Source organism: Stenotrophomonas sp. YJH_SMC_27 (assembly GCF_059369815.1).
In genome coordinates this window covers 1-57347 of the sequence record NZ_JCAFTA010000017.1, presented here as the reverse complement: position 1 = coordinate 57347, position 57347 = coordinate 1, and the positions used below count along the sequence as shown (strand labels likewise).

Below are 57347 nucleotides of genomic sequence, written 5' to 3'. Positions count from 1 at the left end.
GCGCTCACGCCCCCTCAACCGGACCCACCCCGCCTTCGACAGATTTCCGCGATCTGTCGGGAATACTCTTGGGATCTGACCCCGGAATTTCTTTCGATATCTGACAGATGTGTCGACCAAGGTCGACACCTACCAACAGCCGCGCGAAATTTGTCTGAGGCGGGGCGGTGTGGGTTGGCAGGACCGTTGGCGCCATGGATGGCGCCATCGAGCCCCCATGGATGGGTTCACGGCGTGTCCTGCCAGCCCACACCGCCCCGCCATCCCAAGGATACTCGCTGTTGCTGTTGCTGTTGCCTTGGCTTGAAGCCTCTGCGGGTGCAGGGCGCAGCCCTGCCGACCAACCTACCTTCGCGGCAGGTAAGTCACCAGGGAAAGATCGTGCCGGCTCTCCGGCACCAGCGCCACGTACTGCAGGTCCAGCAACCCGCGCGTGGGATGGTTCAACTTCTTCGCACCTTCATCGAACCGCCGCACGTCGTGCTCCGGCCACCACTGACGGAATTCCTCGCTGTGCGCGGCAATGTCCTCCACCAGCGCCAGGAACGGCGCCTTGTCCGGCGCCTGCGCCATCGCCGCACGGAAACCTGCCAGCAGGCCGCGGGTCATTTCTTCCCAGTTGAGGATCAGCGTGCGGTACGGCGGGTACAGAAACATCAGCCGCAGCGTATTGCGCTCGTGCGGCGCCAACTGGCTGTAGTCCACGAACAGATCGGCGATGGCCGGGTTCCAGGCCAGGATGTCGAAGCGGGTATTGCGCACATACGCAGGGATCGGCTGCATCGCCTCCACCAGCTGGCGCAGGCCATCGGTCACGCTTTCGTCCGGTGATTCCAGTGGCACGCCATAGCCGGACAACGCGAACGCATAGGCGCGCTCGTCGTCGCTCATGCGCAGCACCTGTGCCAGCCGCTCCAGCACCTCGGGCGAGGCGCGCACTTCACGGCCCTGCTCGATCCAGGTGTACCAGCTGACACTGACCCCGATCGCCAGCGCGACTTCCTCGCGTTTCAGGCCCGGGGTACGCCGGCGCCCGGCCGGCAGGCCGAGCGTGGCGGGGTCGACACGGGCGCGGCAGGCCTTGAGGAAGCCGCCGAGTTCCTTGCGTTCACTTTCGCTGCGCATCATCGGCCCGTCCTGCCCTTTGTAGCGTCGAGCCATGCTCGACGCATCTGCTACTGCGCCAACAGCAGCCGAGCATGGGCTCGGCTCTACCGGAAGCGCGATCAGCCACCCTCGGCGTTGCGCGCGAGGGTGACGATCTCAGCGCACGCGCGTCGATCAGGCATCGACGCGCTTGGAGCCCACGGCCAGGCCGGCCTTCAGGCTGGCCTCGACGAACTCGTCCAGGTCGCCGTCGAGCACCTTCTGCGTATCCGAGCGCTCGATGCCGGTACGCAGGTCCTTGATACGGCTCTGGTCGAGCACGTAGTTGCGGATCTGGCTGCCCCAGCCGATGTCGGACTTGGTGGCTTCCACCGCGTCCTTCTCGGCGTTGCGCTTCTGGATCTCCAGCTCGTACAGCTTGGCGGCCAGCATCTTCATCGCGTTGTCGCGGTTCTGGTGCTGGCTGCGGCCGGTCTGGCAGGCCACGACGATGTTGGTCGGGATGTGGGTGATGCGCACCGCCGACTCGGTCTTGTTGACGTGCTGGCCACCGGCACCGGACGAACGGTACACGTCGGTACGCAGGTCGGCCGGGTTGATGGTGATGTCGATGTTGTCGTCGATTTCCGGCGACACGAACACCGAGGTGAAGCTGGTGTGGCGGCGGTTGTCCGAGTCGAACGGCGACTTGCGCACCAGACGGTGCACGCCGGTCTCGGTCTTCAGCCAGCCATAGGCATAGTCGCCTTCCACGCGCAGCGTGGCCGACTTGATGCCGGCGACGTCGCCACCGGACACTTCCATCAGTTCGGTCTTCCAGCCGCGCGACTCGCACCAGCGCAGGTACATGCGCAGCAGGATCTCGGCCCAGTCCTGGGCTTCGGTGCCGCCGGCACCGGCCTGGATGTCGACGAACGCCGCCGCATTGTCCATCTCGCCGGAGAACATGCGCTGGAATTCCAGCTTCTCCACGTGGGCCTGGTGCTTGTCCAGGTCGGCGACCACGGCCAGGGCGGTGTCCTCGTCCTGCTCGGACTCGGCCAGCTCCAGCAGCTCGGTGGCATCGTTCAGGCCATCGAGCACCGAGGCGATGCCGCCCACGGTCTTTTCCAGGCTGGAACGCTCGCGGCCCAGGTTCTGGGCGTATTCGGCGTTGTTCCAGACGTCGGGGCTTTCCAGCTCCCGCGTTACTTCTTCAAGACGCTCTTTCTTGGCGTCGTAGTCAAAGATACCCCCGAAGCGACAGCACGCGATCGGTCAGATCGGTGATGCGCTGGCGGACAGGATTCAGTTCGATCATGTCGGCGGTTATGCATTCAAAAGATGACTGGTAATGATACCGCAGGCTGCGGGTACCCGGAATGAGGGCCTCACCCTGCCCCCAGCGCCTGCCGCAGCAGCGGCAGCTGGCGCCGGCTGCACGGCACTTTCGCCCCGTCGGCCATATGCAGCAGGGCCTCGCCACCGTCCAGCGGCTCGATCGAGCGCAGCTGGCCCCGATGGATCAGCCAGCTGCGGTGCGGGCGCAGGAACTCGCCCGGGTCGAGCCGCTGCTCCAGCACTGCCATGGTGATCCGCAGCGGATAGTCGTGGCCGCGTACCCGCAGGTTCACATAGTTCCCTGCGGCCTGGGCGTACTCCACGTCCGCCGTGGCGACCAGGAACTCCTTGCCCAGCTTGCGCACCAGGAAGTGCTGGGGTCGCTCGACCGGCTCCACCGGCGGGCCGACGTCCGGCTCGGCCAGCAGGCTCGCCTCGCCCTGCCTGCGCCGGCCGAACCAGCTGGCGAAGTGCTCCAGTGCCACGAACATCGCGAACGTGCGCACATCCTTCAGGTATTCGTAGGCAAAACGCTCCAGCCATCCCGCATCGTCCTGGTAGCGGTAGCCCAGCGATACATAGGCCAGGTGCCGCAGTACCATCATCCCCACCACGTGCAGTAACGACCAGCCCACGCTGGCCAGCAGGTAGAGCGGCAAACGCTGCTTCCAGGTATCGGCATGCAGCGGCCAGCGCTCGCAGCCCCACCACAGCAGCGGCAGGGTCAACAGGATCAGGGCGAGGCTGCTGAATTCCCAGATCATCGGCTCCCACAGGCCGAGATCGCTGCCCCGCCGCGAGGCGTCCATCACCTCAACCAGCGCGCTGGTCACCGCCGAGGCCGACAGGATCGCTGCCCAGACCAGCAGCCGGGTGGTGGTGCGCCAGCGCGGTGGTCGGCCGTGGGTCATTGCTGCATCCATGTCGTTGCGGTGCTCCAGCCTGCCTCAATGGCCAAAGGGTAGCGGCTCCATTGGTCACACCACCCCCGCCATTGGTCACTGCGCGGGTTCCGGCAGCCCCTTGGCAGTCGCTGCACGGACCGGGCGGCGTCACCTTGGGTCGACTCTCCGGCACACCACCACCATGACCCGACGCCACGACATCGACGCCCTGCGCGTGTTCGCCTTCGCCCTGCTGATCCTCTACCACACCGCCATGGCCTATGTGGACGACTGGGGCTTCCACCTCAAGAGCGTGCATACCGCCGAATGGCTGCAGTGGCCGATGCTGTTCGTCAACCGCTGGCGGATGTCGCTGCTGTTCCTGATTTCAGGCATCGCCATCGCGCTGATGCGGCCGGAAGGCAGGCTGCTGCGCTTTGCCGGCCTGCGCACGTGGCGGCTGCTGCTGCCCCTGCTGTTCGGCATGTTCGTGATCGTGCCGATCCAGCCCTACTGCGAGGGCGTGGCCAACGGTCATGTTGCGCCCGGCTTCGGGCATTTCCTGCTGCGCTACTGGCAGGTGCGGCCGTGGCCGGAAGGCAGTTTCGCAGGCTGGCAATACGGCATCACCTGGAACCACCTGTGGTACCTGGCCTATCTGTGGAACTACACGCTGGCCCTGGCCCTGCTGATGCCATTGCTGGGAACGGCCGTGGTGCGCCATGCGATCGCGTTCTGCGCCGCCTCGCCGATACTGCTGATCGGAATTCCTTCTGCGCTGCTGCTGGCCTGGGTGATCTGGCTGGAGCCGGTCTATCCGTCCACCAATGCCCTGCTTGGCGACTGGTACCAGCACGCGAAGTACGCGACAGTGTTCCTGGCCGGCTACCTGCTGGGTCGTGAACCGGTGTTCTGGCAGCGTGTGGTCTTCCTGCGCCGCACCACGCTGTGGCTGGCGCTGGCGGCGGTCGGCTGGTATCTGGGGTTGCGCATCCTCGGTCAGGTGCTGCCGCCTGACTCCTCGCTGCGGCAATGGCCTGAAACGTTCTGGGACCTGCAGGGCAGGGCCAGCCAGTCGGTGTATGTCTGGACCGCGCTGCTGGCCATCCTCGGCTGGGGCAAGGTCTTCCTCGACCGCCCGTTTGGCTGGCTGCCGTACTGCACCGAGGCAATCTATCCCTGGTACATGCTGCACCAGAGCCTGATCATCGTGCTGTTGTTCTGGCTCAAGCCATTGCAACTGGGTTCTTGGCTGGAGCCGTCGCTACTGCTGGGCGGCACCGTCGGCGGCTGCCTGCTGATCCACGAACTGCTGATCCGTCGCGTGCGCTGGCTGCGGCCGCTGTTCGGCCTGCGTGCGAATCCGCCAGCGTGGCCGGTTGCACACGCTGCGCGGTTGTAGAGCCGAGTCCACGCTCGGCTGCTTCTGCCCTGAGCCGAGCATGGGCTCGGCTCTACACGTCCACCGGCCGGCAATCCACTTCTGGCTGGCCACTACTGATGACACTGTCACGGACGCACCAGCGCCGGCGCGTCTTGGCTGACGTGCTGGCTGGCTGATAGACCAGCATCGATGCTGGGGACTCCCCACGGGACCTCGTACGGGCAACGGATACGCAGCATGTTCATGGCATTTGCAACTATTCGCATTGGAAGCTCAACAGCGCCCTGCCAGTGTAGGAAGTCGCCTTTTCGACGGAAGGCACTTTTTGCCGGGAACGCTGCAATGGATCAATCCGACATCAATCTGCTGGTCGCCTTTGTTAACTCGGAAGAAGCTGCGCTTGCTGAGGAATGTCAAGGCGACATTTACCCGAGCTATCACTACCAACTCGGAGCACTTGCACCGAAAGCAGGCCGCCACTTGTCTGGGGATCTGCTGCAACGTTTCTACTTCCACTGGCTGCGCGTGGGTGACTGGAAGGTCGCCGGACTCCCTGAGAGAGACTTTCCCACCCTTGTTGCAGCCTATCTGGAACTCACAAAGCTCCCGGTGGACTACTACACGCGCCAAGCCAGCCGCAGCCTCGAGCACCTGTTCTGCTTCGGCTTCAACGAGCATGGCGAGCTGCCAAGTGGCACGGTTGCAAATGCAGCCGATCTGAAACAGCGCACCCGTCTGGTGGAGCATTGCAGAAAGTACCAATCGTTCCATGCCCAGCGAGAGAAGGTCGAAAAATTCCTTCCATTCCGCTCGTCGGCCCCGATCATTCTCGAAGCCGGCCGATCCCTGCAACACGATATCAAGGAAATGGGGCCAATCCTCTATTGGGGCATGGCACTCATTGCACAACTCAATGAGGACACGCGCATCCAGATGGCACATGACCTGATGGTCAGGAAGTGGTCTGGAGACGGAGATCGAAGCCACGCGCTCTCCGTGCTTTACCTGACTGCCGAAGCCGCCCGACCACACTGCGCGGAGAACAGCGAGTACGTCGCTCTTTGTGAAAATCTGGCGCAACTGCATGACATGCGGATCATGGCGGGGGACGCTGTCCGGCTGGTGCAGCGCCAGGGTTGGCGCGTGCAGAACATCCGAGACTGGAGCGCCAGAATCACCCTCTATCAGGACGGCGAGTACAGCAGCGAGAGCGGGCATCCTCGGATCAGCCTGACCCTCAACAGTTGGCCTGACAGCCCTTGGTCAATCAACCTGACCTCGGGTGATGGCTCCTACGTCACCTACCGGGACACACCCACCAGCAACGACTTCCAGTTGCCGCCAATCATCGGCGCCACGCTTGATCACTTTCCCGAATGGGTCAAGCAGATAAATACAAGCCTGGGTATCAATTTGGTTCCAGGCGCGGATTCGGTTGCGTCTGCCCACAAGAATCGCACGCTGGCCAGACAACTAGACGCTTGGATGCGCGGAAAATAGCAGTGTAGAGCCGAGCCCACGCTCGGCTGCTTCTGCCATGAGCCGAGCGCAGGCTCGGCTCTACATTGAGGCAGTCGAGCAAGCTCGACTCCACAGGGGCGTCCGAGTGATCAACGTACCTCGAACTCGCCCACCAGCACGGTTTCGGCGCGGTCCTTCAACCGCATCGTGACCATCTGGTCCTTCTGCTTCGACGTGCCCCAGTGGGTGGTCAGGCGCAGCATCAGCGTCGTCGCCCCGGTCACCAGCTGCTGGCGGCTGCCGAAGTAGTTCGCCTCCACCTTGTACTTGCCCGGCTTGGCATTGCGTAGCGAGAACTGCTCGGGACCATAGCCGCCGGTGAAGTCCTGCGACATCTGCCCGCCCTGGTAGGTCAGGCGGTTGCCGTAGTAGGCGCGCTCGCCGTTCGGGTCGGTCACCCACAGGTCCATGTCGCTGTTGTCGGCATCCCACGACAGCACCACCCGCAGGTCCAGCGGCATCGCCTGCAGCAGGCGCGGGTCGATGCTGGTGGTATCCAGCCGGGGCGTGCTGCGGGCCACCAGATTGGTCAGTTCATCCAAGGCGATCAGGGCGATGCCATCGAAGCGGCTGTCCCACGGCCGCACCACCACCTGGTACAGCGGCGCCAGCGCCTGCTGCGGCTTGCCGGCCGCCGCCAGTGCCAGGCCGAGGTCGCGGAAGCTCTGCGGTTCTTCCTGGCCCATCGCCAGCACCTGCTCGAACACCGGCACCGCCAGCGCGGGGGCATCGGCCTGCATCAGCCGATAGCCGAGCACGCGCAGCAGGTGGCGATTGTCCAGGTCCATCTCGGCCAGGTTCGACAACACACGCAGCGCCAGGTCGCGCTGACCCTGCGCCAGCAGCAGGTCGGCCACATCAAGGAAGAAGGCGCTGCTGTCGGCGTGGGCATCGCGCTCGGCCAGGTAGCGGTCATACAGTTGCGACGGCGGCCCCTGGCGCAGGCGCCGGGCGATGGCCGAGTCTGGCTGCCAGGCCGCCAGCTGGATGCCGAGCTCGCCCTCGTTGGCGGCAGCGGGCGCAGCGACACGGCCACCCGTGACCGTGATTGAATCCAGGGCCTTGTTCGATGCAGGCGCCGAGCGACGTGCACGCGCGCTGCTGGCTTCCATGCGCTGCTCGGCGGCGGCCATCGGGGCCGGGGCGGGCGGTGCCGCAGGGGCCGGCGCGGCGAGCATCGCCACCGGCGCCGATTCCATCGCGTAGTCCGCGGAGGCGACTTCCAGTGCCCCGCCCTTCGGCTGCGGCGGCATTCCCTTCGGCCAGCTACGGTTCCACCACTGCTGGCGCTCCTTCCAGTGTGCCGCCACTTCATCCAGGCGCTGGCGATCTGCAGCGGCGCGATCGCTCACCTGCCTCGCGAAGCGGGCATCGTACTCGGCGCGCAGTTTGCCGGACGGGCGGATCGCGTAGCGCAGGTAGTCATCCAGGGTTTCCAGCACGATCAGCGAGGTATCCGGCCCCACCAGCCCAAACTGCTGGGACAGGCGCTGCATGGCCTCGCGGTTGCCGCGGCGGTCGACGGCCAGTTGCTGCAGGCGCGCCTGCGCCCACAAACCGGCCAGCAGTTCACCGTCCTTGCTCTTCTGCGTCGCTGGCAGCGCTTCCCACTCACCGTCGCCAACGCGCACCCGCATCGGCACACCGTCGGCTGCCAGTCGTGCGTGCAGCCACAGCCAGCCGTCGGCTTCACTGCGCCGATCGATCACTACGTCCTGCACGCCGCGTCCCGCATCGACCTGCACATCCAGCGGCGATGCCAGCAACGCGTGCGCCGCCGCATCGACATCCTTGCCCAGCGCGACGAAGCGACCGCCATGGGATTCGCTCCAGCCGCGCAGTCGCACGGCATCGGTGCGGGCACCGGCGCTGCTGATCGCGAACAGGCGCTGATCCGGTGCCAGCCTCGGCAATTGCTCCGGCCCATAGGTCAGCAGGCCATCACTGACCAGCAGGTATTCCTTCACACTCGGCTGCGGCTGCCACTGGGCCAGCGCGCTGGCACCGTCCGGGCGCAGGGCCTGCAGGGCTGCGCGCAGTTCATTCCAGTTGCCGGCGCGGATACGGAATCGACTCACCTGTTCGGCGCGATCGCGCAGCATGGTCAACGCCACGGTGCCGTCACCCATCGCGGCGAAGTAGCGATCCAGCAGGGCGAACTCGCGCGTGCGGTCACGCTGCCCCGCCGAGCCGGAGCCGTCCCACAGCAACCCGATCTCACTGGGCAACGTGCGCGGCGTGCTGCTGGCCGCCACCGGCAGCTGCGCCAGCAGGTAATGGCCGTCCTGCCAGGGCGCCACCTGCACCTGTGCCTGGCGGGCTGCCGGCAGCTGCCACTGCAGCTGTTGCGGCAGCTGCGCACCCCTGCCCTGCCACTGCAGCTGGCCCGCGCTGATGCGGAATGGCGCCGTACCCGCGGTGGCCGTGACGGGGGCCTGCAGTTTCAGCTCAACCGAGGCTGCACCGGCGGCAAACTGCAGCGGCAGCGTCCACTGCCAGCCTTGGCCGGCGAAGGCCAACGACTCGCGGATCACCAGCTGCACGCGCCGGCTGCCGCCGGCCGGCAGCGGATAGATGCGCAGCCGGAACTGGTTGCCGGCGGTCTGTTCCAGCAGCCCCGGGTCGACGCCACGACGGGCGATCTCCTCGAACACCTGGCGGCCGCGGTCCTTGGGCACCGGCACCGCGTCACGCATCTCGCCGTTGATATCCAGCGCGAAGCCGGAGATCTGCTGGCCATCGGCCAAGGGGAACTGCAGCTCACCCTCCAGCACGCGCCGGTTCGGGTTATGGAATTCCAGCGTGATCCGGGTCTGGGCGATGCCGGCCTGCACCTCGCCCTCGATGCGGGCGTGTCGTAATTGAACCGGCTGCTCAGCCGCCGGCGCGATCAGCAGCGGCGTGGCGGCCTGCGGCCGGGAGATCGTCGGCGACTGTGCGCCAGCGGGCCAGGCCGCAAGGGCCAACAACAACACAGTGCAGCAACGGGCGAAGACCATGACCGGACTCCAGTGGGATCGTGGACCTTTGAACGCACCAGCAACCGTAATGGGGTTGGCGCCTGTGCTCGCATCGACACACGCCCCTCCAACCAGCACCATGGAAGTCCTCGCCACACAGGGATGCACCATGCGCCCGTTGATTGCCTTGATCCTGCTGGTCCTGGCCGGCGCCGCCGCCGCTGGCAGCGTGAAAGGGGTGCGCTTCGCCCACTACGACTGGATGCTGGCCTGCGACAACACCCGTACCTGCCGCGCCGCCGGCTACCAGGACGATGTCGGCGGCAACTTGCCGGTGTCGGTGCTGCTGACTCGCAAGGGCGGACCCGGCCAGCCGGTCAGCGCCGAACTGATGCTGGGCCAGTACAACGAGGTCAAGCTGCCGACACAGCTGTCGCTGCAGATCAACGGCAAGGATCTGGGCGCGCTGTCGTTGACCGCAGACACGGCGACACTGTCTACAGCGCAGACCAAGGCACTCCTGGCCTCGCTGGCGCGCAGCAGCCGCATCGTGGCGGTCGGCAACGATGGCCAGCGCTGGACGCTGTCCGATCGTGGCGCCTCGGCGGTGCTTCTGAAGATGGACGAATTTCAGGGCCGGCTGGAGACTCCCGGCGCGCTGATGCGCAAGGGGTCGCGCGCCGAAGCCTCAGTTCCTCCCGCACTTCCGGTGCCTACGCTGGTTCTGGCGCCATTGGTGGCGGCACGAGCCACCGATGCCGCACTGGAACACTCACCCGCACTGCGCGGGGCGCTGGCCGCGGCCAACCCGGGCGGCGACTGCGTCGCACTGACACCCGAAGGCCTGCCGATGGTGGACGGCCCGCAGGAGCTGCGCGTGTCCCGGCTGGGGAGGACTTCCCTGCTGGTGTCTACGCTCTGCTGGCGTGGCGCCTACAACGAAGGCATCGGCTACTGGGTAGTGAACGATGCACCGCCCTTCAAGGCCACGCTGGTGACCGCATCGGGCGGCGATGACGATGGTCGGGTAATCAGTTCGGCGCACAAAGGCCGCGGCTTGGGCGATTGCTGGTCCACCGCGAGTTGGGGCTGGGACGGGCGCCGCTTTGTGCAGACCGATGAATCCACCTCCGGCCTGTGCCGGCTGGTCGCGGCTGGGGGTGCATGGCACATGCCGACGCTGGTGACCGAGGTGACGCCCTGAGCTTGGCCAGTTGATTGGATCCACGCATAGCGCGCCGCCCACGGCCCCGCTCGCGAAGCGGCGCTCAAACCGGCAGGCAGTGCTCCACGATCAGCTGGATGGCGCTGCCGCCACGGTAGTCATCGCAGGCCAGCCGGTAGGCCAGGTGGACGTGACGTGATGGCGCGTTGCCGTGCCAGCCGCCGAAATGGATGGCGTTGATGGTGCCGGGTACGCCCGGCAGGCGCAGTTCCAGCTTGAGGTGGCGCTCCTTCAGCACGCGCCAGTTGGCCACTTCGAAGTGGCCGTCGAACAGTGGCTCGGGGAAACCCTGGCCCCACGGCCCGGCCAGGCGCAACGCGTCGGCGTGGCGATGGTCCAGCTCGTCCACGGCCAGCTCGCCGTCACTGAGCACCTGCTGCTGCAGTGCCGCCGGATCGAGCATTTCCAGCACCACCGCGACGAAGGCGGCCTTGAAGTCATCGACGTGGTCACGCCGCAGGCTGAGGCCGGCCGCCATGGCGTGGCCACCGAAGCGTTCGATCAGGCCCGGATGGCGCGCATCGACCAGCGCCAGGGCGTCACGGATGTGCAGGCCGGGAATGGAGCGCGCCGAGCCTCGCAGGATCTCGGCGCCGGGTTCGGCCGGGGCGAAGGCGATCACCGGGCGATGCAGGCGATCCTTCATCTTCGATGCGACCAGGCCGACCACACCCGGATGCCAGTCAGCATCGAACAGGCAGGCCGCCACCGGTCGCTGACCGGCCATGTCCAGCACCACCCGGGTCAACGCCTGCTCGGCGTCATCGGTCATCGACTGCTGCACGGCGCGCCGTTCCGAATTGATCTGCTCCAGCGTCTGCGCGATCTCGCGCGCCTGGCGCGGGTCTTCGGTCAGCAGCAGCGCGATGCCCAGCGCCATGTCTTCCAGCCGGCCCGCGGCGTTCAGGCGCGGGCCGAGTGCGAAGCCGATGTCGGTGGCGGTCAGTCGCGCGGCATCCCGGCCACTGGCTTCGATCAGTGCACGCAGGCCCACACAGCCCTGCCCTGCGCGCAGACGGCGCAGGCCCGCGCTGACCAGTGCCCGGTTGTTCGGATCCAGCGCCACCAGGTCGGCAACGGTCCCGACCGCCACCAGGTCCAGCAGCGTGGTCAGGTCCGGGCCCTTGCCATCCGCAAAGACACCTGCCTCGCGCATGTGCCGGCGCAGCGCCATCAGCACGTAGAAGATCACGCCGACGCCTGCCAGCGATTTGCTCGGGAACGCATCACCGTCCAGATTCGGATCGACGATGACATCGGCCGGCGGCAGCTGCGGCCCGGGAAGGTGATGGTCGGTGACCAGCACCTGCCAGCCGCGTGCCTTGGCCGCGGTCACGCCCGCATGGCAGGCGATGCCGTGATCGACCGTGACCAGCAGGTCCGGCTGCAGCGCGGCCAACTCTTCCACCAGCGACGGTGACAGGCCATAGCCATGCACCATGCGGTTCGGCACCGCGTGGAAGACGTGTTGCGCACCGAGCATGCGCAGACCGCGCACGCCGACCGCACAGGCGGTGGCGCCATCGCAATCGAAATCGCCGACCACCAGGATGCGCTTGTCGTTGGCGATGGCCTCGATCAGCAGACCCACCGCATCATCGATGCCGGTCAGCAGCTCAGGCGCGTGCAGATTGCCCAGCTTCGGCTGCGCCAACTCCGGTGTACCTGCGCCACGGCTGGCATAGAGACGCGCCAGCAGCGGCAGCGTGCCCTCCGGCCAACTGCCGGGTACGACCGCATCGCGGCGGCGGATCATCGGCGTATCAGAGGCGGGCTGCACAGCATCGGCGGCAAGGGACATCGGCATCGCCGGTTACGAAAGACCTGCACATCATAACGTGCACCACTCTCCCAGCCGGCTGCCGCTGCTGACGAGGCACCTTGGCTCTTCGGCCAGCAGCATTTGGATTTCACGACCGCATCTTCCATGCTTGCCTGCCCTGGAACGGACTTCCATCCATGACCCGCACCCTGCTGACCGCGCTGATGGCACTCACCGTGGCGCCGGCCGCCCACTCCGCCACGCCTGAGCCCAGGCCCGGGGTCGAATTCGAACACAACGACTGGTCGCTGGCCTGTGACAACACCCGCACCTGTCGCGCCGCCGGCTACAGTCCGGAACAACCCGGCAACCTGCTCAGCCTGATGCTTGAGCGCGCCGGCGGCCCGGGTACGAAGGTGCTCGCGCGGCTGCGCAATGGCGAGGATGGCGAAAGCCCGACGCCGACCGGGGCACTGCGCCTGCGCCTGAACGGCAAGGACCTGGGCCCGGTGCGCGACACCGGCGACGGGGACAAAGTGTTGTTGCAGCAGGCACAGACCGATGCACTGGTCGCCGCACTGCCGCGCCAGGCACGCATCGAGATCATCGACGGCAAGGGCAAGGCCTGGCCGATCTCCGACCGCGGTGCAGCGGCCGTACTGCTGAAGATGGACGAGGCACAGGGCCGGCTGGGCACCCCCGGTGCGCTGGTGCGGCGTGGCGACAAGCCCGAAGCAGGCGTGCCTGCGGCGTTGCCGGTGCCAGTGATCGTGCGCGGCACGCTGGTGGCACCGCGCGCCTCGGACGCGGCACTGGCGAAAGCACCGGGCCTGCGCAAGGCACTGATCGCCAGCCTGCCCAAGCCGGATGAGTGCGGCCGCCTGAGCGATGGCGGGACAGATGAAATCGAGATCCAGCGACTGGACGCCCAACATGTGCTGGCAAGCACCAGTTGCTTCGTGGGTGCCTACAACATGAGCAACGCCTACTGGGTGGTGCGAGACAAATCGCCGTACCAGGCGACCTTTGTCACCAACCTGGCCGAAGATTTTGACCGCGATGACGCTACGCTGCGAGGCCGCTCCCGAGGCCGCGGTGTCGGCGATTGCATCTCCGCCAATGACTGGGTGTGGGACGGGGAGCGCTTCGTGAAAAGCAGCGATTTCACGACGGGCCAGTGTCGCAATATGCTCGGCGGGCACTGGACACTGCCGACGGTGGTCAGCGAGGTCCGTTGAGGCGCCGCTACCTGCGATAGTGCCGCCCGCTGGCCGGCAACCCCGGCAAACCCTGGGGGTCAGCGCCGTTTCCGATGGGAAACGGATCCGACCCCGCTCGGCCGAGCCCCGATCAGTCGTGAAGCTGGCGCGGCTTCTTCCAGAACTGCCAGCGCTGTCCGCGATCCAGCTGGAACTGCAGGCCGTCCTCGAAATCCAGCACCAGCCGCTGCAGCTCGCCGCGCTTCAGCGCGGCCAGCAGCGGACGGATCGCATCGTTGCCGAGCTGCTGCAGGGAACGCAGCTGGCGCAGGTCGACCAGTGCATCCACCGCCTGCTCGCCATCGACGGCTACGCCAGCCGCCAGGGCCAGGCCCTGCAGCAGGGCATCGCGGCTGCGCACCTGTGCGTGCGGCGTGCTGACCGACACCGGCATCACGCCGCCGCCCCAGAACCACAGCGAATTGATCGGCTGTTGCCCCTGCGCGGCGCGCTGCTGGTTCCAGGAATGGTTGTGCAGCAGCACCTGCGCCTCGGTCATCAGCGCCCGCCAGCGACGGCCGCCCTCGCCCTCCGGCAGGTGCGAGAACAGGTCATCGCCGAGGACCTCGTCCGGACTGTCGAAATCCGGCAGGGCCAGGTCGATCGGAAGCCGCAGGTACCAACGCGAGGGATCGGGTGCGTCGAGCACGAATCCGGCATCGGCGAACAACGGCTGCAGCACCGGCAGCAACGCCAGGCTGTCGGCCAAGGTCGGCCGCAGCGTTTCGCCGTAGGCCATCATCCGCGCGCCATGCATGTCCGGCACCATGCAGGCCGGATCGGCACGCAGCCAGCTGGCGCCGGCCGCATCGCCGACGTCGCGCTGGCGGGTCAACGCGGCCACCGGCCAGTGCGGCGCGGCAACCGCAAAATGGCGCGTCAGCTGCGCGCGTTCGCCCGGCGCGACCTGCACGGTCGTGGCACGGCCGAGCGCACGCGCCACATCGTCCGGCAACGCAGCCGCGGCAAAGCGGCTGCGTGCAGGCAACAGCAGGGTCGCCGTCGCCACGTGGTCAGTCCACGTAGCTGACGCTGACGATCTCGTACTCGCGCTGGCCGGCCGGGGCGTCGATCACGATCGAATCGCCTTCCAGCTTGCCGATCATCGCGCGCGCCACCGGCGAGGAAATCGCGATCAGGCCCAGCTTGATGTCCGCTTCCAGGTCACCGACGATCTGGTACTTCTTCTCTTCGTCGGTTTCCACGTCGGCCAGCGTCACGCTGGCGCCGAACACCACCTTGGAGCCGGCGTTGAGCTTGCTCACGTCGATGATCTCGGCGTGCGACAGCTCGCCTTCCAGCTGCTTGATGCGGCCTTCGATGAAGCCCTGTTCCTCGCGCGCGGCGTGGTACTCGGCGTTCTCCTTCAGGTCACCATGCTCACGCGCTTCGGCGATGGCGGCGATCACCTTCGGGCGCTTGACCGACTTCAGGTGATCCAGTTCGTCGCGCAGCTTCTGCGCGCCCTTCATCGTGATGGGGGCTCTCATGCATTCAACTCCTTGTGCAGCTCCTGCAGCGACCAGACGGGGCCGGTGCCGCGGAATTCCAGTGAATCCACCAGCGCCTTGGCGCCGGCAATGGTGGTCGAGTAGGTGACGCGATGCTGCAGCGCCTCGCGACGGATCGAGAACGAGTCGTTGATCGCCGAACGACCTTCGGTCGTGTTGACGATGTAGACGATCTCGCCGTTCTTGATCGAGTCGACGATGTGCGGACGGCCTTCGACCACCTTGTTGATGATCTCGCAGTCCATGCCGTGCTGCTGCAGCCACGCGGCAGTGCCACGGGTAGCAACCAGGCTGTAGCCACGCGCCAGCAGCGCCTTGGCCACCGGCAGCACGCGCTTCTTGTCCGGATCGCGGACCGAAACGAAGGCCTTGCCGACCGGCGGTGCCTTGATGCCACCGGCTTCCTGCGCACGCGCGAAGGCGGCGTTGAAGCTGCGGCCCACGCCCATCACCTCACCGGTGGAGCGCATCTCCGGCCCGAGGATCGGGTCGACGCCCTGGAACTTGGCAAACGGGAAGATCGCTTCCTTCACCGAGTAGTAGTCCGGTACGATTTCCTTGGTCGCGCCCTGCTCGGCCAGGCTCTTGCCGGCCATGCAGCGCGCGGCGATCTTGGCCAGCGGCATGCCGGTGGCCTTGGACACGAACGGCACGGTGCGCGAGGCACGTGGGTTCACTTCCAGCAGGTAGATGGTGTCGGCACCCTCGTCGCTGGTCTGGATCGCGAACTGGGTGTTCATCAGGCCGACCACGTTCAGGGCCTTGGCCAGCTCCACCACCTGGCGGCGCAGCTCGGCCTGGGTTTCAGCCGACAGCGAGTACGGCGGCAGCGAGCACGAGGAATCGCCCGAGTGCACGCCGGCTTCTTCGATGTGCTCCATCACGCCGCCGATCAGGACGTTGCCCTGGGCATCGGCGATGATGTCGACGTCGCACTCGACGGCGTTGTCGAGGAAGCGGTCCAGCAGCACCGGCGAATCGTTGGACACCTTCACCGCGTCGCGCACGTAGCGGGCCAGGTCGGCTTCGCCGTAGACGATCTCCATCGCACGGCCGCCCAGCACGTAGCTCGGGCGCACCACCAGCGGGTAGCCGATCTCGCGGGCCAGCAGCAGGGCTTCCTGGTCGTTGCGGGCGATGCGGTTCGGCGGCTGCTTCAGGCCCAGCTTGTCGACCAGCTGCTGGAAGCGCTCACGGTCTTCGGCCAGGTCGATCGAGTCCGGGCTGGTGCCGATCACCGGCACGCCGTTGGCTTCCAGCGCGCGCGCCAGCTTCAGCGGGGTCTGGCCGCCGTACTGCACGATCACGCCCTTCGGCTGCTCCAGATCGACGATTTCCAGCACGTCTTCCAGGGTCAGCGGTTCGAAGTACAGGCGGTCGGAGGTGTCATAGTCGGTCGACACGGTTTCCGGGTTGCAGTTGACCATGATGGTTTCATAGCCATCCTCGCGCAGCGCCAGTGCCGCATGCACGCAGCAGTAGTCGAACTCGATGCCCTGGCCGATGCGGTTCGGGCCACCACCCAGGATCATGATCTTGTCGCGGTTGCTCGGCGCGGCCTCGCACTCGTCCTCGTAGGTCGAGTACAGGTAGGCGGTACCGGTGGAGAACTCGCCGGCGCAGGAGTCCACGCGCTTGTAGACCGGGCGCACCTTGTGCGCACGACGCAGCGCGCGGATGGCGGCTTCATTGGTGCCGGTCAGCTGCGCCAGGCGCGCATCGGAGAAGCCAGCGCGCTTCAGCTTGCGCAGGCGTGCGGCGTCCAGCGCGTCGATGCCACCGGCAGCGACTTCGCCTTCTGCAGCGATGATTTCCTCGATCTGGTCCAGGAACCAGTGGTCGATGAACGACAGTGCGTAGATCTCTTCCACGCTCATGCCGGCGCGGAACGCGTCGGCGACGAAGAACAGGCGCTCCGGGCCCGGCGCCTTCAACTCGCGGCGCAGGGTCTGCAGGTCGTCTTCGTTGGCCAGGTCCAGGCCGGTCGGGTCGAAGCCGACCTTGCCGGTTTCCAGGCCACGCAGGGCCTTCTGCACCGACTCCTGGAAGGTACGGCCCATCGCCATCACCTCGCCCACCGACTTCATCTGGGTGGTCAGGCGAGCGTCGGCGGCCGGGAACTTCTCGAAGGCGAAACGCGGGATCTTGGTGACGACGTAGTCGATCGACGGCTCGAACGAGGCCGGGGTCAGGCCACCGGTGATCTCGTTCTTCAGTTCGTCCAGGGTGTAACCCACGGCCAGCTTGGCGGCGACCTTGGCGATCGGGAAGCCGGTGGCCTTGGAGGCCAGCGCCGAGGAACGCGACACACGCGGGTTCATCTCGATGACGACCACGCGGCCGGTCTTCGGGTTGATGCCGAACTGCACGTTCGAGCCACCGGTGTCGACGCCGATCTTGCGCAGCACGGCGATGGAGGCATCGCGCAGGCGCTGGTATTCCTTGTCGGTCAGGGTCTGCGCCGGGGCCACGGTGATCGAGTCACCGGTGTGCACGCCCATCGGGTCCAGGTTTTCGATCGAGCAGACGATGATGCAGTTGTCCGCAGTGTCGCGGACCACTTCCATCTCGAACTCCTTCCAGCCCAGCACCGACTCTTCCACCAGCACTTCGGTGGTCGGCGACAGTTCCAGGCCACGGCTGACGATCTCGACCAGCTCTTCGCGGTTGTAGGCGATGCCGCCACCGCTGCCGCCCAGGGTGAAGCTGGGGCGGATGATGGTCGGGTAGCCGACGCGGGTCTGGATCTCCAGCGCTTCGTCCAGGGTGTGGGCGACGGCGGCGGTCGGGCATTCCAGGCCGATCTCACCCATGGCCACGCGGAACAGCTCGCGGTCTTCGGCCATGCGGATCGCTTCGCGCTTGGCGCCGATCAGTTCGACGTTGTACTTCTCCAGCACGCCGTTGTCGGCCAGGTCCAGCGCGCAGTTCAGCGCGGTCTGGCCACCCATGGTCGGCAGCAGCGCATCGGGCTTTTCCTTGGCGATGATCTTCTCGACCGTCTGCCAGTTGATCGGCTCGATGTAGACGGCGTCGGCCATCTCCGGGTCGGTCATGATCGTGGCCGGGTTGCTGTTGACCAGCACCACGCGGTAACCCTCGTCACGCAGGGCCTTGCAGGCCTGGGCGCCGGAGTAGTCGAACTCGCAGGCCTGGCCGATGACGATCGGGCCAGCACCGATGATGAGGATGGTCTTGAGGTCAGTGCGCTTGGGCATTTTCTTCTCTAAGTCAGTACAGCGTGACAAGGGGGGTGATCGCACGCTGTCGATCAGGAATCTTGATCCGCAGCGCCGCGCCAGGGGCAGCAGCGATGCGGGGTTTACGGTCCATCGCGACGCCACCGGCAGGCCGGCGGCGTACTGATCACGCCTTGGCCTGCTCCATCAGCGCCACGAAGCGGTCGAACAGCGGACCGACATCGTGCGGGCCCGGGGATGCTTCCGGATGGCCCTGGAACGAGAACGCCGGCACGTCGGTGCGGGCGACACCCTGGTTGGTGCCGTCGAACAGCGAACGGTGGGTCACGCGCAGGGTCGGCGGCAGGGTTGCTTCATCGATCGCAAAACCGTGGTTCTGCGAGGTGATCATCACCCGGCCACTGTCCAGGTCCTGCACCGGGTGGTTGGCACCGTGGTGGCCATGGCCCATCTTCATGGTCTTCGCGCCAGAGGCCAGGCCGAGCAGCTGGTGGCCCAGGCAGATGCCGAAGGTCGGGATCTTCACGTCGATGAAGGCCTTGATCGCGTCGATGGCGTAGTCGCACGGTTCCGGGTCACCCGGGCCATTGGACAGGAACACGCCGTCCGGCTTCAGTGCCAGCACTTCGGCGGCCGGGGTCTGCGCCGGCACCACGGTCACTTCGCAGCCGCGCTCGGCCAGCATGCGCAGGATGTTGGTCTTCACGCCGAAGTCGTAGGCCACGACCTTGAACCGGGCCGGCACGCTGACGAAAGCATTGGCATCCAGGTCCAGCTGGCCCTCGGTCCAGGTGTAGGTCTTCTCGGTAGTGACGACCTTGGCCAGATCCATGCCCTTCAGGCCCGGGAACTTGCGGGCGGCTTCCAGTGCCTTTTCCACGTCGATGTCGCCGGCCATCAGCGCACCGTTCTGCGCGCCCTTCTCGCGCAGGATGCGGGTCAGCTTGCGGGTGTCGATGCCGGCGATGGCGACCACGCCCCGCTGGATCAGCCAGTCCTGCAGCGACAGCTGGCTGCGCCAGTTGCTGGGACGGCGCGGGACGTCGCGCACGATCAGACCGGCCGACCATACCTTGGACGCTTCATCGTCCTGGTCGGTCATGCCGGTGTTGCCGATATGCGGATAGGTCAACGTGACCATCTGCCGGGCGTAGGACGGGTCGGTCAATACTTCCTGATAGCCGGTCATGGCGGTGTTGAACACCACTTCACCGACGGACAGGCCGGGCGCGCCTACGGATTCGCCCTCGAATACGGTGCCGTCTTCGAGGACGAGGATTGCGGCTTGGGTCACTGGAATCTCACTTTGGCTACCGAGGGGGCTGCCGAAGTCACGCCTGCGCTTCACGGAAATCCGGTTGCAAAAAAGCGCGGACGTGCGGTCTGGGACCGGTCCGGCTTTCGTGATTCGGCGAGTGCGAATTGTAACGCTGCCGGGGCGCTCGCGCCAGCGGTTATCGCGCTTCATGAACAGGCGATTGCGTATTCATTTCAATCCGGCGGCGTATGCGGCGCCCGCTGGTAGCGCCGGGCCATGCCCGGCGAAACCGACACCGACGCCGGGCACGGCCCGGCGCTACCGGTTAACGCGGCCCGTCCAGCAGATCGCGCACCCGGTAGCTGCCCGGGGCCCGGCCCTGCAGCTGGCGGGCGGCGAACAGCGCACCGCGGGCGAAGATGTCGCGGTTGGTGGCCCTATGCACCAGCTCGATGCGCTCGCCCAGCCCGGTGAACTGCACCAGATGCTCACCTACGATGTCGCCAGCACGCAGGCTCGCGTAATGCGGCTCCGCTCCGCCGCGCTGCGCGGCCGCGCCCAGGGTTAGCGCGGTGCCTGATGGTGCGTCCTTCTTCTGCGTGTGGTGCGATTCGACGATATCGCAGTCCCAGCCGGCCAGCGCCTGCGCGGCGCGCTCCACCAGCTCGTCCAGCACCGCCACGCCCAGGCTGAAGTTCGACGCCCAGACCAACGGGATCTTCGCCGCTGCTGCATCCAGCGCCTGCCGCTGCGTGCCGGAGATGCCGGTGGTACCCGACACCAGCCCCGCGCCGCGTTCCAGGCACAGCGCCAGCATCGGGTCGAAGCCCTCCGGCAGGCTGAAGTCAATGGCCACGTCGAACACCGGCGCACCGGACAGTTCGCTGGCACCAAAGAACGGCACGCCGTCGACCACGCGCTGCGCCGGCGCACGGCCGGTCACGGCGGCCACGATCTGCAGGGTTTCGGGATGTTCGGCGGCCAGCCGCAGCAGGGCCTGGCCCATGCGCCCGGAGGCGCCGTGAATGAGCAATCGCAGGGGAGTCTGGTTCATGCCTGCAGGCTAGCGGCAGCACGCCTGCTCCGGCAAGCGCCGTCACTGCGACGCTGGGTGACCTTCCGCGCAATGGATGCTCGTTCCTCCCTGGGTACGCCTCGCTTGACCGCACCAGGCGGAGCGCATGCGACACCGTAGATGTCGCGTTTACCACTGGACGCAGAAACGCGGCCACTCAAGGCTGTGGTCCCCTCTTCCGGTCCAGGCAACGCCCATGAAATCCGCGACCGTCTTCAGCAAGTGCGCCAGGAAGACCGGCTATGCCGGGACCACGACCACCCGCTACCGCTTGCTGGATGACGCCCTGCTTGTCGTGAATCACCAACGCGCCAGCGAAAGCCGCGGTTTCTATGTGAATGCTGGACTCTACTTTCCAGAGTTGCTCTTGCACCCCCTCACGCCCGACGATCTTGAAACGGCTTTCAGGTACCGCTCCAGCATCCCCACGCCGCATGTCGACTGGCGTATCGAAGAGACGCCAGGCCTGCGCCGGGCTTTCACCCAGCAGGATCTTCATGACCTGCTCGATGCTGGCGATCGCAACGCGATGAAGCGCCTGCTGCTCAATGCCCTTGCCGACGTGGCGGGCTTCGCAGCGACCCATGGAAATCGCGCATCGGTACGGCGGATGCAGCAGGAGGGACGCTTTCGCGCGATCATCCGCAAAGAGGTCTGAACCCCGGAAAGCGTGCGAACCAAGGTTCGCACCCACAGGCCGAAAGTTCGCACCCGCCGCACAGCCGCCGTCGAGCATGGCTCGACGCTACTTCTTGTTGGTCGGCCCGCAACTGTCGCAACCGCCACAGGCACCGCCACCTCCGCTGGCAGGCGGCGCGATCTTCCGCCCCAGCGCCTGCGCCCAGGCCGCGCGGCCCGGCTTCAGCAGGGCCAGCGCCAAGGCACCGCGCAGCTTGCGCACCGTGCCGGGGAACTGCTTCTTCAGCACCACCCAGGCACTGACCAGCACGGCCACCGCGATGATCAGGTACTGGATCAGCAGCCCGGTATCCATCAGCCACCTCCCAGCGCCCTGGTCACCTGGTAGGTGATCAGCGCCGCCACGTAAGCTGCGGCGAACAGGTAGAACGCGGCAAAGCCCATCTGCTTCCACGAGTTGGTCTCGCGCTTGATGGTGGCCAGCGTCGAGATGCACATCGGTGCGTAGATGTACCAGACCAGCAGCGACAGGGCCGTGGCCAGCGACCAGCCATCGCTGATCAACGGGGTCAGTGCCTGGCTGGCCGCATCGTCATCCGCCGCCGACAGCGCATACACCGTCGCCAGCGACGACACCGCCACCTCACGCGCGGCCAGGCCCGGGATCAGCGCGATGCAGATCTGCCAGTTGAAGCCCAGCGGTGCGAAGAACACCGCCATCGCATGGCCGATCTGGCCGGCGTAGCTATAGTCGATGGCCGGCATCGTGGCGCCCGCCGGCGCCGCTGGGAACGACAGCAGCACCCACAGCAGGATGGTCAGCGCCAGGATGATGCCGCCGACGCGCTTGAGGAAGATCATGCCGCGCTCGTACAGCCCCACCGCCAGGTCGCGCGCATGCGGCAGCCGGTACGACGGAAGCTCCAGCATCAGCGGATGCTCGCTCTTGTCGCGGCGCCACTTCTTCATGATCCACGACATCGCCAGCGCACTGAGGATGCCGGCGGCGTACAGGCCGAACAGCACCAGGCCCTGCTGGTTGAACACGCCCCACACGGTCTTCTGCGGAATGAACGCACCGATCAGCAGCGCGTACACCGGCAGGCGCGCCGAACAGGTCATCAGCGGTGCGACCAGGATGGTGGCCAGGCGGTCACGCGGGTCCTGGATGCTGCGCGTGGACATGATGCCCGGCACCGCGCAGGCGAAGCTGGACAGCAGCGGGATGAACGAGCGGCCAGACAGGCCGGCAGCGGCCATCATGCGGTCGAGCAGGAACGCCGCGCGCGGCAGGTAGCCGGATTCCTCCAGCACCAGGATGAAGAAGAACAGGATCAGGATCTGCGGCAGGAACACGACCACGCCACCGACACCGGCGATGATGCCGTCGGTCAGCAGGCTGGCCAGCGGACCCTCCGGCAACACGCTGCCAACGAGAGTACCGAGCCAGGCGAAGCCAGCCTCGATGCCATCCATCAACGGCGTCGCCCAGGCATACACCGCCTGGAAGATCAGGAACATCACCACCGCAAGGCTGATCAGCCCGAACACCGGGTGCAGCAGCCAGCGGTCCAGCGCGTCGTCGATCTTCGCGGTTCGCGCCGGCATGCGCACGGCGACCGAAAGGATCTCGCGCACCTTGGCGTGGTAGTCGATGCCACCTTCCGGGCCCGGCACCGGCGCATCCAGGTGCGGCACCATCGCATCGAGGCGCTCGACCAAGGCCTTGGCGCCCTGCTTGCGCACCGCCACGGTCTCCACCACCGGCACGCCCAGCTCGCGTTCCAGCGCGGCCACATCCACCTGGATGCCGCGGCGTTGGGCGGCGTCGACCATGTTCAGCGCGACCACCATCGGCTTGCCCAGCTCGCGCAGTTCCAGCGCGAAGCGCAGGTGCAGGCGCAGGTTGGTGGCGTCGATCACGCACAGCAGCACGTCCGGCGCGGCTTCGCCCGGGTAGAAGCCCCGGCACAGGTCGCGGGTGATCGCCTCGTCCAGGCTGGCCGGATGCAGGCTGTAGGCGCCCGGCAGATCAAGCACCGCGAATTCACGGCCGGACGGCGCACGCAGGCGGCCCTCCTTGCGCTCTACGGTGACGCCGGTGTAGTTGGCGACCTTCTGCCGACTGCCGGTCAGCTGGTTGAACAGCGCGGTCTTGCCGCTGTTGGGGTTGCCGACCAGCGCAATGCGCAGCGGGGCGGTGGCAGCGGAAGCGCTCATGCGCGTCGCTCCTGGCGGTTGGCGTCTACCACGACGCGCTTGGCCTCACTGATCCGCAGCGCGAACCGGGTGAACCCGACCTGCACCAGCAGCGGCTCGCCCCCCACCGGACCTTTGGCCACCAGGCGCACTTCCTCGCCATTGACGAAACCCAGCTCGCGCAGGCGACGGGCGATGGCATCGTTGGCGTGCAGGTCCTGCACGGACTCGACCACGGCCGAGGTGTGCAGCGGCAGTTCGGACAGCGTCATCTAGCGTGTTCTCTGCTGGATGTAAATGGTTCTCGATTCTAACATTCCCGCGTCGCGTCATGGCCCATGACCAATGGCCCGCTATGATCCATACAGGTATGGAGTGACCCTGGAATCCCATGAACGATGCTTTGCAGATCGAGCGCCGCGGCGCCGTCATCACCCTCTGGCTGAACCGGCCGGAACTGCACAATGCCTTCGACGCCAGCCTGATCGCCCGGCTGACCGCCGCGCTGGAGGCCGCCGGACGGGACGATTCGATCCGGGCCGTGGTGGTGGCCGGCCATGGCGCCTCCTTCTCGGCCGGCGCCGACATGCAGTGGATGCGCGGCATGGCTGCGGCCAGCGAAGCCGATAACCGCGAGGACTCGCTGGCCCTGGCCCGGCTGATGCGCACCCTGGACGAGCTGCCCAAGCCGACCCTGGCACGGGTCCACGGCGCGGCCTTCGGCGGCGGTGTCGGCCTGGTCGCCTGCTGCGACATCGCCATCGCCAGCACCGCGGCCCGCTTCGGCCTGACCGAAAGCCGCTTGGGCCTGCTGCCGGCGGTGATCTCCCCCTATGTGATCGAGGCCATCGGCCCACGCCAGGCCCGTCGATGGTTCGCCACCGGCGAGCACTTCGATGCCGAGACCGCACTGCGGATCGGCCTGGTCCACCAGCTGGTCGAACCCGAGCGCCTGGACGAGGCGCTGGAACGCCAGCTGGCCCTGCTCGACAAGGCAGGCCCGATCGCCTCGTCCACCGCCAAGCAGCTGGTGCGGCAGGTCCGGGACAGCCATGACCGCGACACCCTGGATCGCGATAATGCCGCCCTGATCGCGCGCCTGCGGGTGTCCGCCGAGGGCCAGGAGGGCCTGGGCGCCTTCCTCGACAAGCGCGCCCCCCATTGGGTCACGGAAGCCTGAACATGCTCGATCATCTTGGTTTGACCAGCGCCGACCTGGCGCGCAGCAAGGCTTTCTTCCTGCAGGCACTGGCGCCACTGCAGATCGGCGTGGTGATGGAAGTGAGCGCCGAACTGACCGGCGACCACGACCACGTCGGCTTCGGCAGCGACGGCAAGCCGTTCTTCTGGCTCGGCAATGGCGGCACCGCCAGCCACGGCGTGCACGTGGCCTTCGCCTGCGCCAGCCGCGCGCAGGTGGACGCCTTCCACGCCGCCGCCCTCACCGCCGGTGGCCGCGACAACGGCGCGCCGGGCCTGCGCCCGTGGTACCACCCGGATTACTACGCCGCCTTCGTGCTCGACCCGGACGGCAACAACATCGAAGCGGTCTGCCATCGCCCCGTCGGCGAGGTGGCTGCATGAGCGACTACGTCCGCATCGTCGAGGTCGGCCCGCGTGACGGCCTGCAGAACGAAAAGCAGTCGGTGTCCACCGCCGACAAGATCGAACTGATCAACCGCCTGTCGGCCACCGGCCTGCGCAGCATCGAGGCGACCAGTTTCGTCAGCCCGAAGTGGATTCCGCAGCTGGCCGATGCCGCCGAGGTCTACGCCGGCATCCAGCGCCGCCCCGGCATCCACTACCCTGTACTGGTGCCGAACGAACAGGGCTACGACCGCGCCCGCGCGGTGGGCGTGGAGGAAGTGGCGGTGTTCACTGCTGCGTCCGAGGCCTTCAACCGCACCAACACCAATGCCGGCATCGACGAGTCGCTGGCCCGGTTCGAGCCGATCCTCCGCCGCGCCGCCGCCGATGGCGTGCGCGTGCGCGGCTACGTCTCCACCGTGCTCGGCTGCCCCTACCAGGGCGAGGTTCCACTGGCCGACGTGGTACGGGTGGCGCGCGCCCTGCACCAGATGGGCTGTTACGAAATCTCGCTGGGCGACACCATCGGCGTCGGCACCCCACGCAAGGCACGGGCGATGCTGCAGGCGGTTGCCGCCGAGATTCCGATGACGGCACTGGCCGTGCACTTCCACGACACCTACGGCCAGGCCATCGCCAACATCGCCACCTGCCTGGAAGAAGGCGTGCGCGTGGTCGACAGCGCGGTCTCCGGCGCCGGTGGCTGCCCGTATGCGAAGGGTGCCAGCGGCAACGTCGCCAGCGAGGACGTGGTCTATCTGCTGCAGGGCCTGGGCCTGGACAGCGGCGTGGACCTGCCGGCACTGGCCGAGACCGGCCGCTGGCTGGCCGGCCTGCTCGGCCGTGCCACCGCCAGCCGCACCGGCCAGGCGCTCGCAGCGGCCGGCTGAGCACCCCGCTGCGCCGCTCCTGGCGGGGCGGCGCAGTGCACAACGGCGACGGTCGCCGCTTCCGTTAGAATCGGCGGTTCTCGAACCTGCAGGACCGTTCAATGCAGCTGTCTTCCGTACGTGCCGTGATCACTGGCGGCGTCTCCGGCCTCGGCCTGGCCGTGGCCCAGCACCTCGTCGCCCAGGGCGGCAAGGTGGCCCTGTTCGACCTCAACGATGACAAGGGCGCTGCCGCCGTCGCCGGACTGGGTGCCGACAAGGCCCGCTATTTCAACGTCAACGTCAGCGATGAAGCGGCGGTTGCAACGGCCATCGACCAGGCCCACGAATTCCTCGGCGGCCTGAACGTGGCGATGAACTGTGCCGGCATCCTCGGCGCCGGTCGCGTGCTGGGCAAGGAAGGCCCAATGCCGCTGGCCGGCTTCCAGGGCACGGTGATGGTCAACCTGGTCGGCAGCTTCAATGTGGCCAAGGCCGCGGCCAACCGCATGCAGCACAACGAGGCCGGTACCGATGGCGAGCGCGGCGTCATCATCAACACCGCCAGCATCGCTGCCTATGAAGGCCAGATCGGCCAGGCCGCCTATGCCGCCAGCAAGGGCGGCGTGGTGTCGATGACGCTGCCGATGGCACGCGAACTGTCGCGCTTCGGCATCCGCGTCAACACCATCGCCCCAGGCGTATTCTGGACGCCGATGGTCGATGGCATGCCGGAGGCCGTGCAGCAGTCGCTGGCCGCCTCGATCCCGTTCCCGTCGCGCCTGGGCAAGCCGGAAGACTTCGCCAGTCTGGTCGGCTTCATTCTCGGCAACACCTACCTCAACGGCGAGACCATCCGCCTGGACGGCGCTACCCGCCTCGCTCCGAAGTGATTCCCCCCGGGCGCCGGGACGGCGCCCTCCCCCAACGACCTAGATCACCATGAAAGCCAACGACATCAAGAAGGGCAACGTCGTCGAGTACAACAACGGCGTGTACCAGATCCGCGACATCGAGCGCAGCTCGCCGCAGGGTCGCGGCGGCAACGTCCGCTTCCGCTTCATCATGTACAGCGTGCCGGGCGGCAACAAGCTCGACGCCAGCTTCGATGCCGACGACAACCTGGTCGAGGTCGAACTGCTGCGCCGCCAGTCCACCTATTCGTACAAGGACGGCGACGCCTTCGTGTTCCTCGATGACGAGGACTACACCCCCTACACTCTGGACGCGGACGTGATCGGTGATGACGCCGGGTACATCACCGACGGCCTGACCGGCATCTATGTGCAGGTCATCGACGAGCAGCCGGTGGCGATCCAGCTGCCGGCCTCGGTGGTGCTGGAAGTGATCGAGACCCCGCCGGAACTGAAGGGTGGCACCGCCACCAAGCGCCCGAAGCCGGCCAAGCTCAACACCGGCATCGAGATCATGGTGCCGGAGTACATCGTTAACGGCGAACGCGTGCTGGTGAACACCGCCACCGGCGAATTCGCCGGCCGTGCCGACTAAGCGCCTTGCGCTGATCGGCTGCCTGTCCCTGCCTGCGGCGTGTTCGCCGCAGGCAGCGGACGGATCATCGGTGGCAGCGGTTACGGCTGTTTCGCACCGAAGTTGCCGCAGCCATGGTACTGGCGGGTACCGACAGTCAGCATCGCCTTGGCCTCGAACGCCTCGCCGCTCATGTCATCCTGGCAGGTGGTGCGCTGGAAGCTGAGCTTGACGTCGGTGCCGTCGGACGCCTTTCCGCTCCATCCATCAGCGCCCTGTGTGGGTTTGGCCACGTCGAAGCGGCGCTCGCCATAATCGACCTCCACCTGCAGGCCCGGCGCATCGCCGTCGACGACTGCAAGCCAGCCGGGTTCATTGCCGGTGGCACGGAATGCCGCATTGCCGGCGCTGCCATCGCCTTCGGTAGCTTCCACCGCATGGCACTCGCGATCCGGTTCGCCCTTCAGGCTCAGCAGGCCATCATCGCTGCCCTTGGTCCAGAAGCTGTTGCCGAGACCATCGCTGTACTTGGCGCCGGATGCCGCGCGCTCGGAGGTCATGGCGAAGCTACGCTCGCCGATCACCAGCGTGGCAGCATCCTCGCCATTGAATGTCGCGCCCACACTCAGATCACCACACTGGTAGGCGGTCTCGCTGCCACCTTCCGTGTTGGCGCTCGGCTGCGGCGTGGCAGGCGGGGCGTCATTGCTGCCCGCCGCGGGTGCCTGGGCCGGCTGGCACGCGACCAGCACCAACCCCAGGGAGGCTGCCAACAGACTGGGAACTACACGCATGGCTCGACTCCTTGTCGACACTACAGGAATGCTCGACCCTACCACCTCGCGGTGAGCGGGGCCTGAAAGCGCCCTGACCGCGCTCATGCGGCCAGTACCGCCATCGACAGCAGCTGCGCGCCGCTTTCGCCGGAACTGCAGGTCCACACCCGCAGCAGGCGCAGTTTCAGCTCGCGCTCCTGGCCCTGCCCGCGCACCGACAAGCGCACGTCGCTGGACAACAATGCCAGGCGTCCGCACAGCAACGTTTCCACCGCGTACGACTGCAGGCTGCGCACCTGCAGGTTTCCGGTCAGCCAGTCGCCCAGCCACGGCAGGTCGAGCATGCGGCCGCCGTGGCCATCCATCATGAACAAGGCCGGCGATACCAGCGCGGTCAGCGCATCGTGGTCGTCATCCAGCAATGCCTGCCGCAGGCGCTGTTCCAGCGCTGCCAACTGCCGCTCATGCAGATCTTCAACGATGTTCCGTTCCATCCACGGTTCCTCCCGGCATCGGCCGGCGCCTGCGCAGGCGCTGCGCGATCCACTGCCGCGCGCCCTGCACCACTACATAGAAGACCGGCACGAAGAACACGGCCAGCACGGTCGCACTGACCATGCCGCCGAACACACCGGTTCCAATCGCCTGCTGGGTTTCCTTCGAGGCGCCCTGCGCCAGCATCAGCGGCACCACGCCCAGCGCGAATGCCAGCGAGGTCATCACGATCGGCCGCAGTCGCAGCCGCGCTGCCTCCAGCGCTGCTTCAACCAGGCCGCGACCCTGCTGCTGCAGCTGGCGCGCGAACTCGACGATGAGGATCGCGTTCTTCGCCGACAGCCCGATCACGGTGATCATGCCGACCTTGAAGAACACGTCGTTGGGCATGCCCCGCAACAGCACCGCAGCAACCGCACCAAGCAGGCCCAGCGGCACCACCAGCATCACCGCCAGCGGGATCGACCAGCTCTCGTACAGTGCCGCCAGCACCAGGAACACCACCAGCATCGACAACAGCAGCAACCACGGCGCCTGCGCACCGGACTCCCGCTCCTGCAGCGACTGGCTGGTCCACTGCAGGGCAAAACCGGACGGCAGCTCCTCCGCCAACCGCTCCATCTCCGCCATGGCCTGGCCGGTCGACACGCCGGAGGCCGGTGCGCCGGACAGATTCAGCGCCGGGAAGCCGAGATAGCGCTGCAGCTGCAGCGGCGCCTCGGTCCAGTGCGGCGTCACCAGTTCCGACAACGCCACCATGCCACCTTCGCTATTGCGCACGTACAGCCTCAGCACATCCTCCAGCTCCATCCGGTGGGGTGCATCGGCCTGCAGGATCACCTGCTGCAGCCGGCCCTTGTTGGGGAAGTCGTTGACGTACTGCGAGCCCATCGCCGCCGACAGCGTGCTGCTGATCTGCTCGAACCCCACGCCCATCGCCTCGGCCTTGGCGCGGTCGATGTCCAGCCGCACGCTGGTACCTGCTGGCAGGCCATCGGCATGCACCTCCGACAGCAGCGGGCTGGCCTCGGCCAGCTTCAGCAGCTGCTGCAAGGCCGCGCGCAGCTCTGCCTGGCTCTGCCCGGTACGCGCCTGCAGGGCGAGCGAGAAGCCGGACGAACGCCCCAGGCTGTCGATCGCCGGCGGCATCACGCTCATCACCTCGCCCTCGGCAATCGTCGCCATCGCCTTCTGCGCGGCCTCCACTTCGCCGGCCGCGGTGGCTCCTGCACGCTCTCCCCAGTCCTTCAGCATGGTGTAGGTCAGCGCCGCGCTCGGGCCGGACCCGGAGAAGCTGTAGCCGAGGATCGACTGGTTGGACCCGATGCCCGGGCGTGACGCCACATGCCGTTCGTAGGCTTCGACCACGGCCAGCGTGCGCTCGGCGGTGGCTTCGGCCGGCAGCTGGATCGAGGTCATGAAATAGCCCTGGTCTTCTTCCGGCAGGAATGCACCCGGCAGCCAGTGCAGGCCCAGCAACAGCGCCACTACCAGTGCGGCGAACACGCCCATCACCCGCCCGCTCCGCTGCAGCACCGACGCCACGCCACGCTGGTAACGCCCGGTCATCCGCTCGAAGCCACGATTGAAGGCACCGAACAGCCCGCCACGGCCATGATGGCCATGGGTGTTCGGGCGCAGCAGCGTCGCGCACAACGCCGGCGTCAGGCTCAGGGCCAGCAGCGCCGAAAACAGGATCGACACCGCCATCGCCACGGTGAACTGGCGGTAGATGGCGCCCACCGAGCCGCTGGCCAGCGCCATCGGGATGAACACCGCGGTCAGCACCAGGGTGATGCCGATCACTGCGCCGGTCAGCTCGCGCATCGCCTTGATGGTGGCCTCGCGCGGCGGCAGGCCCTCCTCGGCCATGATCCGCTCCACGCCCTCGACCACCACGATGGCGTCATCGACGATGATGCCGATGGCCAGCACCATGCCGAACATGGTCAGCACGTTGATCGAGAAGCCCAGCGCCAGCATCACCGCGAACGTACCCAACAGCGCGATGGGCGCGACCAACGCCGGGATCAACGTGTAGCGCCAGTTCTGCAAAAACAGGTACATCACTGCGAACACCAGCAGCATCGCCTCCAGCAGCGTCTGCACCACCTTCTGGATCGAGATCTTCACGAACGGCGCGGTGTCGAACGGGATGCTCGCCTCCACGCCGCGCGGCAACAGCGGCGCCAGTTCGGCCATGCGCTCACGGACCGCCGACGCCGTGCGCACCGCATTCGCGCCCGGCCGCAGCTGCACCCCGGCAGCGGTGGCCGGATGGCCGTCCTCGCGGGTGCCCCAGGCATAGCTCTGCGCGCCCAGTTCGACGCGGGCGACATCACCCAGCACCACCCGTGAACCGTCGGCCCCGGCGCGCAGTACGATCGCCGCGAACTGTTCCGGCGTGGACAACTGGCCGTCGGCGCTGAGCGGCACGGTGATGCGCTGGCCTGGAACACCCGGCGAATCACCGATGCGCCCCGGCGAGATCTCCAGGTTCTGCTGCTCGATGGCAGCGGCCACGTCACCCATGGTCAGCCCATAGCCGGTCAGCCGGGTCGGGTCCAGCCACACGCGCATCGCCTGCTCCGCACCGAACAGCTGCACGCGGCCGACGCCATCGATGCGGCGCAGCTCCTCGATGATGTTGCGCGCCATGAAGTCGCCCAGTGCGGCCTCGCTGACGCTGGCATCGGGCGAACGCAGGCCGACCAGCATCAGGAAGCCGGAATCGGCTGCTTCCACGAACAGGCCGCTCTGGCGCACGCTGCGCGGCAGGCGCGGCTCGATCGCCTTGATCCGGTTCTGCACGTCCACCTGCGCCAGCTCCGGGTTGGTACCCGGCTTGAAGGTCGCAGTGATGGAGGCTTCGCCGGAGGTGTCCACCGACGACTCGAAATACAGCAGGTGCTTGACGCTGGACAGCTCGCGCTCGATCAGGCCGACCACCGCGTCATTCAGCGTCTGCGGGCTGGCACCCGGGTAGCTGGCGTAGATGCTGACGCTGGGCGGCGCTACTGCCGGATAGCGCTCCACCGCCAGCCGCGGGATCGCCAGCACACCGGCCAGGATGATGAAGATCGCCAGCACCCAGGCGAACACCGGGCGATCGATGAAGAAATGTGCCATGTTGGATTTTCCTGGAGGGACCGGCCCGGTGGAGGCTCAGCCCTTGCTGCCGGCCTGCACCGCGCCAGCGCTGGCGACCGGCATCTGCCAGTCGCGCGCATCGACCACCACGCCTTCCTGCAGGCGTTCCTGGCCTTCGACCACCACCTTTTCGCCCGCCTTCAGGCCCGTGCGCACCAGCCATTGGCGATCGACACTACCGTCCACTTCCAGCGTGCGGATCACCGCCTTGCCATCGCCACCGATCACCCAGGCATAGGCCTGGCCACCGGCACTGCGCAGTACGGCCTGCTGCGGCACGGTCAGTGCGCTGGCCGGCGCACCCCGCGGCACCTTCGCGCGCACGTACATGCCGGGCAGCAGCTGGCGCCGCGGGTTGTCGACCAGGATGCGCAGGATCACATCACCGGTGCGCGCATCGACATTGATGCCGGAGAACAGCATCTGGCCACGTTCGGGCAGCGGCCTGCCGGCCGCACCGATGATCGTCACCGGCAGCTCGCCGCCACCGGCACTGCGTTGCAGCGACTCGAGCTGCGCCGCTGGCTGGCGCACATCGACGTAGACCTGGTCGATCTGCTGCACCACCGCCATCGGCTCGGCATCGGCCACGCCGACCAGTGCACCTTCGGTCACCAGCGCCTGGTCGATGCGGCCGGCAATCGGTGCACTGACCGTGGCATAGCGCAGGTCGAGCTGGCGGCGGGCCAGGATCGCGCGCGCCTCGTTCACCGCGGCACGGGCCTGTTCGTACTCGGCACTGGCATCGTCGCGGTGCTGCTGGCTGACCGCCTGCGCGGCCGCCAGCGCATGCAGGCGCTGCGACTGCACGCGGCTGCGGCCCAGGGCTGCCTCACTGCGCTGCAGCGCTGCCAGTGCCGAGTCGACATCGGCACGGAACGCCGCCGGATCAATCTGGAACAGGGCCTGGCCGGCGCGCACTTCGGCGCCCTGTTCGAACAGGCGGCGCTGCACGATGCCGCCGACCTGCGCACGGATCTGTGCGGTGCGAACGGCGGCGACACGGCCGGGCAGTTCATCGTCGCGCTGCACGACCTGCGGGCCGACAGTGACCACGCTGACGCGCGGTGCCGCTTCGGGCGTGGCTTCGGGGGCGGAGCAGGCCGTCACGGCCAGGGCGAGGGCCGCGATCAACGCGACCGGAGTCCTGAAGGTTCTCATTGCTGTGCACAATGCCGCGCAGGCGGCTGATAGGTTCTGAAGCGTGAAGTGTGCGTGGCGATGATGGGGTTTCGATGGAGGAACTGTGGAGATACGATGGAGGCAAGCACCTTAAGGCCCCGCCCCTGCATGCATGCCGCCCCTGCCCTCGCCGCCCTCGTCCTGATCGTCGAGGATGAGGCCGAGATCGCCGATATTCTCACCGCCTATCTGGAACGCGAAGGACTGCGTACGCTGCGCGCCGCCGACGGCCACAGCGCGCTGGACCTGCACCGCAGCGCCCGCCCCGACCTGGTCCTGCTTGATGTGCAGCTGCCGCGCCTGGATGGCTGGAGCGTGCTGACCCAGCTGCGCCAGCGCGGTGAAACGCCGGTGATCATGCTGACCGCACTGGACCAGGACCTGGACAAGCTCACCGCGCTGCGCATGGGCGCCGACGACTACGTGGTCAAGCCGTTCAATCCGGCCGAAGTGGCAGCACGCGTGCGCGCCGTGCTGCGGCGTACGTTGCGCGCCTCGCGCATGGACGCACCGACCGCGCTGCGGGCGGGCCCGCTGCTGATCGACTCGGCTACCCATGCCGTGCATGTGGAGGGCGAAGGCTACAGCCACGAAGTGCTGCTCACGCTCACCGAGTTCAAGCTGCTGCACTGCATGGCGCTGGCGCCGACCCGCATCTTCAGCCGCAGCGAACTGATGCACGAATGCCTGCCGGAAAGCGAAGCGCTGGAACGCACCGTCGACAGCCATGTCAGCAAGCTGCGCCGCAAACTCGATGACGTGGGCATGGTCAACGTCCCGGCCAGCGTGCGCGGTGTCGGCTACCGGTTGATGGCCGACCGCTGATGGCGCGCCTGCGCCGTTCCGGGCTCAGCCGCCACATCATCATCTCGATGTCGCTGATGGTGATCGGCGTCATCGTGATGATGATCCTGTCGTCGTGGCTGCTGTACGCGGTGCTGGTCGAGTTCTTCCCCGGCAGCACCGAGGAGCCGGAAAGCTGGCTGCCGACCGGGCCGGAACTGGCATGGATGGTGGGCGTGATCCTGACCGGACTGGCGCTGGCCATCGCCGCTTCGTTCCGTCTTGCGCACCGTATCCTGTCGCCACTGAATTCACTGGTGGACAGTGTGCGTGCGCTTGCCGGCGGCGACCTCGGGGCGCGCGCGAGTGTCGAGGAGAATTCGCCGGGTGAAGTGGCGACCCTGGTCGAGGACTTCAATGCAATGGCCCGCCGCCTGCAGCACATGGAGAGCGAGCGCGCGATGTGGCACGCGGCCATCGCCCATGAGCTGCGCACGCCGGTGACGATCCTGCGCGGTCGCCTGCAAGGGCTCGCCGAGGGCGTGTTCCAGCCGGACGAGTCACAGTTCCGCAGCCTGCTGGCGCAGGTCGAGGGCCTCTCGCGCCTGATCGAGGATCTGCGCGTGCTGAGCCTGTCCGACAACGCGCGGCTGGACGTACGTCGCGCGCGCACCGATGTGGTGGCCGAAGTGCATTCGGTGATGACCCTGGTCGATCCGCAGTTCCGCGCCGCCGGCTTCGTGCTGGAGCTGGAAACCAGCCGCGAGGAACACAACGCGCACTGCGACCCGACCCGCCTCCGCCAGGCGCTGCTGGCGCTGCTGGAGAACGCACGCCGCTATGCCAGCCCGGGCAAGGTGCGGATTGCCGTGCATGACACACCGGGACATGTGCAAGTGGCAATCGAGGATGAGGGCCCGGGCATCGATCCGGAGCTGCACGCCGACATCTTCAGCCCGTTCATGCGTGCCGACGGCTCACGTTCACGCCAGGGCGGCGGCAGTGGCCTCGGCCTGGCGGTGGTCAAGGCCATCGCCGACGCGCACGGCGGCCGCGTCTACTGCACGGCAGGCAACGCCGGCGGCAGCCGTTTCGTCATCGAACTGCCGCGCCAGTAGCGGGCGTGGCTGCCTGTTCCCGCAGGCGCGCGCCAAGTGTGGCGAGGTTGGCGTCGATCGCATCCATCTCGTTGCGCTGGCCCACCGGCAACTGCTGGCGCAGTTGCACGCGCAGCGCCTGCCAGGCCGGCACCGCCTCTGCGCTGGCAGTGGCAACCGCTTCGGCCAGCACCGCCTGCTCATCGGCCAGCGGCAACCCGTAGCCGCCCTGCAGCAGCGTCCCCGGGCGCAACCACTGCCCGCTCTGCGCCAGCAGGCTGCGCAGGCTGCGGGTTTCCGCGCTGTCCGCAGCAGCCAGTAGCTGCCGCTTGAGCACATCGCGTGCGCGCAGTTCGGCACGCCGCTGTGCCGCCTGTTCCAGCAGCAGCAGGCTGGCACTGGCGCGCAGGTTGCCCTTCAGCAGCCACGGTGCCCGTTGTTCTGCCGGCAGCTTCAACCAGCCGCGCACATCGCGCGCGGGCAAGGCCAGCTGGGTCGCCGCCACTGTGAACAACTGCTGGTAGTGGTCGCGCGCGGAAGCGAAGTAATAGCCCTGTGCCTGCGCTGCGTTGCGGTCCGTGAGTACCCGCTCGTCGAGCATGCCCAGCCGCGCCAGCCGCCGCTTGAGACCGCGCGGACTCAGCTGGGCCAGCCCGTCCTCGCCCAGCCGGGGCACTCCGGCCTGCAGCAGCCTGGCGGTATCCACCGCACAGTTGTTGCTGACGAAGTAATAGCGCCCGTCATAGCTCCAGTGCACCTGCGCGGTGCGCTCGAGCAGGCTGGCGATCTCGTCGCGTTGCAGCTGCAAGGGCAACGACTGCAGGCCCCGCAGTTCCACCTTGGTGTACTCGTCCACCACCTGCTGCAGCGGCAGCACGAACAGCCGCGACGGGTAGCCGCCGGTCAAGCCGCGCCAGTTGGAAATCTGCACATCGCCGACGAACGCGCGGAACGACAGCACGCGGTGGTACTCCAGGTCCAGGCGGCAGTCCGGACCCGGTGCGCGGCCCGGCCGGCAGATCACCAGCCGCAGCATGCTGTGCCCCCAGCGGCTCATCGGCTGCGCACTGCCCTCGGCGAACAGGTAGTCCACGGCGTAGACACGCGCCGGGTCGAGCTGCAGCAGCGATGCCGCCCCCTCTTCCGATTCGGCCTGCAGCAATGGCAACGCGTTCGCGCAGTGCGACTGTGGCAGCGATGGCGGGGTTCCGAAATGGACCTGGAACCACTGCGCCAGTGCCGGGCGCCGGCAGGCGAACTCGCTGTCGAGCACGAAATGCTCGGCGTTCACTGCCAGGTACTCGGCCGGGTCCTTCAGTTCATACGCATCGGGACTGCGGTCACGGAAATCGTTGTCGCCACGGCCGAGATGCCAGGGCTTGCGCTGCCATCCAGCCAGATCACGCCAGCGCACACTGCGTGACCAGTTCGCCCCCGTACGGTCGGCGACATGGGTCAGTTCGTGTACCAGCGCGCTGCGGCGTGCGCGGCGCGCGCCGGGCACGGCATCATCCAACAGCTCGCGACGCAGGGCGATGCGCCCGGCGAAAGCGCGGCCGTGCACATCGGCCGGCAGGTCATCGCGCCAGCGCACCTGGACCTGTGCCGGCAATGCGCGGAGCAGGCCATCCGGCAGCAGTGCCTGCACGTCGGCCAGGGTCTGCGTCGCCACCTGCTGCTGTGCAGGGCTCAACCCTGCCGGGTCCAGCTGCAGGCGATCAGCTGCGTGCGCGACGTGGGCGACCAGCAGTAGAGCCACGCCATGCGTGGCTGCGTTCCACCGGCCAAGCCTCTGTAGAGCCGAGCCATGCTCGGCTGCTGTTGCGATCCGCATGCGCCAGGCATTCAGCCGAGCATGGCTCGGCTCTACAGAACGCGATGTCGCCGGGGTCATGCAGTCCGGATCAACGCGCCAGCAACGCGCGGGCCAGTTCCAGGTCGCTCTGCTGCTGTGCGGCAGCACTCTGCTCACGCAGGTGGGCCAGCGCGGCCTGCAGGCGGGCGCCACGGATCTGGCCGTCGCTGGCGACGAACGCCGCAGCGTCGTCGCGCGCAGCCAGTACCACCTTGTCGTCACCCGAGCTGCTACCCGAGGAGCCGGAGGAGGCACCGGTGGCGGAACCGGCCGAGGTGCCGGCGAAGCTGGAAGCGAAGCCGGCCAGCGGCAGGGACAGCAGGGCGAGCAGCAGAAGCGGACGGGTCATCGGTTCGAAGCCGGTTGTGAGGATGCGTGGAGCGTAACGGGTGCGTGAAGGATTTGCCCGGCTCAAACGTCGAACAGCTTGCCGGGATTCAGCCGCGCTTGGGGATCGAACGCACGTTTGACCGCCTTCATCAGGGCGATCTCGGCCGGGCCGCGGGTGCTGTCCAGGTAGCCCTTCTTGACCAGGCCGATGCCGTGTTCAGCCGAGATGCTGCCATCGAACCGGGCCAGCACCTGCGCCAACAGCTTGGTCACGTGTTCACACTGCGCCACGAAATCGGCGTCGCTGGTGTCGTCGGGCTTGAGCACGTTGATGTGCAGGTTGCCGTCACCGATATGGCCGAACCAGACCACGTCGAAGTGTGGGTAGGCCTGCCCGATCAGTGCCTGGGTCTCGGCCAGGAACGCAGGCATCGCCGAAATCCGCACCGAGACATCATTCTTGTAGGGTTTGTAGCGCGCCAGCGATTCGGTGATGCCTTCGCGCAGGCTCCACAACTGGGCGGCCTGGGCGTCGCTGGCGCTGATCACCCCGTCGCTGACCCAGCCGTTGCCCATGCAGTCCTCGAAGGCGGCCATCGCCGCCGCTTCCTGCGCTTCGTCGTTGGCGCCGAACTCGGTGACCACGTAATACGGGTGCACCTCGTCGAACGGTGCCTGCGCGCCATGCGCCAGCACGTGCTCCAGCGCCCGGTCGGTGAAGAACTCGAAGGCCTGCAGCTGCAGACGCGCGCGGAACGCGGCGAACACCTGCATCAGCACCTCGAAGCTGGGCACGGCCAGCAGCATCACGTTGCTGGCTGGCGGCGGATCGGTGAGTTTCACTGTCGCCTCGACGATCACGCCCAGCGTGCCTTCCGAACCGATCAGCAGCTGGCGGAAGTCATAGCCGCTGGAGTTCTTGATCAGGCCCTTGTTGAGCTCCAGCAGTTCGCCGCTGGCGGTAACCACCTTCAGCCCGGCGATCCACTCGCGGGTGTTGCCGTAGCGGATCACACGGATGCCGCCAGCATTGGTGGCGATGTTGCCGCCGATCGTGCACGACCCGCGTGCAGCGAAATCCACCGGATAGATCAGGCCGTGGTCCAGCGCGGCGTTGTGCACGGCCTCCAGCGGCATGCCGGCCTGCACCACCAGGGTGCGATCGACCGCGTCGTAGGCCAGCGCCTTGTTCATCCGCTCCAGGCTGAGCACCAGCTCGCCATTGGCCGCCACCGCGCCACCGGAAAGGCCGGTACGGCCGCCGGACGGCACCACGGGCACGCCCTCACCCGCACTCCAGCGCATCACCGCCTGTACCTCCTCGACCGTGGCCGGCAGTGCGACCGCCAACGGCGCCGGCGTCCAGCGCCGGGTCCAGTCGCGCCCGTAATGCTCCAGGTCGGCCGGGTCGGTCTTCAGCTTCAGGCCGGGACAGGCCTGCTGCAGCGAGGCAATGCGGGAATCGGTCATGACGGTCCAGCGCGGGGCATGAAGAACGGGCAAGCGTGCCAGCGGCACGCGCCAGCGTCCAGCCCTGCGAGCAGGCAGATAGCTACGGATGCAACCAATTGCGCACCGCACCATGAGCGCTGCGATCTGGCATAGTGGTTGGCCCCTGTCCCACTGGCCGTGTTGCCCCATGTCGCCGAAGAAGACCTCGTTCCCGAAGCAGGATATCCGCGTGCTGTTGCTGGAGGGGGTCAGCCAGACCGCCGTGGAGGTGTTCAGCGCGGCCGGCTACAGCCAGATCGAGGCGCACACCAAGGCACTGCCCGAGGACGAATTGAAGGCGCGCATCGCCGAGGCGCACATCGTCGGCATCCGCTCGCGCACCCAGCTCAGCGCCGAGGTGCTGGCCGAGGCCAAGCGCCTGATCGCGGTGGGCTGCTTCTGCATCGGCACCAACCAGGTCGACCTGGACGCGGCCGAACTGGCCGGCATCCCGGTGTTCAACGCGCCCTACTCCAACACCCGCAGCGTGGCCGAACTGGTGATCGCCGAGGCGATCATGCTGACCCGTGGCATTCCGCAGAAGAACGCCGAATGCCATCGCGGCGGCTGGTCGAAGTCAGCCAGCGGCAGCCATGAAGTGCGCGGCAAGACGCTGGGCATCATTGGTTACGGCCACATCGGCACCCAGGTCGGCGTGCTGGCCGAATCGCTGGGCATGCAGGTGATCTTCCACGACGTGGAAACCAAGCTGGCGCTGGGCAATGCCCGTGCAGCGGCCAGCCTGGACGACCTGCTGGCGCGCGCCGACATCGTCACCCTGCACGTGCCGGAGACCCCGTCCACGCAGTGGATGATCGGCAGCACCGAGCTGGCGAAGATGCGCAAGGGCGCGCACCTGATCAACGCCGCGCGCGGCACCGTGGTCGACATCGATGCGCTGGACGCGGCCCTGGCCAGCGGCCACGTCGGTGGCGCCGCGCTGGACGTGTTCCCGGTCGAGCCGAAGGGCAACGGCGATATCTTCGAATCGCCGCTGACCCGCCACGACAACGTCATCCTCACCCCGCACGTCGGCGGCAGCACGCTGGAAGCGCAGGACAACATCGGCGTGGAAGTGGCGGCCAAGCTGGTGCGCTACAGCGACAACGGCAGCACCCTGTCGGCGGTCAACTTCCCGGAAGTGACCCTGCCCGAACACGAAGACAGCCTGCGCCTGCTGCACATCCACCAGAACGTGCCGGGCGTGCTGTCCAAGGTCAACGAGATCTTCTCGCGCCACAACGTCAACATCGACGGCCAGTTCCTGCGCACCGACCCGAAGGTGGGTTACGTGGTGATCGACATCACCGCCAGCGAGGCGCAGGCCGCCGCCGTGCGCGACGAGCTGGCCGCGATTCCGGGCACGCTGCGGACGCGCATCCTGTATTGAGCAAGGCGTCGCCGGGCATGCCCCGGCGGATTGCTTCCGGCATCGCGCCATCCACGCATGGCGTGGATGGAACACCTCAGAACCTTACGGCGTGGAGGTTCTTGTAAAAGTCCCAATGGATCAGAACCCTGTCTTCCATCGACAGGAACAGCGTATCGACGAAATCCAGCTCCTCGGCATGAGCCAGCCAGTCCTGCAGGCGGCTGCCCAGTGAAGGTACCGCCCCATCCACCTGGACAACCGTCAACGCAGCCTCGCTTGGCAAGCCAACAGCATCTGCAATGGCGCTCAACTCCTGCGCCAGCCGCTCCCGCCCCACCCCGGGGACCTCCAGGCGCGATGGCACGCGCTCCCAGTCGATGCATGTGATGACTGGCAATGCAGCCTTGATCATCGCAAGGGCAGCATCCTGCTTCGCCTCGCCACAGGCATGAGCCGCAACAAACGCGGCACAGCCGTCCGAGAGCATCAACGTGCCAGCCAGCGGCGCGCCATGCGCTGCATGGATTCATCCGATTCGGGGTCGGCCGCGACCTCGGTCACCGGCCGCCATGCCAGGTCAAGCGACTCCTCGCTGAGCACGAATGCCTCGCCACCGAGCGCGCGGATCACGAAACGCACGTCGTAGTGCCAGTGCCCCGGCACATCCTTGCGCTCCGGAATCCAGTGCTTGTCCAGATCGAAGATGGCCGGGTCTTCCAGCACCAGCCCGCTCAGGCCGGACTCCTCCTCGGCCTCCTTCAGCGCCACCTGGGCCAGGTCGCGGTCGCCGTCGGCGTGGCCACCCAGCTGCAGCCAGCGCTGCAGCTTCCGATGGTGGGTCAGCAGCAGGCGCTGGCCGTCGGCGCTGACCAGCCAGCAGCTCGCGGTGAAGTGGCCTGCAAGCCGCTCACGCCGGAACGGATCTTCCGGATCATCCAGCAATGTGCCGAATTCGGCAGCCAGTGCGTCGTGGGCGGGCTCGCGGCGGGCATAGTCCCGCAACAGACCGCGCAGGCGATCGTCAAGCACGGCAAGGGTTTCGGCGGTCTGGCGCATGAATGGGGGCGGTTCGGAAAAATACTGCTCATTATCGCCGTTCATTGTTGCGATTGCGCTTGTGCGTTGGCTTCAGCTTTGGCTAAGGTACAGCGGGCTGTTCGCACGGCCTTCACCATTCAAGGCAGCCGGCAACGTATCGGCCGCCCACCCCATCCGATCACTAGGAAGTACTGCATGCTGAAAGCTCTGTTGAGGGTCAAGCCGGTCCAGCCGGCCGGGCACGTCGATGCCGGCGAACCCATCGAAGGCAGCCTGGACGGCGAAGCCACGTTGAAACGGACCCTCACGGCTAAACACCTCATCCTGCTGGGCGTGGGTGCGGTGATCGGCGCAGGTATCTTCGTGCTGACCGGCCAGGCCGCAGCCAACCACGCGGGCCCGGCGGTCATGCTGTCGTTCGTGCTGGCCGGTTTCGCCTGTGCGCTGGCGGGCCTGTGCTATGCCGAGTTCGCGGCGATGATGCCGGTCTCCGGCAGTGCCTATTCCTATTCCTATGCCACCCTCGGCGAAGGCATGGCCTGGTTCATCGGCTGGTGCCTGGTGCTGGAGTACCTGTTCGCCTCGGCATCGGTCGCGGTGGGCTGGTCGGCCTACCTGATCAGTTTCATCACCACCACGCTGCACATGCCGTTCCCGGACCTGCTCAGCGCCGCGCCCATCGCCTGGACCGGCAGCGAGTTCGTCTCCTCCGGCAAGCTGTTCAACCTGCCTGCGGTGCTGATCGTGGCGGCGGTGTCCGGCCTGCTGTACGTGGGCGTGACCCAGTCGGCCTTCGTCAACGCCATCATCGTGGCGATCAAGGTCACCGTCATCTGCCTGTTCATCGGCATCGGCGCGGCCCATATCGACCCGGCCAACTGGCAGCCGTTCATCCCGGAAAACACCGGCGTGCCGGGTGAGTTCGGCTGGAGCGGCATCTTCCGCGCGGCCACCATCGTGTTCTTCGCCTATATCGGCTTCGATGCGGTCTCCACCGCCGCCGGCGAAACCAAAGACCCACAGCGCAACATGCCGATCGGCCTGCTCGGCTCGCTGGCGGTATGCACCATCGTCTACATCATCGTCTGCGCGGTACTGACCGGCATGATGCCGTACCACCTGCTGGGCACCGACAAGCCGGTGGCCACCGCACTGGAGCCCTACCCGACCTTGTCGTGGCTGAAGACCCTGGTCGAGATCGGCGCCATCGCCGGCCTGTCCTCGGTGGTGCTGGTGATGATGATGGGCCAGACCCGCATCGCCTACACCATTTCCCGCGACGGCCTGCTGCCGAAGTTCTTCGGCAAGGTCCACGCCCGGTTCCGCACGCCTTACTGGGCCACGATCGTGGTCGGCGTGATCGCCGCCGCGCTGGCCGGCCTGGTGCCGCTGAACGTGCTCGGCGAACTGGTGTCGATGGGCACCCTGCTGGCCTTCGCCACCGTCTGCATCGGCGTGCTGGTGCTGCGCTATACCAAGCCGGAGATCCATCGCCCGTTCCGCGTACCGGCGGTGTGGATCATCTGCCCGCTTGGCGCCGCGGCCTGCCTGTTCCTGTTCTGGCAGGCGTTCGTGGTGCACTGGCACCTGTTCGTCGGCTGGACCGTGCTGGGCATGCTGATTTACCTCGGCTACGGCATGCGCAACAGCAAGCTGGCCAAGTCGCCCTGATCCGCCTACGGGCCGGCCTCGCGCCGGCCCGTCCGTTTTCCCCGCGCGCCGCTCTTGGCGCGCTTCGACAAGACCACCACACATGTTCAAGCAACTGTGGGCCACCAAGCACCCGCATGCCGCCCATGAAGACGCCAACGGCCTGAGCCTGCGCCGCCACCTAGGCCCCTGGGGGCTGACCGCCCTCGGCATCGGCGCGGTGATCGGCGGCGGCATCTTCGTCATCACCGGCCAGGCGGCCGCCAACCACGCCGGCCCCGCGATCATGCTGTCGTTCGTGCTGGCCGCCATCTGCTGCGCCTTCTGCGCGCTGGCCTACGCCGAGTTCGCCTCGATGGTGCCGGTTTCCGGCAGCGCCTATACCTATACCTACGCCACCTTCGGCGAACTGTCGGCCTGGTTCATCGGCTGGATGCTGGTGCTCGAATACGGCGTCTCTGCGTCGGCGGTGGCGGTCAGCTGGACCGGCTACTTCCTCAGCCTGCTCAGCCAGTTCGACATCCATCTACCGGCGGCGCTGGTCAGTGCGCCACTGGACGCACAGCTGCGCCCCACCGGTGCTATCGCCAACCTGCCGGCCGCTGCGCTGGTACTGCTGCTGACCTGGCTGTGCTACGTCGGCATCAGCAAGTCATCGGCAATGAACATGGCGATGGTCGTGCTCAAGACCGGCCTCATCCTGCTGGTCATCGTGGTCGGCTGGAAGTACGTGGACACCAGCAACTGGACCCCGTTCATTCCGGCCAATGAAGGCCCGGGCAAGTACGGCATGGAAGGCGTGCTGCGTGGCGCGGCGATGGTGTTCTTCGCCTACATCGGTTTCGAGGCGGTATCGGTGGCGGCCCAGGAATCGAAGAACCCGCAGCGTGACATGCCGATCGGCATGATGCTGTCGCTGGTGATCTGCACCGTGCTGTACATCGCGATGGCCGCAGTGATGACTGGCCTGGTGCCGTTCCAGCTGCTGGGCACCGACGAGCCGGTGGTGACTGCCGTGGCCGCACACCCGCAGCTGGGCTGGCTGCGCTGGGTGGTCGAGGTCGGCGCGCTGGTCGGCCTGTCATCGGTAGTGCTGGTGATGATCATCGGCCAGCCGCGCATCTTCATGATCATGGGCCGCGACGGTCTGCTGCCGCCGGTGTTCACCAGGATCCACCCGAAGTACCGCACCCCGCACATCAACACGGTGATCACCGGCATCGGCATCGCGCTGCTGGCGGCGCTGTTCCCGCTGGACATTCTCGGCGAGCTGACCTCGATGGGCACGCTGATTGCGTTCGCGGCGGTCTGCGCCGGCGTGCTGATCCTGCGCCGCACCCAACCGGACCTGCCGCGCCCTTTCCGCATGCCGATGGCCTGGCTGATCTGCAGCCTGGGCGTGCTGAGCTGCCTGGCGCTGCTGTCGGCGATGACGATGCACAACTGGATGCTGATGGGCGTCTGGACCTTCGTCGGTTTCGTGATCTATTTCTGCTACGGCTTCAGGCACAGCCGCCTGCGGGGGAAGTAAGGTTTTGCATTGCAGGGCCTGCGGCCCTGCACCCGCTTTTGAAGCCGGAGCAACGGCAACGGCAACAGCTGGGTTGAAGGTTTGGCGGGGCGGGTTGGGTTCGCGGGGGACGCCGTTAACCCGTCCCTGGGGGCTTGGCCGCGGCATCCATGCCGCGGACACCCCCGCGAACCCAACCCGCCCCACCTCCGACAGTCTGCTGGCACGTCCAGTAGATCCACGCCATGCGTGGATGAATTCATCCGGGAAATGAATTTTCTCCGTTCGATGAATCCTCTGTAGAGCGGAGCCATGCTCCGCTCCGAGCAAGCGCAGCGAAGCGACCCGCTTTTCGCTTTTCCTTCTTCACTCCGTGGCCGGCCGCGCGCCGGAACCTGTCAGAGGCGGGGCGGGTGGGCGTTGCAGGGGCGTTGGCGCCATGGATGGCGCCATCGAGCTTACAGGGACGTACTTGCAGCGTCCCCTGCACGGCCCACCCGCCCCGCCACCTCCATGAACCGCTTTCCGTGACCAACCAACCACCTCTCAGCCACGAGGGGCTCAGCCGTTGGCCGAATCCAGTAAAATCGCCGACATGAACGCCCCCACCTTCCCGTACGACACCGCGCGCCTGAGCGAACTGGCCCAGCTGCTGATCGACAACATCCGCGAACTGGCCCACGCCGGCTGGACCCCGGCCACCAGCAGCAACTTCTCCCACCGCCTGGACGACCGCCACGCGGCGATCACCGTCTCGGGCAAGGACAAGGGCCGCCTGATCGAGGATGACATCATGGTGGTGGACTTCGACGGCCAGGCCGTGGGCCGTCCGTTGCGCCCGTCCGCCGAGACCCTGCTGCACACCCAGCTGTACCGCCGCTTCCCGGAGGTCGGCTGCGTGCTGCATACGCATTCGCCGGTGCAGACCATCGCCTCGCGCCTGTATGCGCCGCAGGGCCACATCCGCCTGGAGGGTTACGAGCTGCTGAAGGCCTTCGCCGGCAACAGCACCCACGAGATGGCCATCGACGTGCCGGTGTTCGCCAATACCCAGGACATGAACGTGCTTTCGCAGCAGGTCGATGACCTGCTCGACCGGCAGAACCTGTGGGGCTACCTGATCGACGGCCATGGGCTGTACGCCTGGGGCCGCGATATGGCCGAAGCACGCCGCCACCTGGAAGCGTTCGAATTCCTGTTCCACTGCGAACTGGAACTGCGCAAGCTGCGCAGCTGAACCGGCGCGCAGGTGCAGATGCCGATCCGGAATCTGCGCCCCGCCCCCACCCTGCTACCCTGTCTTCCCCCGAGACGTTCAAGCTGCCGCCATGAGCCGACTGCGCATCTACGACGACACCCGCCCCGAATCGCCGCTGCTGGACACCCAGGACGGCGCGGTCATCGCTGCCGAACTGCAGAAGATCGGCGTCACCTTCGAGCGCTGGCAGGCCACCGCGCCAGTCGCGCCGGGCGCCAGCCAGGAGGAAGTGTTCGCCGCCTACCGTGCGGACATCGACCGCCTGGTCGCCGAGCGCGGCTTCAAGAGCGTGGACGTGGCCTCGATCGCCCCGGACAACCCGAACCGCGCCGAGCTGCGCAAGAAGTTCCTCGACGAGCACTTCCACAAGGAAGACGAGGTGCGCTTCTTCGTCGCCGGCTCCGGCCTGTTCACCCTGCACGTGGGTGACAAGGTCTATGAGATCGAGTGCGTGAAGGACGACCTGATCGCCGTGCCCGATGGCACCACCCACTGGTTCGACATGGGCGAGGAACCGAGTTTCGTGGCGATCCGCTTCTTCACCGAGCCGGACGGCTGGGTGGGTCATTTCACCGGCACCGACATCGCGCAGAAGTTCCCCCGTTACGTACCCACCCAGGCGTCCTGATCCATGCAAGCCCGCGTCATCCTGACCGACATCGAAGGCACCACCAGCAGCATCTCGTTCGTCAAGAACGTGCTGTTCCCCTATGCGCGCAAGGCGTTGCCGGCGTTTGTCGCCGAGCATGGCCAGCAGCCGGACGTCCGCCGCTGGCTGGATGCGGTGGCTACCGAGATCGGCGGTGCCTGCCAGGACAGCCTGGTGGCCGAAACGCTGCAGGGCTGGATCGACCAGGACCGCAAGCACACCGCCCTGAAGGCGCTGCAGGGGCTGATCTGGGACGAAGGATACCGCCGTGGCGACTACACCGCGCACTTCTACCCGGAAGTGGCGCCGGTGCTGAAGGGCTGGCACGCTTCCGGCCTGCCGCTGTACGTGTACTCCTCCGGTTCGGTGCCGGCGCAGAAGCTGTTCTTCGGCTTCAGCGATGCCGGTGACCTCAGCCCGCTGGTGTCGGGCTGGTTCGATACCGAGATCGGCGGCAAGCGCGAGGCCGACAGCTACCGCCGCATCGTGCAGGCCATCGGCCTACCGGCCGGCGAGATCCTGTTCCTGTCCGATGTGGTGGAAGAGCTGGATGCCGCCCGTGAAGCCGGCCTGCAGACGCGCCTGATCGACCGCCGCGACGACTACCCGATGCCGCGCACCGGCCAGGCCGCCAATGGCCACGAGCGGGTCGAGAACTTCCAGCAGATCCAACTGTAAAAAAGAAGGGTGTGCGGACCAACGGTCCGCACCTACCCGGCTCCGCTTCTGGTAGTTGCCAACCTTGGTTGGCATACGGCCGATGTGTCAACCAAGGTTGACACCTACCAGAACATGGTTCACCTGCCCTCATCGATCGTTGAGGGTTTTCACCTTCAGCGCTTCGCGCAGGGTAACCAGATCCACCGGGCCACGCACCGCGATATCGCGGATTTCGCCCGGCAGCAAGTCCAGCAGGTTGTCTTCGACCTGCACATCCAATGCACCGAAATCAATCCACGCCGCGCGCACGTAAGCCGCGCTTTCCAGCCGTAGTCGATAGTGGTCGCCTTCGATGGACAACGTGGCCTTGAGCTTCTGCCGCGGCAACATCTGGTCCTTGGCTTCGACGAATCCGACCACCTGCCGCGCGCTCACCGCCCCGTTCTGCAGCAGCTCGAACACGGCCACCGTGCGCTTCGGGTCGGCACCGGCCAGCAGCTCGGCATCGCGGAAATCACCGATCGAGGTCACACCCGACGCCGCCAGCGTCACCGCGTCCTCGCGACGGCGCAGCACCTTCCCTTCCACGTCCATCACCCGCAGCCGCCAACGTGCATCCAGCGCCGCACCGTCATTGATCAGGCGTACCCGCGTACTGCCCTCATCGCGCAGCGCCGCTACCGTGACCGGCGCGAAGAAGCGCCGCGCGGCGAAGTGCAGCGCCTTCCAGCGACCGAAGTAGTCCACGCTGGACCATGAAGCACCCGGCCAGACATCGTTGAGCTGCCAGTACAGCGAGCCCATCGTGTACGGCCGCGAAGCGCGATGGTGCAACGCGGCCAGCGCGATGCCATCGGCCTGCATCACCTGGCTGAGGTAGACAAAGTCCTCGAAGTCCTTCGGCGTGCCGTAACCCAGTTCGATGTAGTGCAGCAGGCGGCTGTTGCCCTCGCCGGCCATGAATTTCTGGTGCGCGCGGATCACCGGGCTGTCGATGCGCTGCTCGGCGCGGGTGGCGATCTGGTCCACGGTGGCCACCGACGGCCATGCCTGCAGGCCGTACTCGGACATGAAGCGCGGCGTCTCGCGCAGGTAAGCCTGCACCGGCAGCGCCGGATTGCCCCAGACCTGCCAGTAGTGCTTGTCGCCACGGGTCGAGTCGTTCGCCTTTTCGTCCAGGTCGTTGCTGGGCGAGCTGGACCAGTACGGCACGCCCAGCCCCTCCTCCCCCACTACCTGACGCAGATCATTGCCGAACAGGTCGACATAGCCCTGCCAGACCTTCGCTGCAAACGCAGGGTCGGCTGCCTTCAGGTCGCGACCGTGGCCCCAGTCCTTCCAGGCGGTTTCTTCCTCGTTGTTGCCACACCACAGCACGATGCTGGGGTGATGGCGCAGCCGGCGCACATTGTCGCGTGCCTCGGCCACCACGCTGGCACGGAAGGCCGGATCGTAGCCCGGCTGCATGCCACCACCGAACATGAAGTCCTGCCAGACCAGCAGGCCCAGTTCGTCGGCGATGTCGAAGAACGCATCGTCCTCGTAGTAGCCGCCACCCCAGTTGCGCAGCATGTTCATGTTGGCGTCGCGTGCGGCGGTCAGCACCTGGCGCAGGCGCGCGGCGTCGACCCGTGCGGGGGAGGCATCGAACGGAATGACGTTGGCGCCCTTGGCGAAGATCTCCACGCCGTTGATGACGAAAGCGAAGCCCTGCCCGCCCTTGCCGTCTTCCTCGCGGCGCAGTTCAACCGTGCGCAGGCCGATGCGCTGCTCGCGCACCAGCTCCGGCGCGCCACCTTGGTCCAGGCAGGCCCGCACCGTGTAGCGGTCCTGCGCGCCGTGGCCGACTGGCCACCAGCGCCGCGGATCGGCCAGTTCAACCGGAACCTCGATGCTGTTCTGGCCGGGCTTCAGCAGCACCGTGCGCTGCACCTGGGCCACGTTGCGGCCCTGCGGATCCTGCACATCCACATTCACCACGGCCGAGCCCGCCGCCGCACCCTGCTCCACTCGCAGCAGCACGGCCAGCTTCGCCTGCTCCGCGCTCAATGCATCCGTGCGCACCGCAAGATCGGTCAGGCGGTGCGCGTCCCAAGCCTGCAGATCGATTCCGCGCCAGACGCCGGCGGTGACATAGCGCGGACCCCAGTCCCAGCCGAAGTGGTAGGCCGGCTTGCGCGCGAAGTTGCCGACCATCGCGTCCTTCGGCTCATCGCCATACGGCGACGGGTAGTTGCCAGCGATCTTGTGCGGCATTGCCTGCACGCCCGGCAGCAGGGTGCGGATCGGCGAACGGAACACGATCTGCAGTTCATTGTTGCTCGCACGGAGGCGGCCTTCGACCCGGGCACGCCACGTGCGGTGTGCGTTGTCCGCGCGCAGCAGCGGCTTTCCGTTGAGGCTGACTTCGGCATAAGTGTCCAGCCCGTCGAAGCGCAGTTCGGCATTGGGCTTGGCCAGCATCGCCGCGTCCATGTCGAAGCGCGCGCGGTACTCCCAAGCCGCCAGGCCGATCCACTGCAGTTCGGCCTCGGGCGCACCGACATACGGATCACGGATCAATTCGTGAGCCAGCAGGTCGGTGTGCACGCTGCCCGGCACCGTCGCCGCCCGCCATTGCTGCAGGCCCGGATGGGCTGCACCCTGCGCGTCGCCGGGCAGCATGCGGAACTCCCACTGTGCCTGCAGCGGCGCTGCAGCTACCGGGAAGGAGGAGGCTGCAACCAGCAGCAGGAGCAGACGGACAACGAGGGGAAGGCGATGCACGGGATGCTCCTGTTTTTCCGCCGGGCATGGCCCGGCGCTACCAATTCAACACGCCACGGTAGCGCCGGACCACGTCCGGCGAGCGCGCAGCGCGGCAGACCTCAACGCACGACGTTCAACACTTCGTAGCATGCACCCATGGTGTGGTAATCCACCTTGCCGGCCGGGCTCTTCTCGTCGCTGTACTTGCGATTGTCGGCATCGAGGATGCGGAACCAGGCGCCGTACCGGTGATCGACGAAGTGTTCCCACGAATACGCCCAGATACGCTGGTACCACTGCCAATAGCGGTCATCGCCGGTACGCTTGGCCATCAGTGCGGCGGTCGCCAGCGTCTCCGCCTGCACCCAGAAATACTTGTCGTCGTCGCAGACGAAACTGTCGCCACCGATCGGGGCGCCATCCATGCCCGGCTGCCGGCGCGATTCCGGCGCGAAACCGTAGTACAGGCCACCCCGCGCCTCGTCCCAGCTGCGCGCCACGGCCACGTCGAACAGGTGCTGCGCGGTCGGCACCAGCCAATCGGCCTGCACATGGCGGTCCAGGATCAACAGCAGCTTGGCCCATTCGGTCTGGTGGCCCGGCTGGAAGCCCCACGGGCGGAACAGGTGCTTGGGGTCATCCAGGTTGTAATCCCAGTCGATCTCCCAGTTGGAATCGTAGTGCTCCCACACCAGGCCACCGGCCTTGGCGGCCTGGCGGCGGGTCATGTTGTCGGCCAGCTGCAGCGCGCGCTCCACATAGCGCTGTTCGCCGCTGGCCTCGAAGGCGGCCAGCATCGCCTCGCACATGTGCATGTTGGCGTTCTGGCCACGGTAGCCGGTGAAATTCCACTGCCCATCGGCTTCGTCCTTGTAGAGGCCGTGCTGCGGCTCCCAGAAATGCGCTTCCAGCAGCTGCCAGGTCTCGTCCATCCATGCGCGGGCCTGTTCGAGACCGGCCTTCAGTGCGCAGCTGTAGGCCAACAGGACGAACGCCACGCCATAGCAGTGGTTCATGTCGTCCTCGACCTTGCCATCGCGCAGGGTCCAGGCGTAGCCACCGGTGGCCGGATTGCGATGCACCTCGCGCAGATAGCGCACGCCATGCTCGACTGCGTCGCGGTATTCGGCGTTGCCGAACTCGCGGTATGCCATCGCGTAGTTGAAGACGAAACGGGTGCTGCTCACCAGGTGGCGGTGGCTGGCATCGTAGATGCTGCCGTCATCACGGAAGTAGTGGAAGAAGCCGCCGTTCGGATCGATGCAGCGCGGGTGGTAGAACGCCATCGTGTCGGCGATGTGCGCACGCAGGAACGCGGGTGAACGGAAATCGGGCGAGGTGCTCATGCGGTAATGTCCTGGTCCTGCAGCAGCTGCTGCACTTCATCGAGCGAGGGCATCGCGGCGAACGCGCCCTTGCGGGTAACAGCCAGAGCGCCGACCGCGGCACCGAAGCGCAGCGTGGCGGTGATCGCCTCCGGGTCCTGGCAGAACGCTGCAAAGCCTGCACCAGCCCCGCCACGCTCCAGCAGCCCAACCAGCACGCCACCGACGAAGGCATCGCCAGCAGCCGTGGTGTCGACCGTGGCCACGCGGAAACTGGTGACCGTGCCGTGGTTGTCGCGGGTGTACCAGTGCAGCGTGGCCGCACCGTCGGTGACGATGACCCAGCGCGCCTGCGCGGCCAGCAGGCGCCGCAGCACCGTCGCCTCGCCGTCACTGCCCAGCGGCGCGGCCAGGTAGTCCAGCTCCTCGCGCGACAGCTTGACCAGGTCGGCACGTTCCAGCGCCTGCCACAGGCGCGGCGTCGGGTCCTCGTTGGCCGGCCACAGCGCCGGGCGCAGATTGAGGTCCAGGCTGACCACCGCACCGGCGTCACGGGCGCGCTCCATGCCGGCGAAGGTCGCCTCGGCAATGGCCGGCTCGGTCAGGCTGTTGGAGCAGACATGGAAGCACTGCGCGCTGTCGAAGCACGCGGCTTGGAAGTCGCTGTCACTGAACAGCAGGTCGGCCGCCGGTGGGCGGTAGAAACTGAAGCTGCGCTCGCCGCTGGCATCCAGCGCGACGAAGGCCAGCGCGGTCTTTGCCGCATCGGTACGCACGATGTAATCCGTGCCCACGCCGTGCTCGGCCAGGCTGTCCGCCAGGAAGTCACCGAACATGTCTCGGCCCAGCATGCCGACGAAGTGGGTCTTCGCCCCCAGTCGCGCTGCCGCCACCGCAACGTTGGCCGGCGCACCGCCGGCGTACTGAAGGAATGCGCGCGGGGTGTCGGCCGAGGCCGGCGGCTGCGCTAGTAGATCGATCAAAATTTCGCCGAAGCAGACAATGGCACCCATTCCGGACTCAGCCTCCCTGCGTTGCGGAAGCCGGCGTACGTGCGCCGACCAGTCCGTAGAAAATGATGTAGCCGTAGCACAGCAGCGGCAGGATGAAGCTGGCCTGCACACCGATGTGGTCGGCCAGCACGCCCTGCAGGTACGGCACCACGGCACCGCCGACGATGGCCATGATCAGCAGGCTGGAGCCCTTGTTGGTCAGCGGCCCCAGGCGCTCGATGCTCAGCGCGAAGATGGTCGGGAACATGATCGAGTTGAACAGGCCGATCGCCACCACCGAGTACAGCGCGATGCTGCCAGAGGTCAGCATGGTCGTAACCAGCAGGGCCACGTTGACCAGCGCGAAGATCGCCAGCAGGCGGCTGGGCGAGAAGCGCGCCAGCAGCGCCGAGCCGGCGAAGCGGCCAATCATCGCCATCGTCCAGTAAGCCGACACGTAATGGGTGGCCTCCTGTTCGCTGAAGCCGCCGATGTTGGGCATCGACAGGTAATTGACCAGGAAGCTGCCGATCGACACTTCGGCACCGACGTAGAAGAAGATGCCCAGCACGCCCAGCAGCAGGTGGCGCTTGCGCAGTGCATCCAGGTAGCTGTGGTGGTGACCCTGATCAGCCTGCTCGGTGGCGTCGCTCAACGCCGGCAGGCGGAACAGGAACACGAACAGCGCCAGCAGTACCAACGCCACCGCCAGGCCCACGTATGGACCCTGCACGGCCTGCGCCTCGGCGGCACGGTAGGCCAGCTGCTCGGCGGCCGGCAGCGCCGCGATGTCATCGGCACTCTTCACCGTGTTGGACAGGATCAACATGCCGCCAAAGATCGGGGCGATGGCCGTGCCCAGCGAGTTCAACGCCTGCGCCAGGGTCAGGCGGCTTGAGCTGGTCTGCTCCGGTCCCAGCAGTGCGACGTACGGGTTGGCGGCGACCTGCAGCACCGTGATGCCGGTCGCCAGCACGAACAGTGCACCGAGGAAGGCGCCGTAGACGCGCAGCTCGGCCGCGGGCCAGAAACCCAGTGCGCCGATACCGGCGATCAGCAGGCCGGCCACGATGCCCTTCTTGTAGCCCAGCGCCGCCACCAGGCGTCCGGCCGGCAGCGACATCAGGAAATAGGTGCCGAAGAAGGTGAACTGCACCAGCATCGCCTTGGCGTAGTTCAGCTCGAACACCGCCTTCAGGTGCGGGATCAGGATGTCATTGAGGCAGGTCAGGAAGCCCCACATGAAGAAGATCGTGGTGACCACGGCCAGCGCCTTGCCGTTGGTGACGGCGGGTGCGTTGCCCGAAGAACCCGATGGACGGGGCGTTGCGGAGATCGGCATGCGGTACGCGCCTCGATGCGCGGAAGGTCGTTGTTGCGTGGAAGGGATGTATGAAAGGAATCAGTTCGGTCGCGCGGCACTGCTTTCGCGGATGCGCAGCTGCACCGGCGCGACCGTGCGCCGCGGCGGCGCATCCGGTTCATCCAGTCGTTGCAGAAGCAGCGCCGCAGCTTGCCGGCCACGCTCGCGCGGGTCGGCGGTCAACGTGGTCAGTGGCGGCACTGCCACCGCAGCCTCGGAAATATCATCGAAACCGGTAACGGCAAAATCGCCGCCCGGACGGATGCCACGCGAATTCAGGCCCAGCATCAGGCCCAACGCGACGGTGTCGTTGTAGCAGACCGCCGCACTCGGGCGATGGCCGTCGGCAAACAACTCATCGGTGCGCGCGGCGGCTTCCAGGCGGTTCGGTGCAGATTCGATCATCCAGCCCGGCGGCAGCGACAGACCGGCCTCGGCCAGCGCCTGCTGGAAACCGGCACGGCGCTGGTGGCACGAACTGGATGCGGCGTGGCCGCCGAAGAAAGCGATCTGGCGATGGCCGCGCTCGATCAGGTGGCGCGTGGCGAGATAGGCGCCGTGCTGGTTGTCGAGGGTGAGGAAATCCCAGTCAGCCCCTTCAAGCTCGCGGTTGAACAGCAGCACGTTGGCATTGGCACCCAGCGCCTGCCGCAGCAGCGTGGTATCACTGCCCTCGGCCGGCGACAGGATCAGGCCGGCCGGGGTGTGCTCCATCAGCGTGGACAGCACCGCCTGCTGGCGCTCCGGCGATTCGCCGGTGCTGCCCAGCAGGGTCACATAACCACGCCCGCCCAGCGCCTCATCCACACCGGATGCGAATTCGGCGAAGAACGGGTTGGACAGATCGTTGATCACCAGCGCGATGCTTGATGACGTGCGCCGGCGCAGGTTGGCCGCCGCGCGGTTGTAGACATAACGCTGGCGGCGCAGTTCGGCCTCGACCTTGGCGCGGGTATCGACGTTGACCAGTGGGCTGCCGCGCAGCACCAGCGACACCGTTGCCCGTGACACGCCGATGGCACGCGCGATGTCGGTCACCGTCACCGCCTTGCCGGCGCGTTTGCTGGGACTGCTGCCGTTGTCGTTCATCGTCTTCCCGGACTCCGCTGGATGCTCAAGCCTAATGGATCAGGGACCTGTCGTGCCGTGCCGTTCGCTGGGTCACCGCGAACGGCACAGTCCGTCTCAGCGCAGCTGGCTACCCGGTGCCGCGCACCAGGATACCGGCAGGTCCTTCACCGCAGTGCCCCAGCCCTGCTCCGGCGCCTTCGCGTCGAGCGCGAACTGCAGGCGCGGGCCCTGCTGCAGCTGGTTCCAGTCCAGCCAAACCGGCGCATGCGGCTGGCCATCGACCTGCACGCCCTGCACATACTGCAGACGGCGGCCATCGGCACCCGGCGCGTCGATGCGCAGCGTGCGGCCATTGCCCATGTCCACTTCCACCTTGCTGAAGCGCGGGGTGTGCAGCAGGAACTGGCCACTGCCCGGCACCGCCGGGTACACGCCGATGGCGCTGAACAGGTACCAGGCCGACATCGTGCCGAGGTCATCGTTGCCGGTCACGCCGTTGGGGGCATTGGTGAACAGCTGCTGCGCCGCACGCACCACGGCGGCGGTCTTCCACGGCTGGCCGATCAGTGTGTACAGCCACGGCGCGTGCAGGTCCGGCTCGTTGTTCGGGTTGTAGCGGAACTGGTTGTAATAGCTGTACGGCCCGACCACCCACGCCTTGCGGGCGGCATTGAGCGGGTCGGCCTGCAGCGCGTCCATCGCGAAGAACGCATCGAGGCGGCGGCCGGCCTGTTCGCGGCCGTCCATGGCTTCGACCAGGCCCGGCACGTCCTGCTGCGCCAGCCACTGGTACTGCCACGCCGTGCCTTCATGGAAACCGTGATGCGAGCGCGGGCTGTAGTGGCCATCGGCCGGGGTGTACCACTGGCCATCCTCGGTACGCGGGCGGGGGAAACCGGTGAAGCCGGTCTCGGCGTCACGCACCTGCGGGTCCCACACCTTCCGCCAGTTGCGGCCGCGCTCACGCAGCGTCGCCGCGTCCTGCGCATGGCCGAGGCCATCGGCCATCTGCGAAAGCGCACAGTCGGCCAGCGCGTATTCCAGCGTCGCCGAACCGCCGTGATGCGGATCGACGTCCATGCCCTTGGACGGGAACGCGCGGTCGTAGACCACGTAGCCCTTGTCCAGATAGGTCGGGTTGCCGGAGCGGCCAGCCATGCGCGAGTCCAGCGGCGGCGTGCCGAACGCGTTGCGGCGCAGCGCATCCCAGGCCTGCGATTCACGGCCCTTGAGCGCGCCGAAGCGCCACAGATCGACCATGAACGGCGTAACCGGATCGCCGGTCATGATGTTGGTCTCGAAATTGGCATAGCCCCAGCGCGGCAGCCAACCGCCCTGCTCGTCGATCGCCAGCAGGGTACGGCCGATGTCACGCGCCACGTCCGGGCGGGTCAGTGCCAGCCACTGGTTCTGCGCGCGGTAGGTATCCCACAGCGAGAAGTACTCGTAGTAGGTCCAGCCGTCGGCACGGTGGATGCCATCGTCATAGCCACGGTAGCGGCCGTCGGCGTCGTTGCCGGTCATCGGCTGGAGCAGCGCGTGGTAGACCGCGCTGTAGAACACCGCGCGGTCGTCGGCGTTGCCGCCCTGCACACGCACCCGGCCCAGCTGCTCACGCCACGACTGCTGGGACAACGCACGCATGCGGTCGAAACCGAGCAGCGCTCCACCCTGCATGCCATCTGCGCGCAGATTGATGCGCGCGCCTTCGGCATCCACGTGCGAGATTGCGCTGACCGCCGTCACCGACTGGCCCTTGGCCAGGTCGAAGGTCAGCCAGGCACCGTTCGGCTTCTGCTCGCCTTCCATGCTGTGCCGCGCACCCGGCAGGCCACCGCCCTCGCCCCAGGTGCCATGCGCCTTGAACGGACGGTCGAACTCGATGCGGAACCAGGTGGTGTACTGATGACCGCCACAGAAGCTCTTGGTCACCAGCTTGCCCTCGACTACACGGTCGCCGACCACATCGACCACGCTGCCGATCACTGAATGGCGTTCGTTGGCCTGGCCGACATTGACGAGGACGTGGCCATCGCCGCTGCGCTGGCTGAAGGTGTAGCGCTCGGCCGCGGCACGGGTACGCGCGGTCGCCTCGGCATCGATGCCGCCGTAGCTGGTCAGGCGCACCTTGTAGTAGCCAGCCTGGCCGATCTCGCCGTCATGGGTGTAGTTCGAGGCATACGTCTTGTGGTCGAATTTCTTGGGGTTTCCGGTATCGAAATCGCCGCCCGGGCCGATCGAGCCGGTCACCGGCAGCACCGACACCTGGCCGCCCTGTTCCCAGCAGCCGGCACCGGAGATGAAGGAGTGGCCAAAGCCACGGATCTTCTCGTCGTCATAGCGCCAACCCGAATAGTGGCTGCCGATCGGGCTGACCTGGATCAGGCCGAACGGCGCCGACGCGCCCGGGAACGTATTGCCGTCGTCCTTGCTGCCGATGAATGTATTGACCTCCCGCTCCAGCGCTGCCGGCGCGGCCTGCAACAGCATCGGCATGGCCGAAAGTGCCAACAGGCAGGCCAGGCGCGCCAGCGGGCGCGAGGTCGATGGGACGGCGGGAGCGGACGGCACTGGGCGCATGTCGGGTTCCTGTAGTCGATGACGCGGAGGCAGACGGCCGGGGTCGTTCGGCACCGTTCCGCTGAGTCCCGCCGTGACCGGCAGAGAGCTCCCCCTGGAATGACGCCCGACCCGCGCGGTCGTGAATTTAGATCGATTCAAGTAGAGCATGCAGGTTCAGCCGAATGCATTCTGCGGCGCAGCATGAGGGGGTGTTCGGCAGGGCTGCGCCCTGCACCGCTCCGAGCTGGAGCAACAGCAACAGCAACAGCAGAAGCTGGTTTCCTGTGGGGAGTCGGGCTGGGTCCGGTTGCGGGGGACGCTGCAAGTACGTCCATGTAAGCTCGGTCGCCGCATCCATGCGGCTCACGCCCCCGCAACCGGACCCACCCCGCCTTCGACAGATTTCCGCGATCTGTAGATCCACGCCATGCGTGGATGAATCTCTGTCGGATATCGAAATCAATCGGGGTCAGATCCGTTTTCCAACGGAAAACGGATCTGACCCCATGACCCCATGCCGCACCAGGATCAATCCAACCGTCACCGGGAAACTGTCAAAGGTGGGGCGGTGTGGGCTGGCAGGACCGTTGGCGCCATGGATGGCGCCATCGAGCCCCCAGGGGTGAGGGCGCTTTGCTTGCGAAGCACTGCTTCGCAAGCGCCCGAACGCCCAGCCGCCAGCGGCTGGGCCGGACCGCGGAGCGGGGTTTACGGCGTGTCCTGCCAGCCCACACCGCCCCGC

At 67.0% G+C, this 57347-nt stretch carries 46 protein-coding genes; 18 read left to right on the top strand and 28 right to left on the bottom strand.

The window, feature by feature from the left end; all coding sequences use genetic code 11:
- Positions 1-345: 345 nt before the first annotated feature.
- From AC5P7R_RS19770 to AC5P7R_RS19760, 3 genes are all read right to left on the bottom strand, one after another.
- Positions 346-1128, bottom strand: a complete 783-nt coding sequence (locus AC5P7R_RS19770; RefSeq protein WP_021204557.1) for a helix-turn-helix transcriptional regulator — start codon at positions 1126-1128, stop codon at positions 346-348.
- A 153-nt stretch (positions 1129-1281) separates the two neighbouring features.
- A protein-coding gene (gene prfB, locus AC5P7R_RS19765; protein WP_014037064.1) for a peptide chain release factor 2 occupies positions 1282-2407 on the bottom strand; the annotation gives its coding sequence in 2 pieces (ribosomal slippage) (positions 1282-2331 and positions 2333-2407; 1125 coding nt in all).
- A 70-nt stretch (positions 2408-2477) separates the two neighbouring features.
- Entirely contained in the window at positions 2478-3338 is an 861-nt protein-coding gene (locus tag AC5P7R_RS19760; protein WP_227853969.1) for a LytTR family DNA-binding domain-containing protein, read from the bottom strand.
- Between the two features lie 175 nt (positions 3339-3513).
- Here AC5P7R_RS19760 and AC5P7R_RS19755 point away from each other — a divergent pair, with 175 nt between their 5' ends.
- Positions 3514-4713, top strand: coding sequence for an acyltransferase family protein (locus AC5P7R_RS19755; protein WP_134731714.1), 1200 nt, complete (start codon positions 3514-3516; stop codon positions 4711-4713).
- Between the two features lie 324 nt (positions 4714-5037).
- Positions 5038-6195, top strand: coding sequence for a hypothetical protein (locus tag AC5P7R_RS19750; protein WP_478436483.1), 1158 nt, complete (start codon positions 5038-5040; stop codon positions 6193-6195).
- A gap of 110 nt (positions 6196-6305) precedes the next feature.
- On the opposite strand, the gene AC5P7R_RS19745 is transcribed toward AC5P7R_RS19750, so the two are convergent.
- Complete coding sequence (locus AC5P7R_RS19745) at positions 6306-9215, bottom strand: DUF2135 domain-containing protein (RefSeq protein WP_478436481.1); 2910 nt, start codon at positions 9213-9215, stop codon at positions 6306-6308.
- A gap of 130 nt (positions 9216-9345) precedes the next feature.
- Between AC5P7R_RS19745 and AC5P7R_RS19740 the strand changes: the two genes are divergently transcribed.
- Positions 9346-10380 (top strand): DUF1176 domain-containing protein, encoded by a 1035-nt coding sequence (locus AC5P7R_RS19740; RefSeq protein WP_164145175.1) that lies wholly within the window; start codon positions 9346-9348, stop codon positions 10378-10380.
- A 64-nt stretch (positions 10381-10444) separates the two neighbouring features.
- Here the strand turns inward: AC5P7R_RS19740 and recJ are convergent, their stop codons facing one another.
- Positions 10445-12202, bottom strand: coding sequence for a single-stranded-DNA-specific exonuclease RecJ (gene recJ / locus AC5P7R_RS19735; RefSeq protein ID WP_478405840.1), 1758 nt, complete (start codon positions 12200-12202; stop codon positions 10445-10447).
- A 158-nt stretch (positions 12203-12360) separates the two neighbouring features.
- Between recJ and AC5P7R_RS19730 the strand changes: the two genes are divergently transcribed.
- Positions 12361-13401 carry a DUF1176 domain-containing protein gene (locus AC5P7R_RS19730; RefSeq protein WP_478436480.1) on the top strand — a complete coding sequence of 347 codons (1041 nt, stop codon included), beginning with the start codon at positions 12361-12363 and terminating at the stop codon, positions 13399-13401.
- 112 nt (positions 13402-13513) lie between these two features.
- Here the strand turns inward: AC5P7R_RS19730 and AC5P7R_RS19725 are convergent, their stop codons facing one another.
- From AC5P7R_RS19725 to dapB, 5 genes are all read right to left on the bottom strand, one after another.
- Positions 13514-14431: a hypothetical protein gene (locus AC5P7R_RS19725; RefSeq protein WP_019661463.1), complete on the bottom strand. Its 918-nt coding sequence runs from the start codon at positions 14429-14431 to the stop codon at positions 13514-13516.
- Between the two features lie 4 nt (positions 14432-14435).
- Positions 14436-14900: a transcription elongation factor GreA gene (gene greA, locus AC5P7R_RS19720; RefSeq protein ID WP_026347191.1), complete on the bottom strand. Its 465-nt coding sequence runs from the start codon at positions 14898-14900 to the stop codon at positions 14436-14438.
- A gap of 8 nt (positions 14901-14908) precedes the next feature.
- Positions 14909-18151, bottom strand: a complete 3243-nt coding sequence (carB, locus tag AC5P7R_RS19715) for a carbamoyl-phosphate synthase large subunit (RefSeq protein ID WP_188250568.1) — start codon at positions 18149-18151, stop codon at positions 14909-14911.
- 148 nt (positions 18152-18299) lie between these two features.
- Complete coding sequence (carA, locus tag AC5P7R_RS19710) at positions 18300-19427, bottom strand: glutamine-hydrolyzing carbamoyl-phosphate synthase small subunit (protein WP_031270821.1); 1128 nt, start codon at positions 19425-19427, stop codon at positions 18300-18302.
- Positions 19428-19716: 289 nt separating this feature from the next.
- Complete coding sequence (gene dapB, locus AC5P7R_RS19705) at positions 19717-20445, bottom strand: 4-hydroxy-tetrahydrodipicolinate reductase (RefSeq protein ID WP_111104154.1); 729 nt, start codon at positions 20443-20445, stop codon at positions 19717-19719.
- Between the two features lie 217 nt (positions 20446-20662).
- On the opposite strand from dapB, the gene AC5P7R_RS19700 reads away from it, so the two are divergent.
- Positions 20663-21124, top strand: coding sequence for a DUF4304 domain-containing protein (locus AC5P7R_RS19700; RefSeq protein ID WP_111098921.1), 462 nt, complete (start codon positions 20663-20665; stop codon positions 21122-21124).
- A gap of 87 nt (positions 21125-21211) precedes the next feature.
- Here AC5P7R_RS19700 and AC5P7R_RS19695 read toward each other — a convergent pair whose 3' ends face one another.
- Genes AC5P7R_RS19695 through AC5P7R_RS19685 form a run of 3 tightly spaced genes read right to left on the bottom strand, consistent with a single transcriptional unit; the run spans position 21212 to position 23576 of the window.
- Positions 21212-21460, bottom strand: coding sequence for a DUF6587 family protein (locus AC5P7R_RS19695; protein WP_021204545.1), 249 nt, complete (start codon positions 21458-21460; stop codon positions 21212-21214).
- Positions 21460-23325: a ferrous iron transporter B gene (gene feoB, locus AC5P7R_RS19690; protein WP_021204544.1), complete on the bottom strand. Its 1866-nt coding sequence runs from the start codon at positions 23323-23325 to the stop codon at positions 21460-21462. The genes AC5P7R_RS19695 and feoB overlap by 1 nt, the downstream gene beginning before the upstream one ends.
- Positions 23322-23576: a FeoA family protein gene (locus AC5P7R_RS19685; protein WP_021204543.1), complete on the bottom strand. Its 255-nt coding sequence runs from the start codon at positions 23574-23576 to the stop codon at positions 23322-23324. Before AC5P7R_RS19685 ends, feoB begins: the two co-directional genes overlap by 4 nt.
- Before the next feature lie 119 nt (positions 23577-23695).
- On the opposite strand from AC5P7R_RS19685, the gene AC5P7R_RS19680 reads away from it, so the two are divergent.
- The 5 genes from AC5P7R_RS19680 (at position 23696) to yeiP (ending at position 27269) form a co-directional block, all read left to right on the top strand.
- A complete protein-coding gene (locus AC5P7R_RS19680) occupies positions 23696-24484 on the top strand; it encodes an enoyl-CoA hydratase-related protein (protein WP_019661454.1) in 789 nt (262 codons plus the stop codon).
- Positions 24485-24486: 2 nt separating this feature from the next.
- Positions 24487-24888 carry a VOC family protein gene (locus AC5P7R_RS19675; protein WP_019661453.1) on the top strand — a complete coding sequence of 134 codons (402 nt, stop codon included), beginning with the start codon at positions 24487-24489 and terminating at the stop codon, positions 24886-24888.
- On the top strand, positions 24885-25781 hold the full coding sequence (locus tag AC5P7R_RS19670; RefSeq protein ID WP_106550414.1) for a hydroxymethylglutaryl-CoA lyase: 897 nt from the start codon (positions 24885-24887) through the stop codon (positions 25779-25781). The genes AC5P7R_RS19675 and AC5P7R_RS19670 overlap by 4 nt, the downstream gene beginning before the upstream one ends.
- 101 nt (positions 25782-25882) lie before the next feature.
- Positions 25883-26653, top strand: a complete 771-nt coding sequence (locus tag AC5P7R_RS19665; RefSeq protein ID WP_049396115.1) for an SDR family oxidoreductase — start codon at positions 25883-25885, stop codon at positions 26651-26653.
- Positions 26654-26702: 49 nt separating this feature from the next.
- Positions 26703-27269, top strand: coding sequence for an elongation factor P-like protein YeiP (gene yeiP / locus AC5P7R_RS19660; protein WP_005409468.1), 567 nt, complete (start codon positions 26703-26705; stop codon positions 27267-27269).
- An 80-nt stretch (positions 27270-27349) separates the two neighbouring features.
- Here yeiP and AC5P7R_RS19655 read toward each other — a convergent pair whose 3' ends face one another.
- The 4 genes from AC5P7R_RS19655 to AC5P7R_RS19640 form a co-directional block, all read right to left on the bottom strand.
- Positions 27350-28042: a COG3650 family protein gene (locus AC5P7R_RS19655; protein WP_021204541.1), complete on the bottom strand. Its 693-nt coding sequence runs from the start codon at positions 28040-28042 to the stop codon at positions 27350-27352.
- 83 nt (positions 28043-28125) lie between these two features.
- On the bottom strand, positions 28126-28518 hold the full coding sequence (locus AC5P7R_RS19650; protein ID WP_019661450.1) for a nuclear transport factor 2 family protein: 393 nt from the start codon (positions 28516-28518) through the stop codon (positions 28126-28128).
- Entirely contained in the window at positions 28499-31648 is a 3150-nt protein-coding gene (locus AC5P7R_RS19645) for a multidrug efflux RND transporter permease subunit (protein ID WP_180832907.1), read from the bottom strand. Before AC5P7R_RS19645 ends, AC5P7R_RS19650 begins: the two co-directional genes overlap by 20 nt.
- 36 nt (positions 31649-31684) lie before the next feature.
- The gene (locus AC5P7R_RS19640; RefSeq protein WP_111098926.1) at positions 31685-32830 is read right to left on the bottom strand and encodes an efflux RND transporter periplasmic adaptor subunit; all 1146 of its coding nucleotides are present in this window, start codon (positions 32828-32830) and stop codon (positions 31685-31687) included.
- Between the two features lie 129 nt (positions 32831-32959).
- Here AC5P7R_RS19640 and AC5P7R_RS19635 point away from each other — a divergent pair, with 129 nt between their 5' ends.
- Together AC5P7R_RS19635 and AC5P7R_RS19630 are read left to right on the top strand one after the other, a co-directional pair.
- Positions 32960-33676, top strand: coding sequence for a response regulator (locus AC5P7R_RS19635; protein WP_010482545.1), 717 nt, complete (start codon positions 32960-32962; stop codon positions 33674-33676).
- Positions 33676-34752 carry an ATP-binding protein gene (locus AC5P7R_RS19630; protein ID WP_021204537.1) on the top strand — a complete coding sequence of 359 codons (1077 nt, stop codon included), beginning with the start codon at positions 33676-33678 and terminating at the stop codon, positions 34750-34752. Before AC5P7R_RS19635 ends, AC5P7R_RS19630 begins: the two co-directional genes overlap by 1 nt.
- On the opposite strand, the gene AC5P7R_RS19625 is transcribed toward AC5P7R_RS19630, so the two are convergent.
- The 3 genes from AC5P7R_RS19625 to AC5P7R_RS19615 all read right to left on the bottom strand — a co-directional run bounded on the left by AC5P7R_RS19625 (position 34730) and on the right by AC5P7R_RS19615 (position 38386).
- Positions 34730-36565 carry a DUF7844 domain-containing protein gene (locus tag AC5P7R_RS19625; RefSeq protein WP_495214147.1) on the bottom strand — a complete coding sequence of 612 codons (1836 nt, stop codon included), beginning with the start codon at positions 36563-36565 and terminating at the stop codon, positions 34730-34732. The two genes, AC5P7R_RS19630 and AC5P7R_RS19625, sit on opposite strands and share 23 nt — an antisense overlap.
- Before the next feature lie 70 nt (positions 36566-36635).
- Positions 36636-36935 (bottom strand): DUF2388 domain-containing protein, encoded by a 300-nt coding sequence (locus AC5P7R_RS19620; RefSeq protein ID WP_021204535.1) that lies wholly within the window; start codon positions 36933-36935, stop codon positions 36636-36638.
- A 62-nt stretch (positions 36936-36997) separates the two neighbouring features.
- Positions 36998-38386, bottom strand: coding sequence for an FAD-binding oxidoreductase (locus AC5P7R_RS19615; RefSeq protein WP_495214146.1), 1389 nt, complete (start codon positions 38384-38386; stop codon positions 36998-37000).
- Between the two features lie 169 nt (positions 38387-38555).
- Between AC5P7R_RS19615 and serA the strand changes: the two genes are divergently transcribed.
- Positions 38556-39797, top strand: coding sequence for a phosphoglycerate dehydrogenase (gene serA / locus AC5P7R_RS19610; RefSeq protein ID WP_019661444.1), 1242 nt, complete (start codon positions 38556-38558; stop codon positions 39795-39797).
- A 76-nt stretch (positions 39798-39873) separates the two neighbouring features.
- Here serA and AC5P7R_RS19605 read toward each other — a convergent pair whose 3' ends face one another.
- Together AC5P7R_RS19605 and AC5P7R_RS19600 are read right to left on the bottom strand one after the other, a co-directional pair.
- Positions 39874-40266: a hypothetical protein gene (locus AC5P7R_RS19605; protein WP_021204533.1), complete on the bottom strand. Its 393-nt coding sequence runs from the start codon at positions 40264-40266 to the stop codon at positions 39874-39876.
- Complete coding sequence (locus AC5P7R_RS19600) at positions 40266-40880, bottom strand: NUDIX hydrolase (RefSeq protein WP_005416355.1); 615 nt, start codon at positions 40878-40880, stop codon at positions 40266-40268. Before AC5P7R_RS19600 ends, AC5P7R_RS19605 begins: the two co-directional genes overlap by 1 nt.
- A gap of 132 nt (positions 40881-41012) precedes the next feature.
- On the opposite strand from AC5P7R_RS19600, the gene AC5P7R_RS19595 reads away from it, so the two are divergent.
- The 5 genes from AC5P7R_RS19595 to mtnC all read left to right on the top strand — a co-directional run bounded on the left by AC5P7R_RS19595 (position 41013) and on the right by mtnC (position 46562).
- Complete coding sequence (locus AC5P7R_RS19595) at positions 41013-42488, top strand: amino acid permease (protein WP_005416354.1); 1476 nt, start codon at positions 41013-41015, stop codon at positions 42486-42488.
- A gap of 82 nt (positions 42489-42570) precedes the next feature.
- Complete coding sequence (locus AC5P7R_RS19590) at positions 42571-43998, top strand: amino acid permease (RefSeq protein WP_134735693.1); 1428 nt, start codon at positions 42571-42573, stop codon at positions 43996-43998.
- Between the two features lie 574 nt (positions 43999-44572).
- Positions 44573-45214 carry a methylthioribulose 1-phosphate dehydratase gene (locus AC5P7R_RS19585; protein ID WP_026347187.1) on the top strand — a complete coding sequence of 214 codons (642 nt, stop codon included), beginning with the start codon at positions 44573-44575 and terminating at the stop codon, positions 45212-45214.
- 91 nt (positions 45215-45305) lie between these two features.
- A complete protein-coding gene (locus AC5P7R_RS19580) occupies positions 45306-45863 on the top strand; it encodes a 1,2-dihydroxy-3-keto-5-methylthiopentene dioxygenase (protein WP_021204389.1) in 558 nt (185 codons plus the stop codon).
- A gap of 3 nt (positions 45864-45866) precedes the next feature.
- Positions 45867-46562, top strand: a complete 696-nt coding sequence (mtnC, locus tag AC5P7R_RS19575) for an acireductone synthase (protein WP_188250572.1) — start codon at positions 45867-45869, stop codon at positions 46560-46562.
- A gap of 129 nt (positions 46563-46691) precedes the next feature.
- Here the strand turns inward: mtnC and AC5P7R_RS19570 are convergent, their stop codons facing one another.
- The 6 genes from AC5P7R_RS19570 to AC5P7R_RS19545 all read right to left on the bottom strand — a co-directional run bounded on the left by AC5P7R_RS19570 (position 46692) and on the right by AC5P7R_RS19545 (position 56623).
- Positions 46692-49310 carry a beta-mannosidase gene (locus AC5P7R_RS19570; protein WP_478436471.1) on the bottom strand — a complete coding sequence of 873 codons (2619 nt, stop codon included), beginning with the start codon at positions 49308-49310 and terminating at the stop codon, positions 46692-46694.
- Positions 49311-49411: 101 nt separating this feature from the next.
- Positions 49412-50638 (bottom strand): AGE family epimerase/isomerase, encoded by a 1227-nt coding sequence (locus AC5P7R_RS19565; RefSeq protein ID WP_346484360.1) that lies wholly within the window; start codon positions 50636-50638, stop codon positions 49412-49414.
- Positions 50635-51630 (bottom strand): carbohydrate kinase family protein, encoded by a 996-nt coding sequence (locus tag AC5P7R_RS19560; protein WP_478436469.1) that lies wholly within the window; start codon positions 51628-51630, stop codon positions 50635-50637. The genes AC5P7R_RS19565 and AC5P7R_RS19560 overlap by 4 nt, the downstream gene beginning before the upstream one ends.
- Positions 51631-51637: 7 nt before the next feature.
- Entirely contained in the window at positions 51638-52951 is a 1314-nt protein-coding gene (fucP, locus tag AC5P7R_RS19555; RefSeq protein WP_019661435.1) for an L-fucose:H+ symporter permease, read from the bottom strand.
- Positions 52952-53011: 60 nt separating this feature from the next.
- Positions 53012-54061 carry a LacI family DNA-binding transcriptional regulator gene (locus AC5P7R_RS19550; RefSeq protein WP_057499695.1) on the bottom strand — a complete coding sequence of 350 codons (1050 nt, stop codon included), beginning with the start codon at positions 54059-54061 and terminating at the stop codon, positions 53012-53014.
- 96 nt (positions 54062-54157) lie between these two features.
- Entirely contained in the window at positions 54158-56623 is a 2466-nt protein-coding gene (locus tag AC5P7R_RS19545; protein ID WP_180832915.1) for a GH92 family glycosyl hydrolase, read from the bottom strand.
- Positions 56624-57347 lie beyond the last annotated feature (724 nt).

What these genes read in the sequence shown, in the direction of transcription:
- AC5P7R_RS19740 (WP_164145175.1), top strand. Translation starts at nt 9,346, where the DNA reads ATGCGCCCGTTGATTGCCTTGATCCTGCTGGTCCTGGCCGGCGCCGCC.
- AC5P7R_RS19550 (WP_057499695.1), bottom strand. Translation starts at nt 54,061, where the DNA reads ATGAACGACAACGGCAGCAGTCCCAGCAAACGCGCCGGCAAGGCGGTG.
- AC5P7R_RS19545 (WP_180832915.1), bottom strand. Translation starts at nt 56,623, where the DNA reads ATGCGCCCAGTGCCGTCCGCTCCCGCCGTCCCATCGACCTCGCGCCCG.
- AC5P7R_RS19680 (WP_019661454.1), top strand. Translation starts at nt 23,696, where the DNA reads ATGAACGATGCTTTGCAGATCGAGCGCCGCGGCGCCGTCATCACCCTC.
- AC5P7R_RS19580 (WP_021204389.1), top strand. Translation starts at nt 45,306, where the DNA reads ATGAGCCGACTGCGCATCTACGACGACACCCGCCCCGAATCGCCGCTG.
- fucP (WP_019661435.1), bottom strand. Translation starts at nt 52,951, where the DNA reads ATGCCGATCTCCGCAACGCCCCGTCCATCGGGTTCTTCGGGCAACGCA.
- carB (WP_188250568.1), bottom strand. Translation starts at nt 18,151, where the DNA reads ATGCCCAAGCGCACTGACCTCAAGACCATCCTCATCATCGGTGCTGGC.
- AC5P7R_RS19640 (WP_111098926.1), bottom strand. Translation starts at nt 32,830, where the DNA reads ATGAGAACCTTCAGGACTCCGGTCGCGTTGATCGCGGCCCTCGCCCTG.
- AC5P7R_RS19585 (WP_026347187.1), top strand. Translation starts at nt 44,573, where the DNA reads ATGAACGCCCCCACCTTCCCGTACGACACCGCGCGCCTGAGCGAACTG.
- dapB (WP_111104154.1), bottom strand. Translation starts at nt 20,445, where the DNA reads ATGAACCAGACTCCCCTGCGATTGCTCATTCACGGCGCCTCCGGGCGC.
- AC5P7R_RS19770 (WP_021204557.1), bottom strand. Translation starts at nt 1,128, where the DNA reads ATGATGCGCAGCGAAAGTGAACGCAAGGAACTCGGCGGCTTCCTCAAG.
- AC5P7R_RS19560 (WP_478436469.1), bottom strand. Translation starts at nt 51,630, where the DNA reads ATGGGTGCCATTGTCTGCTTCGGCGAAATTTTGATCGATCTACTAGCG.
- AC5P7R_RS19620 (WP_021204535.1), bottom strand. Translation starts at nt 36,935, where the DNA reads ATGACCCGTCCGCTTCTGCTGCTCGCCCTGCTGTCCCTGCCGCTGGCC.
- AC5P7R_RS19635 (WP_010482545.1), top strand. Translation starts at nt 32,960, where the DNA reads ATGCATGCCGCCCCTGCCCTCGCCGCCCTCGTCCTGATCGTCGAGGAT.
- AC5P7R_RS19625 (WP_495214147.1), bottom strand. Translation starts at nt 36,565, where the DNA reads ATGCGGATCGCAACAGCAGCCGAGCATGGCTCGGCTCTACAGAGGCTT.
- AC5P7R_RS19700 (WP_111098921.1), top strand. Translation starts at nt 20,663, where the DNA reads ATGAAATCCGCGACCGTCTTCAGCAAGTGCGCCAGGAAGACCGGCTAT.
- AC5P7R_RS19670 (WP_106550414.1), top strand. Translation starts at nt 24,885, where the DNA reads ATGAGCGACTACGTCCGCATCGTCGAGGTCGGCCCGCGTGACGGCCTG.
- AC5P7R_RS19730 (WP_478436480.1), top strand. Translation starts at nt 12,361, where the DNA reads ATGACCCGCACCCTGCTGACCGCGCTGATGGCACTCACCGTGGCGCCG.
- AC5P7R_RS19600 (WP_005416355.1), bottom strand. Translation starts at nt 40,880, where the DNA reads ATGAACGGCGATAATGAGCAGTATTTTTCCGAACCGCCCCCATTCATG.
- yeiP (WP_005409468.1), top strand. Translation starts at nt 26,703, where the DNA reads ATGAAAGCCAACGACATCAAGAAGGGCAACGTCGTCGAGTACAACAAC.
- AC5P7R_RS19750 (WP_478436483.1), top strand. Translation starts at nt 5,038, where the DNA reads ATGGATCAATCCGACATCAATCTGCTGGTCGCCTTTGTTAACTCGGAA.
- mtnC (WP_188250572.1), top strand. Translation starts at nt 45,867, where the DNA reads ATGCAAGCCCGCGTCATCCTGACCGACATCGAAGGCACCACCAGCAGC.
- AC5P7R_RS19615 (WP_495214146.1), bottom strand. Translation starts at nt 38,386, where the DNA reads ATGACCGATTCCCGCATTGCCTCGCTGCAGCAGGCCTGTCCCGGCCTG.
- recJ (WP_478405840.1), bottom strand. Translation starts at nt 12,202, where the DNA reads ATGTCCCTTGCCGCCGATGCTGTGCAGCCCGCCTCTGATACGCCGATG.
- AC5P7R_RS19650 (WP_019661450.1), bottom strand. Translation starts at nt 28,518, where the DNA reads ATGGAACGGAACATCGTTGAAGATCTGCATGAGCGGCAGTTGGCAGCG.
- AC5P7R_RS19675 (WP_019661453.1), top strand. Translation starts at nt 24,487, where the DNA reads ATGCTCGATCATCTTGGTTTGACCAGCGCCGACCTGGCGCGCAGCAAG.
- AC5P7R_RS19645 (WP_180832907.1), bottom strand. Translation starts at nt 31,648, where the DNA reads ATGGCACATTTCTTCATCGATCGCCCGGTGTTCGCCTGGGTGCTGGCG.
- AC5P7R_RS19685 (WP_021204543.1), bottom strand. Translation starts at nt 23,576, where the DNA reads ATGACGCTGTCCGAACTGCCGCTGCACACCTCGGCCGTGGTCGAGTCC.
- AC5P7R_RS19665 (WP_049396115.1), top strand. Translation starts at nt 25,883, where the DNA reads ATGCAGCTGTCTTCCGTACGTGCCGTGATCACTGGCGGCGTCTCCGGC.
- AC5P7R_RS19590 (WP_134735693.1), top strand. Translation starts at nt 42,571, where the DNA reads ATGTTCAAGCAACTGTGGGCCACCAAGCACCCGCATGCCGCCCATGAA.
- AC5P7R_RS19655 (WP_021204541.1), bottom strand. Translation starts at nt 28,042, where the DNA reads ATGCGTGTAGTTCCCAGTCTGTTGGCAGCCTCCCTGGGGTTGGTGCTG.
- AC5P7R_RS19760 (WP_227853969.1), bottom strand. Translation starts at nt 3,338, where the DNA reads ATGACCCACGGCCGACCACCGCGCTGGCGCACCACCACCCGGCTGCTG.
- AC5P7R_RS19630 (WP_021204537.1), top strand. Translation starts at nt 33,676, where the DNA reads ATGGCGCGCCTGCGCCGTTCCGGGCTCAGCCGCCACATCATCATCTCG.
- serA (WP_019661444.1), top strand. Translation starts at nt 38,556, where the DNA reads ATGTCGCCGAAGAAGACCTCGTTCCCGAAGCAGGATATCCGCGTGCTG.
- feoB (WP_021204544.1), bottom strand. Translation starts at nt 23,325, where the DNA reads ATGAGCGCTTCCGCTGCCACCGCCCCGCTGCGCATTGCGCTGGTCGGC.
- AC5P7R_RS19605 (WP_021204533.1), bottom strand. Translation starts at nt 40,266, where the DNA reads ATGCTCTCGGACGGCTGTGCCGCGTTTGTTGCGGCTCATGCCTGTGGC.
- AC5P7R_RS19565 (WP_346484360.1), bottom strand. Translation starts at nt 50,638, where the DNA reads ATGAGCACCTCGCCCGATTTCCGTTCACCCGCGTTCCTGCGTGCGCAC.
- AC5P7R_RS19595 (WP_005416354.1), top strand. Translation starts at nt 41,013, where the DNA reads ATGCTGAAAGCTCTGTTGAGGGTCAAGCCGGTCCAGCCGGCCGGGCAC.
- AC5P7R_RS19745 (WP_478436481.1), bottom strand. Translation starts at nt 9,215, where the DNA reads ATGGTCTTCGCCCGTTGCTGCACTGTGTTGTTGTTGGCCCTTGCGGCC.
- AC5P7R_RS19755 (WP_134731714.1), top strand. Translation starts at nt 3,514, where the DNA reads ATGACCCGACGCCACGACATCGACGCCCTGCGCGTGTTCGCCTTCGCC.
- AC5P7R_RS19695 (WP_021204545.1), bottom strand. Translation starts at nt 21,460, where the DNA reads ATGGATACCGGGCTGCTGATCCAGTACCTGATCATCGCGGTGGCCGTG.